Origin of the sequence: Massilia litorea (assembly GCF_015101885.1) — a bacterium.
Taxonomy (GTDB): domain Bacteria; phylum Pseudomonadota; class Gammaproteobacteria; order Burkholderiales; family Burkholderiaceae_D; genus Telluria; species Telluria litorea.
On sequence record NZ_CP062941.1, the window covers coordinates 1,592,266 to 1,649,936 of the forward strand.

General features: G+C 65.2%; 46 protein-coding genes, 4 tRNA genes, 1 pseudogene and 1 riboswitch (2 of these 52 only partly in view). Of the genes and pseudogenes, 32 read left to right on the plus strand and 19 right to left on the minus strand.

Annotated elements, in window-relative coordinates; genetic code table 11:
* The 3 genes from xerC to LPB04_RS07115 all read right to left on the minus strand — a co-directional run.
* Positions 1-549 carry the 5' portion of a tyrosine recombinase XerC gene (gene xerC / locus LPB04_RS07105; protein WP_193688023.1) on the minus strand. It extends 381 nt beyond the left edge of the window, so 549 of the gene's 930 nt are visible here — the first part of the coding sequence; it begins with the start codon at positions 547-549; its stop codon lies beyond the left edge, outside the window.
* A gap of 9 nt (positions 550-558) precedes the next feature.
* Positions 559-1,221, minus strand: coding sequence for a DUF484 family protein (locus LPB04_RS07110; protein WP_193688024.1), 663 nt, complete (start codon positions 1,219-1,221; stop codon positions 559-561).
* A 149-nt stretch (positions 1,222-1,370) separates the two neighbouring features.
* Positions 1,371-2,420 carry a porin gene (locus LPB04_RS07115; RefSeq protein ID WP_193688025.1) on the minus strand — a complete coding sequence of 350 codons (1,050 nt, stop codon included), beginning with the start codon at positions 2,418-2,420 and terminating at the stop codon, positions 1,371-1,373.
* A gap of 466 nt (positions 2,421-2,886) precedes the next feature.
* On the opposite strand from LPB04_RS07115, the gene LPB04_RS07120 reads away from it, so the two are divergent.
* Complete coding sequence (locus LPB04_RS07120) at positions 2,887-4,623, plus strand: tetratricopeptide repeat protein (protein WP_193688026.1); 1,737 nt, start codon at positions 2,887-2,889, stop codon at positions 4,621-4,623.
* 43 nt (positions 4,624-4,666) lie between these two features.
* On the opposite strand, the gene dapF is transcribed toward LPB04_RS07120, so the two are convergent.
* Genes dapF through LPB04_RS07135 form a run of 3 tightly spaced genes read right to left on the minus strand, consistent with a single transcriptional unit; the run spans position 4,667 to position 7,260 of the window.
* Positions 4,667-5,530 carry a diaminopimelate epimerase gene (dapF, locus tag LPB04_RS07125; protein WP_193688027.1) on the minus strand — a complete coding sequence of 288 codons (864 nt, stop codon included), beginning with the start codon at positions 5,528-5,530 and terminating at the stop codon, positions 4,667-4,669.
* Between the two features lie 18 nt (positions 5,531-5,548).
* On the minus strand, positions 5,549-6,412 hold the full coding sequence (locus LPB04_RS07130; RefSeq protein WP_193688028.1) for an LpxL/LpxP family acyltransferase: 864 nt from the start codon (positions 6,410-6,412) through the stop codon (positions 5,549-5,551).
* Complete coding sequence (locus tag LPB04_RS07135; protein WP_193688029.1) at positions 6,409-7,260, minus strand: lysophospholipid acyltransferase family protein; 852 nt, start codon at positions 7,258-7,260, stop codon at positions 6,409-6,411. Before LPB04_RS07135 ends, LPB04_RS07130 begins: the two co-directional genes overlap by 4 nt.
* A 186-nt stretch (positions 7,261-7,446) precedes the next feature.
* Between LPB04_RS07135 and metK the strand changes: the two genes are divergently transcribed.
* The 4 genes from metK (at position 7,447) to metF (ending at position 11,719) form a co-directional block, all read left to right on the plus strand.
* Complete coding sequence (gene metK, locus LPB04_RS07140; RefSeq protein ID WP_193688030.1) at positions 7,447-8,613, plus strand: methionine adenosyltransferase; 1,167 nt, start codon at positions 7,447-7,449, stop codon at positions 8,611-8,613.
* Positions 8,614-8,930: 317 nt separating this feature from the next.
* A riboswitch (S-adenosyl-L-homocysteine riboswitch) is annotated at positions 8,931-9,003 on the plus strand.
* Between the two features lie 26 nt (positions 9,004-9,029).
* Positions 9,030-10,457 (plus strand): adenosylhomocysteinase, encoded by a 1,428-nt coding sequence (gene ahcY, locus LPB04_RS07145; protein WP_193688031.1) that lies wholly within the window; start codon positions 9,030-9,032, stop codon positions 10,455-10,457.
* Positions 10,458-10,551: 94 nt separating this feature from the next.
* Positions 10,552-10,905: a phage holin family protein gene (locus tag LPB04_RS07150; RefSeq protein ID WP_193688032.1), complete on the plus strand. Its 354-nt coding sequence runs from the start codon at positions 10,552-10,554 to the stop codon at positions 10,903-10,905.
* Positions 10,892-11,719 carry a methylenetetrahydrofolate reductase [NAD(P)H] gene (gene metF / locus LPB04_RS07155; protein ID WP_193688033.1) on the plus strand — a complete coding sequence of 276 codons (828 nt, stop codon included), beginning with the start codon at positions 10,892-10,894 and terminating at the stop codon, positions 11,717-11,719. Before LPB04_RS07150 ends, metF begins: the two co-directional genes overlap by 14 nt.
* A gap of 48 nt (positions 11,720-11,767) precedes the next feature.
* Here metF and LPB04_RS07160 read toward each other — a convergent pair whose 3' ends face one another.
* Together LPB04_RS07160 and LPB04_RS07165 are read right to left on the minus strand one after the other, a co-directional pair.
* Positions 11,768-12,853, minus strand: coding sequence for a hypothetical protein (locus LPB04_RS07160; protein WP_193688034.1), 1,086 nt, complete (start codon positions 12,851-12,853; stop codon positions 11,768-11,770).
* A 72-nt stretch (positions 12,854-12,925) separates the two neighbouring features.
* Entirely contained in the window at positions 12,926-15,259 is a 2,334-nt protein-coding gene (locus tag LPB04_RS07165) for a hypothetical protein (RefSeq protein WP_193688035.1), read from the minus strand.
* 191 nt (positions 15,260-15,450) lie between these two features.
* Between LPB04_RS07165 and LPB04_RS24430 the strand changes: the two are divergent.
* Positions 15,451-15,531, plus strand: a pseudogene (locus LPB04_RS24430) (methylenetetrahydrofolate reductase [NAD(P)H]); the annotation flags it as partial.
* A 63-nt stretch (positions 15,532-15,594) separates the two neighbouring features.
* On the opposite strand, the gene LPB04_RS07170 reads toward LPB04_RS24430, so the two are convergent.
* The 3 genes from LPB04_RS07170 to LPB04_RS07180 form a co-directional block, all read right to left on the minus strand.
* Positions 15,595-16,677 (minus strand): hypothetical protein, encoded by a 1,083-nt coding sequence (locus LPB04_RS07170; protein ID WP_193688036.1) that lies wholly within the window; start codon positions 16,675-16,677, stop codon positions 15,595-15,597.
* Between the two features lie 78 nt (positions 16,678-16,755).
* Entirely contained in the window at positions 16,756-19,038 is a 2,283-nt protein-coding gene (locus tag LPB04_RS07175) for a hypothetical protein (protein WP_193688037.1), read from the minus strand.
* Between the two features lie 230 nt (positions 19,039-19,268).
* Entirely contained in the window at positions 19,269-19,799 is a 531-nt protein-coding gene (locus tag LPB04_RS07180) for a 5-formyltetrahydrofolate cyclo-ligase (RefSeq protein WP_227496647.1), read from the minus strand.
* A gap of 278 nt (positions 19,800-20,077) precedes the next feature.
* Between LPB04_RS07180 and LPB04_RS07185 the strand changes: the two genes are divergently transcribed.
* The 7 genes from LPB04_RS07185 (at position 20,078) to LPB04_RS07215 (ending at position 28,343) form a co-directional block, all read left to right on the plus strand.
* The gene (locus LPB04_RS07185; RefSeq protein WP_407943896.1) at positions 20,078-22,084 is read left to right on the plus strand and encodes a lytic transglycosylase domain-containing protein; all 2,007 of its coding nucleotides are present in this window, start codon (positions 20,078-20,080) and stop codon (positions 22,082-22,084) included.
* A 68-nt stretch (positions 22,085-22,152) separates the two neighbouring features.
* Positions 22,153-23,115, plus strand: coding sequence for a complex I NDUFA9 subunit family protein (locus tag LPB04_RS07190; protein ID WP_193688039.1), 963 nt, complete (start codon positions 22,153-22,155; stop codon positions 23,113-23,115).
* 137 nt (positions 23,116-23,252) lie between these two features.
* Positions 23,253-23,972 carry a glutathione S-transferase family protein gene (locus LPB04_RS07195; protein WP_193688040.1) on the plus strand — a complete coding sequence of 240 codons (720 nt, stop codon included), beginning with the start codon at positions 23,253-23,255 and terminating at the stop codon, positions 23,970-23,972.
* Between the two features lie 2 nt (positions 23,973-23,974).
* On the plus strand, positions 23,975-25,144 hold the full coding sequence (locus LPB04_RS07200; RefSeq protein WP_193688882.1) for a multifunctional CCA addition/repair protein: 1,170 nt from the start codon (positions 23,975-23,977) through the stop codon (positions 25,142-25,144).
* A gap of 58 nt (positions 25,145-25,202) precedes the next feature.
* A complete protein-coding gene (locus tag LPB04_RS07205) occupies positions 25,203-25,946 on the plus strand; it encodes a CPBP family intramembrane glutamic endopeptidase (RefSeq protein ID WP_193688041.1) in 744 nt (247 codons plus the stop codon).
* Between the two features lie 72 nt (positions 25,947-26,018).
* Complete coding sequence (locus LPB04_RS07210; RefSeq protein ID WP_227496649.1) at positions 26,019-27,596, plus strand: DAHL domain-containing protein; 1,578 nt, start codon at positions 26,019-26,021, stop codon at positions 27,594-27,596.
* An 87-nt stretch (positions 27,597-27,683) separates the two neighbouring features.
* Positions 27,684-28,343, plus strand: coding sequence for a GNAT family N-acetyltransferase (locus LPB04_RS07215; protein ID WP_193688042.1), 660 nt, complete (start codon positions 27,684-27,686; stop codon positions 28,341-28,343).
* A 15-nt stretch (positions 28,344-28,358) separates the two neighbouring features.
* Here the strand turns inward: LPB04_RS07215 and LPB04_RS07220 are convergent, their stop codons facing one another.
* Positions 28,359-28,871, minus strand: a complete 513-nt coding sequence (locus tag LPB04_RS07220) for an Lrp/AsnC family transcriptional regulator (RefSeq protein ID WP_193688043.1) — start codon at positions 28,869-28,871, stop codon at positions 28,359-28,361.
* A 180-nt stretch (positions 28,872-29,051) separates the two neighbouring features.
* Here LPB04_RS07220 and LPB04_RS07225 point away from each other — a divergent pair, with 180 nt between their 5' ends.
* The 3 genes from LPB04_RS07225 (at position 29,052) to LPB04_RS07235 (ending at position 36,293) form a co-directional block, all read left to right on the plus strand.
* Positions 29,052-32,612: an indolepyruvate ferredoxin oxidoreductase family protein gene (locus tag LPB04_RS07225; protein ID WP_193688044.1), complete on the plus strand. Its 3,561-nt coding sequence runs from the start codon at positions 29,052-29,054 to the stop codon at positions 32,610-32,612.
* Between the two features lie 187 nt (positions 32,613-32,799).
* Entirely contained in the window at positions 32,800-34,362 is a 1,563-nt protein-coding gene (locus LPB04_RS07230; RefSeq protein ID WP_193688045.1) for a S41 family peptidase, read from the plus strand.
* A gap of 155 nt (positions 34,363-34,517) precedes the next feature.
* Positions 34,518-36,293 (plus strand): M14 family metallopeptidase, encoded by a 1,776-nt coding sequence (locus LPB04_RS07235; protein ID WP_193688046.1) that lies wholly within the window; start codon positions 34,518-34,520, stop codon positions 36,291-36,293.
* A 105-nt stretch (positions 36,294-36,398) separates the two neighbouring features.
* Here the strand turns inward: LPB04_RS07235 and LPB04_RS07240 are convergent, their stop codons facing one another.
* Both LPB04_RS07240 and LPB04_RS07245 read right to left on the minus strand, forming a co-directional pair.
* Positions 36,399-37,160, minus strand: coding sequence for a LytR/AlgR family response regulator transcription factor (locus tag LPB04_RS07240; protein ID WP_193688047.1), 762 nt, complete (start codon positions 37,158-37,160; stop codon positions 36,399-36,401).
* A 5-nt stretch (positions 37,161-37,165) separates the two neighbouring features.
* A complete protein-coding gene (locus tag LPB04_RS07245) occupies positions 37,166-38,272 on the minus strand; it encodes a sensor histidine kinase (protein ID WP_193688048.1) in 1,107 nt (368 codons plus the stop codon).
* A gap of 148 nt (positions 38,273-38,420) precedes the next feature.
* Between LPB04_RS07245 and LPB04_RS07250 the strand changes: the two genes are divergently transcribed.
* The gene (locus tag LPB04_RS07250) at positions 38,421-40,517 is read left to right on the plus strand and encodes a TonB-dependent receptor plug domain-containing protein (protein ID WP_193688049.1); all 2,097 of its coding nucleotides are present in this window, start codon (positions 38,421-38,423) and stop codon (positions 40,515-40,517) included.
* A 7-nt stretch (positions 40,518-40,524) separates the two neighbouring features.
* Here the strand turns inward: LPB04_RS07250 and LPB04_RS07255 are convergent, their stop codons facing one another.
* The gene (locus LPB04_RS07255) at positions 40,525-41,046 is read right to left on the minus strand and encodes a SixA phosphatase family protein (protein WP_193688050.1); all 522 of its coding nucleotides are present in this window, start codon (positions 41,044-41,046) and stop codon (positions 40,525-40,527) included.
* A gap of 104 nt (positions 41,047-41,150) precedes the next feature.
* Here LPB04_RS07255 and LPB04_RS07260 point away from each other — a divergent pair, with 104 nt between their 5' ends.
* Complete coding sequence (locus LPB04_RS07260) at positions 41,151-41,660, plus strand: GNAT family N-acetyltransferase (protein ID WP_193688051.1); 510 nt, start codon at positions 41,151-41,153, stop codon at positions 41,658-41,660.
* Between the two features lie 60 nt (positions 41,661-41,720).
* On the opposite strand, the gene ttcA is transcribed toward LPB04_RS07260, so the two are convergent.
* From ttcA to LPB04_RS07275, 3 genes are read right to left on the minus strand one after another with little or no spacing between them, the layout of a single operon-like run.
* Entirely contained in the window at positions 41,721-42,644 is a 924-nt protein-coding gene (gene ttcA, locus LPB04_RS07265) for a tRNA 2-thiocytidine(32) synthetase TtcA (protein ID WP_193688052.1), read from the minus strand.
* Positions 42,641-43,039, minus strand: a complete 399-nt coding sequence (locus LPB04_RS07270) for a dihydroneopterin aldolase (RefSeq protein WP_193688053.1) — start codon at positions 43,037-43,039, stop codon at positions 42,641-42,643. The genes ttcA and LPB04_RS07270 overlap by 4 nt, the downstream gene beginning before the upstream one ends.
* Before the next feature lie 23 nt (positions 43,040-43,062).
* Complete coding sequence (locus LPB04_RS07275; RefSeq protein ID WP_193688054.1) at positions 43,063-43,848, minus strand: SDR family oxidoreductase; 786 nt, start codon at positions 43,846-43,848, stop codon at positions 43,063-43,065.
* A gap of 55 nt (positions 43,849-43,903) precedes the next feature.
* On the opposite strand from LPB04_RS07275, the gene LPB04_RS07280 reads away from it, so the two are divergent.
* From LPB04_RS07280 to LPB04_RS07295, 4 genes are all read left to right on the plus strand, one after another.
* Positions 43,904-45,052 carry a class I SAM-dependent methyltransferase gene (locus tag LPB04_RS07280; RefSeq protein ID WP_193688055.1) on the plus strand — a complete coding sequence of 383 codons (1,149 nt, stop codon included), beginning with the start codon at positions 43,904-43,906 and terminating at the stop codon, positions 45,050-45,052.
* 90 nt (positions 45,053-45,142) lie between these two features.
* Positions 45,143-46,063 (plus strand): J domain-containing protein, encoded by a 921-nt coding sequence (locus LPB04_RS07285; RefSeq protein ID WP_193688056.1) that lies wholly within the window; start codon positions 45,143-45,145, stop codon positions 46,061-46,063.
* A gap of 157 nt (positions 46,064-46,220) precedes the next feature.
* Positions 46,221-47,840: a response regulator gene (locus tag LPB04_RS07290; protein ID WP_193688057.1), complete on the plus strand. Its 1,620-nt coding sequence runs from the start codon at positions 46,221-46,223 to the stop codon at positions 47,838-47,840.
* 35 nt (positions 47,841-47,875) lie between these two features.
* Complete coding sequence (locus LPB04_RS07295; protein WP_193688058.1) at positions 47,876-49,453, plus strand: HDOD domain-containing protein; 1,578 nt, start codon at positions 47,876-47,878, stop codon at positions 49,451-49,453.
* On the opposite strand, the gene LPB04_RS07300 is transcribed toward LPB04_RS07295, so the two are convergent.
* A complete protein-coding gene (locus tag LPB04_RS07300) occupies positions 49,416-52,676 on the minus strand; it encodes an EAL domain-containing protein (RefSeq protein WP_193688059.1) in 3,261 nt (1,086 codons plus the stop codon). The two genes, LPB04_RS07295 and LPB04_RS07300, sit on opposite strands and share 38 nt — an antisense overlap.
* 209 nt (positions 52,677-52,885) lie before the next feature.
* Between LPB04_RS07300 and LPB04_RS07305 the strand changes: the two genes are divergently transcribed.
* The 10 genes from LPB04_RS07305 to rplJ all read left to right on the plus strand — a co-directional run.
* Positions 52,886-52,970: transfer RNA gene (locus LPB04_RS07305), tRNA-Tyr, on the plus strand.
* Positions 52,971-53,008: 38 nt separating this feature from the next.
* Positions 53,009-53,082: transfer RNA gene (locus LPB04_RS07310), tRNA-Gly, on the plus strand.
* Positions 53,083-53,119: 37 nt separating this feature from the next.
* A tRNA-Thr gene (locus LPB04_RS07315) sits at positions 53,120-53,194 on the plus strand.
* A 76-nt stretch (positions 53,195-53,270) separates the two neighbouring features.
* Positions 53,271-54,461 carry an elongation factor Tu gene (gene tuf / locus LPB04_RS07320; RefSeq protein ID WP_193687473.1) on the plus strand — a complete coding sequence of 397 codons (1,191 nt, stop codon included), beginning with the start codon at positions 53,271-53,273 and terminating at the stop codon, positions 54,459-54,461.
* A gap of 110 nt (positions 54,462-54,571) precedes the next feature.
* Positions 54,572-54,647, plus strand: a tRNA-Trp gene (locus tag LPB04_RS07325).
* Between the two features lie 36 nt (positions 54,648-54,683).
* Positions 54,684-55,073, plus strand: a complete 390-nt coding sequence (gene secE / locus LPB04_RS07330) for a preprotein translocase subunit SecE (RefSeq protein WP_193688060.1) — start codon at positions 54,684-54,686, stop codon at positions 55,071-55,073.
* Positions 55,073-55,699, plus strand: a complete 627-nt coding sequence (gene nusG / locus LPB04_RS07335; RefSeq protein ID WP_407943884.1) for a transcription termination/antitermination protein NusG — start codon at positions 55,073-55,075, stop codon at positions 55,697-55,699. The genes secE and nusG overlap by 1 nt, the downstream gene beginning before the upstream one ends.
* 110 nt (positions 55,700-55,809) lie before the next feature.
* A complete protein-coding gene (gene rplK / locus LPB04_RS07340; RefSeq protein ID WP_193688062.1) occupies positions 55,810-56,241 on the plus strand; it encodes a 50S ribosomal protein L11 in 432 nt (143 codons plus the stop codon).
* Positions 56,241-56,936, plus strand: coding sequence for a 50S ribosomal protein L1 (rplA, locus tag LPB04_RS07345; RefSeq protein WP_193688063.1), 696 nt, complete (start codon positions 56,241-56,243; stop codon positions 56,934-56,936). Before rplK ends, rplA begins: the two co-directional genes overlap by 1 nt.
* A gap of 274 nt (positions 56,937-57,210) precedes the next feature.
* A protein-coding gene (rplJ, locus tag LPB04_RS07350) for a 50S ribosomal protein L10 (RefSeq protein ID WP_193688064.1) crosses the window boundary here: on the plus strand, positions 57,211-57,671 show its 5' portion. It continues 70 nt past the right edge of the window; only the first 461 of its 531 coding nucleotides appear in the window; the start codon lies at positions 57,211-57,213; its stop codon lies beyond the right edge, outside the window.

Sequence of the window (57,671 nt, forward strand, 5' to 3'; positions counted from 1 at the left end):
GCCGGTGACCACGACTTCGCCGGCCGCCGCATCGAACCAACCGAGCGAAGTGGCGCCATCGGCATGCGTATAAGCCAGGTCGAGCCCGGCCAGTTCCGACACCCGCAACCCGCTCGAATACAGCAGTTCGAACATCGCGCGATTGCACAGTTCGCTTGGCTCCGGATGGCCGTGGCGGTTCGCTTCCAGCAGCTGGACGGTGGCGTCGACCGCCAGGGCTTTCGGCAGGGTCTTGGGACGGCGCGGGGCGCGCACGCCTTCGACCGGGTTGGCCGGCAGGGAAATCTGGCGCGACAGCCAGCCGTAAAAACCGCGCCAGCCCGACAGTTTGCGGGCAATCGAACGCGGTTCCTGGCCGCCGGCATGCAGGCGCGCGGCGAAGCGGCGCATGTCGGCATGGGTCAGAGCCGGCCAGTCATCGTGCCCGGCCAGGTTGCCGAGCTCGGCCAGGTCGCGCCGGTAGGCGGCGATCGTGTGTTCGGACAGCTGGCGCTGGGTGGCCAGTTCGCGCAGGTAGCGCCCGGCCCAGTCTTCGCGCGCCGTGTCCATTAACTGGCCTCAGGCGCGCAGCGGTGCCAGCGCGGCGCTCGCGGACTGGCCCAGCTGGACCAGAAAATCGGTCGCCATCACCGGGCTGAAACGCTCGGCGTCGGGCGAACCCATCACCAGCAGGCCGAAGCTGACGCCCTCGCTCGTGAGCGGCAGCAGCACGGTCGAGCGCACGCCGTCGGCTTCGTCGAGCCAGCGCAGGGCTTCGAAATCCTTGTTCGGACCGCAATACGGCGCGCGCAGGCTGGCGGCGAACAGGCGCGCATCCTCGGCCACGTCGGCTGCAAACCAGGCGTCGGCATGCTCGGGGCGCACATTCCACAGGCGCAGCGTCGCTTGCGGCACGCCGAACTGCGTCACCAGGGCGTCGACCAGGTCGCGCGCCAGCGCCGCGCCACCGGTCGATTTCAATAAGGCCAGGTGCCAGGCATGAAAGCGGTTCAGGATGACGGTGTTGTCGGCGGCCGTACGCATCAGCTCAGCCATGCGCAGCTCGAGCGCGTTGTACTTGGCGCGCATGACTTCCATTTGCCGCTCCTGCAGCGACACGGCCTTTCCGGTCAGCGGGCTCGACAGTTTGACTTCGCCCAGCAGGCCGGCATGTTCTTCAAAAAAGCGCGGGTGGTCGGCCAGGTATTGGGCGACGGCGGCGGAGTCCAGGGTGACAGTCATCGGTAATCTTGCAAGAAATAGGGTGTGCGCAATTCTACCGCAGCGGGGCAGGGCGGCGGACAGAAAAGGGTGACGCAAAAAAGGCAGGAACCGTTGCCGGTCCCTGCCTTTTCCAGATTCAACTCTGGCGGACTTGCGTCCGCATCAGCTTAGAACGAGTGGTTCACGCCGATCGTGTAGAAGTTGACCGCACCTGGGTCGACGGCACGGTTGGCCTGCGACTGTGGGCCGTCCTTGCGCGATGCATCGACGTAGACGTAGGTACGCTTCGACAGGCTGTACTCGTAACCCAGCGACAGTTGCTTGGTCTTGAACGAGTTGTCCGGATCCTTCTGGCCATAGCCTGCCAGGAACTTGCCTGGGCCCATGGTGTAGTTGGCGCCCAGCACCCATGCGTTGGTCTTCGCACCCGAGCCGGCTGGCAGGGTCACCAGGATATTGTCCTGGTCCTGACGGGTGTACAGGGCCGTCAGTTTCAGTTCCGGGGTCGCGTTGAACGCGGCGCCGATCGACATGACTTTCGATTCGACGGCGTTACGCTCGTAGCCCAGCATGACTGCTGCAGGACCGTTGTTGTAGGTTGCCGACACCGAGAACGGGTTGGCCGATGCCTGGGCGCCCACTGGGTACAGGGTGCCGATTGCCGGGCCGCCGTTGTTTTCCTTGGTGGCGATCGCGGTGTTCAGCTGGAAGCCGCTCACGACTGGCGTGTTGTACCAGAAGGCGTTCGACCAGCGGTTGTTCGAGCTGCCGGCTGGATCCAGCGGTGCCGAGTTGTAGCCGGCGACTGCCAGGTCGGTGTAGAAACCAGCCTGGTGTGGCAGTGCGTGGAACGGCTCGAAGGCGCCGACGGTTTCCTGGTACGGGGTCAGGCCGCGACCGATGCGGACCATACCGAAGTCACCCTGCAGGCCGACGCGGCTCTGACCCTGGAACAGCGGACGGCTGCCGTTTTCGACGGTGCCGGTGTCCGGCTCGTAGCGGATTTCCAGTTGGAACAGTGCCTTCAGGCCGTTGCCCAGATCTTCGGTGCCCTTGAAGCCCAGGGTGTTCGACGCGCGCTTGCCGATGGTCAGGGTCTGACCGGTGCGCTTTTGAACGCCAGCATCGATGGTGCCGTAGATTTGCACGGCGGTCTGTGCATGGGCCACACCGGCGAATGCGCCGACGAGTGCGACTGCCATCAGAGATTTTTTCATTTATTTGTATCCTTAGAAGATGAATCGGAATCCAAAGAGCGTTGAGACTTTGTTTGCTGAACACTCGGACGAGTGAACCTTAAAGGCTTAACGCGTCAAGATTGCCGGATTGGTGAATTATGACCGTTCGAGTTGGTGGAAAGCCAATTTAACCAATCGTGCTGTTGTATTTTCGAAACGCCTGAGCCCGGAAAAGGCCCCATTTTGGGCTTGACGCACTGCAAGGTAGCGGAGTTCCGCATCGTTTCGATGCGCTTGTTCGATATCAATCTTCAAGCTGTTCGGGAAGTTTGCACCCCAACGCTGGCTTAGACTTCCCTTGAACCGATGGGTGTGGGCGTGATCCGGGATCTTCTTGTATATTGGCAACTTTGCCAGCGACAGCCGACCCGTCGCCGCGTTCCGCCGATCCCGCCTGTACACGCTTGCCCACCCACGCCTGCCCACCAATTGATGAAGACAACCGATGGCTAATCGTGAAGAACTGGCGATCATCCGTGGCGCCCGCAGTGGCCGCGCCGAGGCGCAGCTCGAACTGGGCAAGCGCTACCTGTTCGGCAGCGCCGGCCTGCCGCGCAGCCTGCCGACGGCGCTGCACTGGCTCGACCGGGCGGCGCGCCAGGGCTGTGCCGAGTCCTGCGAACTGATCGGCAGCCACATTCCGCTCGACCTGGCGCGGGCACACGGCACGCCGCTGACGCCGTGGTACGAACGCGCCTACGACGGTGGCAACCTGCGCGCTGGACTGGTCCTGGCCCAGTTGCTGCTGGAAGACGGCCGCGCGGCGCCCGATGCGCTCCACGCCAAAGCCGTGCACGCGCTCGAAGAGGCCGCGCGCGCCGGCTTCGCCGAAGCGCAATGGCTGCTGGCGCGCCGGCCGGAAATCGCCGCAAGTATTCAGGCGGGCATGAGTCTTGCCGCCGCGTCCGGCACGGGCATGGGCATGGGTAGTGTCGCTGTTGCAGTGCAGCATCCGGCCGCGCCGCCACGCGACCGGGCGGGACAGGTGAGCGAGCGGCGCGCCACCGCGCGCCCCGGCGCCGCGGATGCGGGCACGGCAGCGGCGGCAGGCCAACCCTGGCTGCGGCGGGCGGCCGACAATGGCCTGGCCGAAGCGCAGTTCGCGCTGCTCGAGCAGAGCTGGGCAGCCGAATCCTGGCACGACTACCTGGCGCGTGCGCTGCCGCTGGCGCGCGCGCTGGTCGATAGCGGCGGCAGCAAACACACCCGGCGCCTGGCACCGGGCGAAGTCACCTTGTTGTCGCGTACGGCGCGCCTGCTGGCCGAAGGAAAGGGCAATGCGGAAGCGGGCAGCGACGAGATCCACGCCTTCTGGGAGCTGGCCGCCGCTGAGCACGATCGCCATGCGCAACTGGCCATCGGCCTGTGGTATGCGCGCATGCAGGTCGACGGCACCCGGATCCAGGGCGGCACGGGCGCAGCGAATTTCAAGAAGGCAATCCGTTGGCTGCTGCTGGCGGGCGAGCAGGGCCTGGCCGAGGCCTGGTACGCCTTGTCGCGCATCTATCTAAAACCCGAGTTCTCGCAACGCAATGTCGCCGACGCCCAGCGCTACCTCGAGCGGGCAGCGGATATGGGTTACGAGATCGCCCAGCTCGAATGCGGCAACAATGCCTGGCGCGCGCGGCGCGAAAACGAAAGCAACGATGTGCGCGCCGTGTTCTGGCTGCAGCAGGCGGCGGCACAGGGCAATGCGGAAGCCGGCGTGGCACTGCGCAAGATCGCGCCGCGCCTCGACGATGCGTCCCACACCGAAACCGGGGCGTTGCGCGATTGTGTCGGCGACCTGTCCGCCCACCCGCTGCTGGCGGCGCGGCTGGAACTGGCGGCGCTGTTTGGCCTCAGCCGGGCCGAAACCCTGCTGCTCGACGTGACCGCGGCCGACCAGGGACATTGCCTGGTGATCGATATCCGCGCCAGCTACGGGCGCAGCAAGCGGCGCCTGGTCATGGTCAATACGGCCCCGGAACGCCAGGCGCTCGACCGCATCGTGCGCCTGTTCGAGAACGTCGATTGCGGACCGGGTGGGCCGGAAGGCAATTACCGCCAGCGGCTGTACCGGCTGCGGACCCTGATGGCCGATGCCGCCATGGGCGAACGCACGCTCGACGATACGGACGGCAGGCTGACCCCGCCGGTCACGCCGGAGCGCGGCAATCCTTCCTACGGTATGGCGGCCTGAACAAATTGCCAGGCCGGCTGCGCTTTCCTGACAGGCGCCTGATTTAGATAGTGATCTCGCCTTCGAACACCGTGACGGCCGGGCCGCTCAGGTAGACCGGGGCGCCTTCGCCGGCCCAGGCGATCGACAATTCCCCGCCGCGCGCCGATACCCGCACCGGCGAATCGAGCAATCCACGCCGGATGCCGGCGACGACCGCCGCGCAGGCGCCGGTGCCGCAGGCCAGGGTTTCGCCGGCGCCACGCTCGAATACACGCAGTTTGACGTGATTGCGGTCGACGACCTGCATGAAGCCGGCGTTGACCCGCTTCGGGAAGCGCGGGTGATGTTCGACCTGCGGACCCAGCTCCGCTACCGGAGCCGTGTCGACATCCGGCACCGTCTGCACGGCATGCGGATTGCCCATCGAGACGACCGATACCGGAACGGTCAGTGGCCGCTCTCCCAACTGCAGGTTCAAAGGCCACAGCAAGTCTCGTCCTTCCGGCAGGCCGTCCAGGCCCTGGCTGTCGAAGGGCACCGCGGCCGGCTCCAGCACGGGCGCGCCCATGTCGACCGTCACGCTGCCGTCGTCTTCCAGGGCCGGGGCGATGATGCCGGACATGGTCTGCACCCGGATGCTGCGTTCGCCACTCAAGCCCTGGTCGCTGACGAAACGGGCAAAGGCGCGCGCGCCGTTGCCGCACTGTTCGACTTCGCCGCCATCGCTATTAAAAATACGGTAGCGGAAATCGGCGCCGGCGACGGTCGGGCGTTCCACAATCAGGATCTGGTCGGCGCCCACGCCGAAGCGGCGGTCGGCCAGGCGCTGCCATTGGGCGGCGCTGAGGTCGACCTGCTGGTGGATGGCGTCGATCACGACGAAATCGTTGCCCGCGCCCTGCATCTTGGTGAACTTGAGTTTCATAGGATTAGTTGTAATGCATCAATCGTAGAGCGATGGTTCGCCCGCTGGGCGGGTTTTGAACCGCTTATGCGTCCAGAAATATTCGGCAGGCGCTTCGCGCACCCGGTCTTCAATAAAAGCGTTCATGCGGCGCGTCGCGGCGAGCATGTCGTCGCCCGGATAATTCTCCCAGGCCGGATAGAAGCGCACGCGCCAGCCCTGGTAGTTCGGCAGGTAGGTGGCCACTACCGGGATCACCTTGGCGCCGGTGGTGCCGGCGATCCGGCCGAGCGCCGTCAGGGTGGCTGCCGGTACGCCGAAGAAGGGCACGAATTCGGCATCCTTTTCTCCGAAATCCATATCCGGCAGCATGAAGTAGGGAAGGCCGTCGCGCAGTGCGCGCAGGATCGGCTTGATGCCCTCTTTACGGGTCACCAGCCGTACCGGACCGTAGCGTTCGCGGCCATGGCGCAGCAGCCTGTCGAAGGCGGCGTTCTTTTGCGGCACATACATGCTGCACACCGGGATCACGCGCGAGGCGACACCGGCCACGTCGAGGCAAACGAAATGGGGGCACAACAAAATCGTCGGCCCGGCTTCCATCGCCGCCTGCGGCACCGCGCCCTCGACATGGATGAGTTGGCGCACCCGCGCTTCCGGTGCCCACCACAGGATCGAGCGCTCGAAAATGCTGCGCGCGTAGGCCCTGAAATGCTGGCGCGCCAGAGCACGCCGTTCGGTTTCCGACAATTCCGGCATGCACAGGCGCAGGTTGGTCAGCGTGATGTGGCGGCGCTTGCCCAGCACCACGAACAGCAGGCTGCCGATCGCTTCGCCGAAACGCCCGAGCACGGGCAGTGGCAGCCAATGCAGCAGCCACAGGAAGGCAATCAGGACCCTCATGCCACGGCCTCGGCCTCTGGCGCGGCCACCCCACCTGGTTGTTTATAACGGTTGTAGCTCCAGAAATACTGACTTGGGCAACGGGCAATCAGGGCTTCCATCGCCCGGTTGATGCTGGCGGCCTGCTCGGCCGGAGTACCCGTCAGGTCACCCTCGAAGGGGACGAAGCGCACGACATAACCGCGGCCTTTGGAAAGGCGCTCGGCATAGACGAGCAAAATGTCGGCCTTGCCCAGTTGCGCCAGCTTCGCCGGCAGCGTCATCGTATAGGCAGGGCGTCCGAAGAAGGGCGCCCAGACGCCTTCTCCTTCCTGCGGTACCTGGTCCGGCAATAAACCGATCGGCTGGCCGCTTTTCAGGGTTTTGGCAAGGATGCGCACGCCCGACAGGTTGGCCGGCGCGAGGTGCAGGTTGTGACGGGCTCTGGCACCCTCGACCAGCGGTTTCAGCGCGCTTTTCTTCGGTGGGCGGTACATGACGGTGAGCGCCGTGTGCAGCGCGATCTGCTGGGCGGTCATTTCGAAGCAGCCCAGGTGGGGCGTCAGGAACACGATGCCGCGCCCGGCGTCGAGCACGCGTTGCACCATGTCCCAGTTCTCGACCGTGGCATGGCGCGCAACGCGCTCCGGCTTGCCGCACCAGACAAAAGCCAGCTCGACGATGGCCTTGCCGGCCTCGGCGACGGCAGCGCGGCGCTGGTCGCTATAGCCGGCCTGGGCCAGGTTGGCGTCGAGGCGGCGCCGATACGAGGGAGACAACAAATACACCAGCCAGCCCAGCGCCGCGCCCAGGGCGTGGAGCAGAGGTAGCGGAAATACGGATAAGACTCTGAATAAGATAACTAGCATATTGACCAGCGTCGAGGAACAAAGCAGGCCCCTCCGCCAAAAATTTCTTAAAGGAGCGTAAAATACCACTTTACGCAGGATCCGCCGAGTTAATAGACAACTTGCGAAGCGGAATATAAATGTCGCTAAAGCGTCGCAGGCACAGGTTGCTGCGGCAGTTTTTTGATCACAGTAACTGGAGCCTTCATGTCCAACGATTATCTCTTTACTTCCGAATCCGTCTCGGAAGGCCACCCCGACAAAGTCGCCGACCAGATCTCGGACGCGATTCTCGACGCCATCCTCGAGCAGGATCCACGCGCCCGCGTCGCCGCCGAAACGCTGTGCAACACCGGCCTGGTGGTACTGGCCGGCGAGATCACGACGCACGCCAACGTGGATTATATCGGCGTTGCGCGCAACACCATCAAGCGCATCGGTTACGACAACACCGATTTCGGCATCGACTATAAAGGTTGCGCCGTCATGGTCTGCTACGACAAGCAGTCGCCGGATATCGCGCAAGGCGTCGACGAAGGCGCCGGCATCGACCTCGACCAGGGCGCGGGCGACCAGGGCTTGATGTTCGGCTATGCCTGCGACGAAACGCCGGAGCTGATGCCTGCCGCTATCTATTACGCACACCGCCTGGTCGAGCGCCAGTCGCAGCTGCGCAAGGACGGCCGCCTGCCTTGGCTGCGTCCGGACGCCAAGTCCCAGGTGACCCTGCGCTACGTCAACGGCCGCCCGGTAGCGGTCGACACCGTCGTGCTCTCGACCCAGCATCACCCGGACGTCTCCCACTCGCAGATCGAGGAAGCGGTGATCGAGGAAATCATCAAGCCGACCCTGCCGCGCGAATGGCTCGAGAACACGAAATATCTGGTCAACCCGACCGGGCGCTTCGTCATCGGCGGTCCGCAGGGCGACTGTGGCCTGACCGGCCGCAAGATCATCGTCGACACCTACGGCGGCGCAGCCCCGCACGGCGGCGGCGCCTTCTCGGGCAAGGATCCAACCAAGGTCGACCGTTCGGCCGCCTACGCCGCCCGTTATGTGGCGAAGAACGTCGTCGCCGCCGGCCTGGCGCGCCAGTGCCAGGTGCAGGTCAGCTACGCCATCGGCGTCGCGCGCCCGATCAACATCACGGTCTACACCGAGGGCACCGGCGTCATCCCCGACGAGAAGATCGCCCAGCTGGTGATGGAACATTTCGATTTGCGCCCGAAAGGCATCGTGCAAATGCTCGACCTGCTGCGTCCGATCTACGCCAAGACGGCTGCCTACGGCCACTTCGGCCGCGAAGAGCCGGAATTTACGTGGGAGCGCACCGACAAGGCCGCGCTGCTGCGCGCCGAAGCGGGATTGGCGTAGATGTACCGATGACGCTCCAGCCCCCTGCGGCTGGGGCGTAACGTAGGGTGGGCTCTCGAGCCCACGCGTTCGTGCCGATGCGTACCGCACTGTCACCGCAGAGCGAAAACGTCGCGTGCCGGTATGAATTGGCGCGACAATTCAAGCGCCGCACGCGTGGGCTCGAGAGCCCGCTGAAACCGTCATGGCGGCCCTTGGCCGCCATGACCCCTACGGTAGACCCCCATCTCGACAGGGCAATTTGTTGCAACCGCACAAATTGCCCCAGCAGCAGCTCCATCGCCCTGCCGCCGTCGTCCAGACGTGCTAAACTACCCCGTTCCGAGGAGCGTTGCGACGAAAAGATTCCTTTTCGCCAGGCTCGGATCATCAACACTGCGCTCACGTTACTTTTTTCTAACTGAAAGGAGGGCGTGATGAGCGCCGTACTGAAAACCACCCAAGACTTCCACATTGCCGACATCTCCCTGGCCGCCTGGGGCGAGAAGGAAATCCGCATCGCCGAAACCGAGATGCCGGGCCTGATGGCAATCCAGGAAGAATTCGCTGCTGCGCAACCCCTGAAGGGCGCACGCATCACCGGTTCGCTGCACATGACCATCCAGACCGCCGTGCTGATCCGCACGCTGGAAGCGCTCGGCGCGCAGGTGCGCTGGGCTTCGTGCAACATCTATTCGACCCAGGACCACGCCGCCGCCGCGATCGCTTCGGTCGGCACGCCGGTGTTCGCCGTCAAGGGCGAAACCCTCGACGAATACTGGGAATACACGCACCGCATCTTCGAGTGGCCGAACGACGCCGCCGGCAATGCCGTGTACTCGAACATGATCCTCGACGACGGCGGCGATGCCACCCTGCTGCTGCACCTGGGCGCACGCGCCGAGACAGATAGCTCGGTCCTCGACAAGCCGGGTTCGGAAGAAGAGATCTGCCTGTTCAACGCCATCAAAGGCCGCCTCAAAACCGATCCGCAGTGGTACTCGAAGCGCCTGCCGGAAATCCTGGGCGTAACCGAAGAAACGACGACCGGCGTGCACCGCCTGTACCAGATGCACCAGGAAGGCAAACTCGCCTTCCCGGCCATCAACGTCAATGACTCGGTGACGAAATCGAAGTTCGACAACCTGTACGGCTGCCGCGAGTCGCTGGTCGACGGCATCAAGCGCGCGACCGACGTCATGATCGCCGGTAAAGTGGCCGTCATCGCCGGTTACGGCGACGTGGGCAAAGGTTCGGCCCAGGCGATGCGCGCCCTGTCGGCGCAAGTCTGGGTCACCGAAATCGACCCTATCTGCGCCCTGCAGGCAGCCATGGAAGGCTATCGCGTCGTGACGATGGATTACGCGGCGCAGCACGGCGACATTTTCGTGACCTGCACCGGCAACTATCACATCCTGACCGAACAGCACATGCTGGCCATGAAAGACCAGGCCATCGTCTGCAACATCGGCCACTTCGACAACGAGATCGATGTCGCGTCGCTGAAGAAATATCAGTGGGAAAACATCAAGCCGCAGGTCGATCACGTGATCTTCCCGGACGGCAAGCGCATCATCCTGCTGGCCGAAGGCCGCCTGGTGAACCTGGGCTGCGGCACCGGTCACCCGTCCTACGTGATGAGCTCCTCGTTCGCGAACCAGACCATCGCCCAGATCGAGCTGTTCGCCAACACGGACAACTACCCGGTCGGCGTCTACACGCTGCCGAAGCACCTGGACGAGAAGGTTGCGCGCCTGCAGCTGAAAAAGCTCAACGCCCAGCTGACCGTGCTGACCGACGAGCAGGCTGCGTACATCTCGGTGAAGAAGGAAGGTCCGTACAAGCCGGACCACTACCGTTACTGATCGGCGCTGGCCGAACTAGCGATGGTGAGACCCCTACGGACGCAGGCGCGTCCGTAGGTGCCCATAACAAGAAAACGCCCGACGAAAGCTGAACATGCGCCTGCTCCTGACCTGGCTGATCAATGCCGCCGCCTTGATGGCCCTGCCTTACCTCATGCATTCCGTGTCCGTCAGCAATGTCGGCACCGCCCTGATCGCCGCCCTCGTGCTGGGCCTGGTCAATACCCTGATCCGGCCCGTGCTGGTGTTGCTGACCTTGCCCGTCACGCTGCTGTCGATGGGCCTGTTTATCCTGGTCATCAATGCCGTGCTGTTCTGGCTGGTGTCGCATTGGGTCGAGGGCTTCGAGGTGGCGGGATTCTGGTCGGCCTTCCTGGCAGCGATCCTGTACAGCGTGATTTCGTGGGCGCTTTCTACCTTGCTCCTGAATAAAGATGGAAACCCCTAATTTCAGCATCGAGTTTTTCCCGCCCAAGACGCCCGAGGGCGCGGAAAAACTGCGCGTCACGCGCCGCAAACTCGCCGAACTGAACCCGAAGTATTTTTCGGTCACGTTTGGTGCAGGCGGCTCCACTCAGCAGGGCACCCTCGACACCGTGCTCGACATCATGGCGGACGGTCACCTGGCCGCACCGCACCTGTCGTGCATCGGCGCCACCCGCGAATCGATCCGCGCCATCCTGCAGCAGTTCCAGGACAAGGGCATCCGCCGCCTGGTCGCGCTGCGCGGCGATTTACCCAGCGGGTATGGCGGCGCGGGCGAACTGCGCTATGCAAATGAACTCGTCGAGTTCATCCGGGCCGAGACCGGCGACTGGTTCCATATCGAGGTCGCAGCCTACCCGGAAGTGCATCCGCAAGCCCGTTCGCCGCAGGACGACCTGCTTGCGTTCGAGCGCAAGATCAAGGCCGGGGCGAATGCCGCGATCACCCAGTATTTCTACAATGCCGACGCCTACTTTCAATTCGTCGACAATGCACAAAGACTGGGCATCGCCGTGCCGATCGTGGCCGGCATCATGCCGATCACGAACTACACGCAGTTGATGCGCTTTTCGGATATGTGCGGCGCCGAGATCCCGCGCTGGGTGCGCCTGAAACTGGCCAGTTTCGGCGACGACAGCGCTTCCATCAAAGCCTTCGGTCTCGACGTGGTGACGAGCCTGTGCGAGCGCCTGCTGGCAGGCGGCGCGCCCGGCCTGCACTTCTACAGCATGAACCAGGCAGTGGCGACCACCGCCATCTGGCAGCGCCTGGTGTAACGGTAACGGGTCCACTCCGATCACCCAAAGGTGATCGGAGCCGGCACCTTAAAAGTCCACGTGGTAATGCAACTGGAGCGAGCGCGTCTTCGCCTCGTCCAGCTTGAGTGCGTCGGACTGCAGCATCAAACTGAAATTGCCGGCTTCGAGGCCGATGCCGACACTGTCGAAACGTGTTTCCACGTTTGCGTGCAGTGTCAGCCAACCGACCCGGCGCGACAGCGAGAAGGTTGGTATTGTTTCGCCTGCGTAGCGTGCGACCTGCACGCCCGCACCCCAGTCCCCATTTCGATAGTCGAGCGCGGCCGCGGTGTAGCGCGGAATTCTGAAGTCGCGCTCCACCTGGCGTTTGCGGCCGCTGAGCATGGGCTCGAAGTTGACGTAACCATTCTCGGCGTAGGACGTGACGTCGGAGCTGAGCGTCTCGGTATGGAGCGGCAGGTTTTTCCAGCGCAGGCGGCTGGCGAGGTCGTCGGCCCGCAGGCGCAGCGTCCAGGCATCCGACAGCGGCAGCGTGGCCGCCAGCGACAGGCCGGCGCCCGAGGCGCTCGGCGCGTCTCCCATGAACGGGTATGTCATGCGGCTGTTGGCGTCGGTGTGGCTGACGGCGAAACCGTAGGTTTCAGCGCGCGGATAGGTCAGCACGCCGTCGACGCTGCGCTCGCGCAGCCGCTGCCTGCCGTACACCGCGCCGCTGATCTCGATGGTACTGGAGCGCCCGCCGATGCGCGGCCCGTCGAACGTGTACCCGGCCCGCAAGCCCAAGGCCTGCCAGGAAAAATACTGTCCCTGCAGCGCCAAGCTGGCGGGCGGCGCCGGCTTGCGCTTCTGCTGATACAGATAAAGCGCGTCGAGGCTCTCGCGGTTCGTCGTGAGCAAGGCCTCCTGACGTAGCTCGAGGCCGAGGCGCCAGCCGTTTCTTTCGACGCCGGCGGCGGCCCGGCTGCGCATCAGGGCCGTATTGCGTCCGGCACGCGGCGCATACGTGGTCCACTGGCCGTCGAGCTGGCTGATCGGCACCGCATCGCTGGCTTGCCAGGCGGAGAGATCGGAATAAACGGTCCAGCCGTCCGGAGCCGGCGCCGCCGTCGTTTGGGCGCAGGCTGCGCCGCAGGCGAGCGCGCCCGTTAACAAAATTGATCGCATAGCAGGTGTGATAAAAGCCTGGCGCAGTGCGCCAGGCTCGAGGAACGAAGTTCGTTCGGATTATTTCAATGACTCAATGCTGCCATCGCTGTAGGTGATGATGCCCTTGTGCAGATCCAGCTCGGCCGTGACGGCGCCGTCCTTGGTCACCTGTACCGGCGTCGCGGTGCTGGTGAACGAGAATGCGACACCGTCCGCACTCGATACCTTCACCAGCGGATTGCGTTCGCCAACCTTGGCAGTCACGCTCGCATTAATCACCGACGTGTCGTCACGGTACTGGGCGCTGATGTTGGCGCTTTTCATGCCGGTGCGGGTGGCGCCGAGCGCCAGGCTCAACAGAGGACGGTTCGGTACCGACAGCGAGCCGCCGATTTCCACGGTGTCGGCGACGAAGTTCGTATCCGACTCGGCAGCGGTGGCGTCGAAATTCTCGTAGCCGTTGCGGGCGATGGCGACCTTGCCACTGAAGACAGTCGCGTCCTTGTGCTTGAGCGAACCTTCGAACCCCAGCCTGGTTGGCATGTGGGCCGTCTGGCTCTTGTCCTGCTTGTCGTCCGATACGCGCAGGGTGCCGTTGACCGTGGTGCTGCCCATGCTGCCGTGCAGCGTCACCTGAAGCTCGGTGGCGGCATTCGCCCCGACCTCGCTGCCCGCCACCGCCATGCGCAGGAACGATGTGCTGGCGATCTCGACTTGGCCGGAAGCTTGTCCTGCGGTGGCCGCGGTGCCTCCGGCGGTGGCGGTAAAGACGCCGCCAAACTGGTACAGGGCGATGCCGTTTGCTTCCTCGGTGCGCGCGGCTTTGAGCGACCAGTCTTCGTAATCGCTCTGGAACACGCCATCGCTGTTGAGCCGGCCCGGCATGCGACCCTTGACCGCAAGCTGCGTGATCGTGTTTCCGCTGCGGGTCAAGGTCATCTCGCCCGAGAACGCCTCGCCAAGTGGCTGGGCTGGCGGCATGCTGGTCACGGAGCCACGATAATCGTGCGTGACGGCGCGCTTGGCAAACGAGGCCGTATAGGTAAAGTCGCCCGGACTGCCTTCCTTCGGCTGGAATGTCAACGTGCGTGTCGCGTTGACGTTCGTGTAGCTGACATTGTCGTAGGTCGATTCGGGCAGATAGCCAATCTGGACAACGGTGCAGCTCATGCTGAGCGGGCTCTTCACGATCACACAGTTGCCGTTGCCTTCGTTTACAGCGAAGTAGTTAGGCTGAGCAGGCTGCGATTCCGTTTCGTGGAGCTGATGGTTCCAAACCTGGAAGGTCTCCGCGGTGCTGGTACCGGCGCGATAGCGGTCGAACTGTGTCAGCGCATTCACTGCGAGCGATGTGAAGCGGCCGACGTCGTTGGCGAGCGGGGCAACGTTACCGATCAGGTCGGCCTTGATGCCATCGATGGTCACGCGGAATGCGTCGCCCTGGTCGAGTGCGCGCAGGTTGGTGCGCAGGCTGGCGAACAGTGCCTTGGTTGCCGCAAGTGGCGGCAGCGCCGGTACTGCCGGGGTTGGCGTCGTTCCCGAAGGACTGAGCACAGGAATGCCGACGACCGTGTCCTTGCCGGTACGGTTGATCTTCTTGTCCTGGGCCACGGCCTGGACCGCGTCGCGGAACTGCGCCAGGCGGTTCTGCTCGAGCGATGGCTGGCCATCGGTGAGCTTGACCGAGGAGGCCAGCTTGGTGACCACGCAGGCAATGCGCTCGCCAGGTGTGCTTTGGCCGCAGTCGGCGCTGGCGGTGCTGCCCATCTTCGAGATCGCGGCCAGGGCCAGGCTCTGGTTCTTTTCGTCCTCGCTCGCCGTGGCGGCGGCGGCGCTGTTCGAATTGACCGGTTTGACGGTCTCGGGATCGAAGCCGAGCAAGGTACGCACGCTGCTCTTGGCCTGGGCGACAGCCTGCTGCGGCAGCTTGCCATCGGACGTTTCCGCCGTACGGGCCACCATTTCGGTCAGCGGCGAGACCGTGCCTTCATAGGTACCGGCGGCATTGCTGGCCAGCGTCACGACGCTGCGCAGCTTCATGCCTTCGGGCAGGGCGATATCGGTGCCGGTCGCTTCGTCGGCCATCACGGCGCCAGGGGCCGCGCTCACCTCGACCACGAAGTTCTGCACCGAAGCAGCAATCTGCAGCTTGTAGGTGCCGTCGGTGCCGGTGGTAGCGGTGGCCAGCGCGGCAGCGCCGCGTGTGCCTTGCGCGTCGAGCGCGTAGACGCTGATCCTGGCGCCCTTGATCAGGCCCTTGGCCGCGGTTCCCTGCACCGTACGTTCCGGGCTTGGGGTGGCGACCGGAGCGCCCGAGGCGGGCGCGCCAGCGCCGCCACCGCCGCAGCCGGCCAATGCCAGCGCAAGTGCGATGACGCCAGTTTTTACTACCGTTCCAGTCATACTATGCATGATTTTCCTGTCAGTTTTTTTCCAAGACGCGCGTTGTTGCGCCGACGAATCCGGCGCAATTGTTGCGGCGAGGCAATTGTAGAGTCATCGCTCTAAATGTTGCAACAAGGAAAATATTATTGTGACAAAGGTATGGTGAAAAAATGACAGAGGGGAATCGGTAAAATTTCACGCGGCAATATCAAGGCAGGGCGAGTGGCGCGCTCGCCCTGCACTTCTACAGCATGAACCAGGCAGTGGCGACCACCGCCATCTGGCAGCGCCTCGTGTAACACCGGGGTGTGGGCTGTACCGGTTCCGGTCGCCCTCGGGGCCACCGGAGCCGGCCTCTTTTCTTAAAAGACCAAGTGGTAATGCAGCTGCAGCGAGCGCGCCTTCGTCTCGTCCAGCCTGCGCGCATCCGACTGCAGCATCAAACGGAAGTGTCCGGCCTCGACGCCGATGCCGGCGCTGTCGAAACGGGTTTCCAGATTGCCGTGCAGGGTCAGCCAGCCGACGCGCCGCGAGAACGACAGCGTCGGGATCGTCTCGCCGGCGTAGCGCGCGACGTGCACGCCCGCGCCCCAGTCCTGGTCACGGTAATCCAACGCCACCGCGGTATAGCGCGGGATCCGGAAGTCGTGCGCGACCTGGCGTTTCCGGCCACTGAGCAGGGGCTGGTAATTGACGTGGCCGTTCGCGTCATACGAGCTGACGTTCGAGTTGAGCGTCTCGGTATTCACCGGCAGATTTTTCCAGCGCAGCCGGCTGGCGACGTCGTCGGCCTGCACCCGCAGCGTCCAGGCGGCGGCCAGCGGCAGCGTGGCCGCCAGCGACAGTCCCGCGCCGGACGCGCTCGGGTCCTGGCCCATGAATGGGTAGGTCATGCGGCTGTCGGTATCGGCGTGGCTGACCGAAAAACCGTAGGTGTCCGCCTGCGGCCAGCTCAATGTCCCGCGCACGCTGCGCTCGCGCAGCCGCTGTTTGCCGTAGACGGCGGCGCTGATGTCGATCGACGCCGTACGGCCGCCAATGCGCGGACCCTCGAAGCGGTGGCCGATGCGCAGTCCTTGCGCCCGCCAGGAAAAATAGCGAGCCTGCAGCGCGATGCTGGCAGGCGGCGTCGGCTTGCCTCTTTGCTGATAGAGATACAACGCGTCCAGGCTCGCGCGGTCGGTCTTCAAATACGCATCCTGGCGCAGTTCCAGCCCCAGGCACCAGCCGCCTTTTTCGACGCCGGCGGCGGCCCGGTTGCGCATGAGGGCGGTATTGCGGCCGGCGCGCGGCGAATAATCGGTCCAGGCGCCGTCGATCTGGTCGATCGGCACCGCATCGCTGGCCTGCCAGACGGAGATATCGGAGTACACGGTCCAGCCGTCCGCAGCCGGCGTGGCCTCCGTTTGGGCGCAGGCTGCGCCGCAGGCGAGGGCGCCACTCAACAGGATTGTTCGCATGGTGGAGAAGAGTAAAAAAAGCCTGGCGCGTCGCGCCAGGCTTGTGGGGACGATGCGTCCGGATTACTTCACTGACTCAGTGCTGCCGTCGCTATACGTAATCAAACCTTTCGCCAGGTCCAGCTGGGCGGTGACGGCGCCGTCCTTGGTGACCTGCACCGGAACCGCGGTGCCGGTGAACGAGAAGGCGACGCCGTCAGCGCTCGACACCTTCACCAGCGGATAACGCTCACCCGTCCTGGCGGTCACGCTCGCATTGATGACCGAGCTGCCGTCGCGGTACTGCGCGCTGATGTCGGTCGTGTTCGGTGCGCTGCGGGTGGCGCCGACCGTCAGGCTCAGCGTTGGACGCGCCGGTACCGAGAGCGCGCCGCCGATCTCGATGGTGTCCGTGACGAAGTTGGTTGCCGACACGGCAGCGGCAGGGTCGAAGTCCGCGTAGCCGTTGCGGGCGAGGGCGACGCCGCCGCTGAAGACCGTGGCGTCGCCGTGATCGAGCCAGCCTTCGAACCATACCCGGGTCGGGATCCGGGTCAGTGCGCGCTTGTCGCTTTCGTATTGGGCCAGATGCAGGGTGCCGCCGACCGTGGTGGCGCCGATCGTGCCGCGCATGCCGAGTTGCAGCTCGTCGACGGCGGCGCGCCCGGCGCCGCCCGCGGGCAGGCGAACGCGCAGGAAGGAGCTGTTGTCGATCTCGACCGTGCGGACCAGTCCACCCGGAACGGCTGCGCTCACTGTCCCGCCGAAGCTGTACTGGGTGATGCCGTCGATATCCTCGTTGCGGGCGACATCGAGCGACCAGTCTTCGCCTTCGCCCTGGAAAATGCCTTGCTGCAGCCGGCCGGGCATGCGGCCCAGGATGGCAAACCCGGTGGCGGTCCGGCCGCTGCGCGCAAAGCGTATGTCGCCCGAGAAGCTGCCGCCCAATGGGGTACGGGCAGGAATGCCCTGGGCCTGCGTGCCGTCGTAGGGCACCACGTTCTTCTCGTAGATGACGGTATAGGTGAACTCGCCCGTACTGTCCGGTTTGGGCTGCAGCGTGATGGCGCGCGTTGCGTACACCATGTCGTTGTTCCCTACCCAGGTGCCGGGCAGGAAAGCTTCCTGGACGACGGTGCAGCTGATGGAGAGCGGGCTCGCCGTCATCAGGCAGTCGCCGTCGCCCTCCGCGAAACTGATCGAAGGGCGTTGCGGCCAGGTGTCCATGATGCGGTTGCGGGCGACAGTAAAATCTTCCGGCGCCATCTCGCCGCTGCGGGCGCGGTCGAGGCGGTCGAGGGCGTCCAGGGTGAGCGCTGCAACGCCGCCGAGGTCGTTGCCGAAGGGCGCCATGGTGCCGCTCAGGTCAGCCTTGATGGCGTCCGCCGTCGAGCGGAACACATCGCCGTCGGCCAGGGCGTGCAGGTTGTTGCGCAGGCTGCCGAACAGCGCCTTGGTTGCGTCGAGTGGGGTGGTCCCGGTTGGCGGCGGTGGCGGCGGGGGCGTGACCGGGTCCGGAGCTGGCGGCGGCGTCACCGGGCCCGGAGGCGCTATCAGCACGGGAACGCCCACCACCTTGTCCTTGCCGGTGCGGTTGATGTTCTTGTCCTCGGCGACTGCCTGGACGGCATCGCGCAACTGCGCAAGGCGGGCCGGATCGAGGGCGGGCTGGCCATCCTTGACGATCACCGACGACGCCAGCCAGCTCACCACGCAGGCGATACGCTCGGCAGCGCTGCTCTGCGCGCAACCGGCGCTGGCGCTACTGCCCAGTTTCGAAATCGCGGCCAGCATCAGGCTCTGGTTCTTCTCCTCCTCGCTGGCGGCGGCGGCGGCGGCGCTGTTCGAATTGACCGGCTTGACCGTCTCGGGGTCGAAGCCGAGCAAGGTGCGCACGCGGGTTTTGGCTTGGGCGATGGCCTGCGGCGGCAGCTTGCCGTCGGCGGTCTCTGCCGTGCGCGCAACCATTTCGCTGAGGGGCGACACGCTGCCCTGATAAGGGCCGGCGGCATTGCCGGCCAGCGTCACCACGCTGCGCAACTTCATGCTGGTGGGGAGGGCGAGATCGGTGCCGCTCGCTTCGTCGGCCATCACGGCGCCTGGCGCCGCCACCACTTCGATCAGGAAATTCAGCACCGCTGCAGGAATCTGCAGTGTATAGGTGCCGTCCGGGCCCGTCGTCGCACTCGCCAGTGCCGCACCGCCGCGCGCGCCCTGCGCGTCGATGGCATACACGTTGACCCTGGCGCCCTTGATCAGGCCTTTGGCTGCGGTTCCCTGCACGGTGCGTTGGGCAACCGGCGCGTCGGGCACAGGCGCGCTGTAGCCGCCGCCTCCGCCGCCGCATCCGGCCAATGCCAACGCCAATACGAATACGCCCCTTTTGATTGCTGTTCCGGCAAATGTTTGCATGGTGATCCCTGTTGGTTTCCACTTCCGCGTAACGCGGCCCTGATACCCGCACTTATCTGTTGCAAAGATGCAAGTGTAGGGCGGGGACGGGCGGGATCGCCTTGGGGAAAATCAACAGGGAAGGGCAGGCTATGGTGGAAAAACGACAGGCCATGCCGATCGGGCAGCGATGGCGAAGGCGCGCTTCAAACCAGTTCCGTGTGCTCCGTAATCACCGTGTCGAGCGGGACATCGTGCTCATCCGCGGCGAATTGCGCCTGCTGGCACGCGTATGCGATGCCCAGCGTGAACGGGTGCGGCGGCGCGGCCAGCGTGCGGTCATAAAAGCCGCCGCCATAGCCGAGCCGGTAACCCTGTTCGTTGAAACCGAGGCAGGGCACGAGCAGCGCCGGCGGCCGCGCCACGGTGCGCAAGCCGGCCGGCACGGCGATGCCCATGGTGTCGACCTCCATCGCCTCGCCCGGCGTCCAGGCGGCAAACGCGAGCGCGGCGTGGCGTTTGAGCACGACCGGCAGGGCCAGCGCCGCGCCTTCTTGCGCCAGCCGGGCATAGGTCTCGCTCAGATCCGGCTCTCCGCTCAGGGGCCAGTAGACGGCCAGCAGGGGCGGGCGCGTGCGGCGCCACCAGGCCAGCACCTGGTCCCCGATGCGGCGGTCGCGCTCACGCTTGCCGGCGCCGTCGAGGCTGGCGCGCTCGGCCTTCAGATGGCGGCGCAAGGCAGTCTTGGCCGCCTTGGCGTCCCCGCCCGCGTCGTCGGCTGCGGGTGCGGCAACCGCTGTTTGTTGTTTTGGCGCATCTTTTTGCGCGGCCGCGCAGGTCGCTTCGCGGGCAGGGTCGCAGGCCTGTTCCCCACTCGCGGCAGGGGCGCCGACAGCAGGCCGCTCCCCCCCATCGGGCCCCGTTACGGCAGGCTTGTGTGCTGGTCGCGCAATGGATGCGCATGGTATTCTTGATTTGCCGGTCATGGTTCGATGAAGGGTTGTCATTCGTGTTTTTGCTTCCGAAGAATTTCTTAGCCGGCGCCGTCCTTGCCGCAGCCAGTGCCTCCGTCCTGGCCGAGGCGCCCCCGGCGACTGTGCCCACGGTGCCGCCGGTACCGGGCGCCACCAGCGTTCCTGCGGCGCCGGGCGCTGCGCCCGTCAACGAGGTTTCGCGCGCCGAGGACGACACTTTCCTGTTGCTGCGCGAAGCGGCGCGCCAGAACGACAGCGCGCGCGCCAATGCGCTCGCGTCGCGCCTGCCCAACTACGTACTGGCTTCCTACGTCGACTATTATCGTCTCAAACCGCGCCTGCGCGAGGCGAGCGCGGACGAAATCCGCGCCGTCCTGCTGCGCCACCAGGGCACGGCGGTCGCCGACCGCCTGCGCACCGACTGGCTGCTCGAACTCGGGCGTGCGCGCGACTGGAACAATTTTGACCGGGAATTGGCGCAAGCGGCGCGCAGCGACGACGTACAGGTACGCTGCTACGCCTTGCTGGCGCGCGCCGCGCACGGCGAACGGGTGGTCGACGAAGCGCGCACCTTGCTGGTCAATCCGCCGGCCTATGGCGAAGGCTGCGCGGCCCTGATGGCGCAACTGGCGCAGACCGGCCAGTTGAGCCAGGACGAACTGCTGGCGCAACTGCGCCTGGCGGGAGAGATGACGGCCACCGGCCCCTCGCGCCGCATCGCGCAGCTGGTGGGCGCGTCCGACACGCGCGCCGCGCAAGCGGTCGACGTGCCGGCGGTGGCCATGGCGCGCGGCATCGGCACCACCCGCGCCGAGCACGAAATCTACCTGGTCGCCCTGGGCCGCATGGCGAGAACGAGCCTGAAACTGGCCACCGTCGCCCTCGACAAGAACAGCAGCAAGCTGAGTAGCGAGGAGCGTGCGATCGGCTGGGCGAACGTGGCGCTGGCCGCCTCGCTCGTGCTGGCGCCGGAAGCCTACGAGTACTGGCAGCGTGCCGAAGGCGCGCCCCTGACCAATTTTCAGCGCGAATGGAAAGCCCGCATCGCCCTGCGCCGCGGCGACTGGAAGCAGGTCGCCGCCACCATCGACGCCATGCCTTCTCCCTTGCGCGACGAGTCCGGCTGGGTCTACTGGCTGGGCCGCGCCTACGCCCAGCAGGGCCGGCGCGAGGATGCCGACGCCCTGTACCGCCGCATCGCCACCCAGAACAATTTTTATGGCCAGCTGGCGATGGAGGAGCTGGGAGAACTGGTGACGATTCCGCCGAGCGCGGCGCCGGTCACGCCCTTCGAGGTCAACCAGGTGGCGCAGTTGCCGGCCGTGCGCCAGGCGATGAAATTCTATGAACTGCGCCTGCGTCCGGAAGGCAACCGCGAATGGAACTGGGCGACGCGTTCGATGAACGAGCGCCAGCTGCTCGCCGCGGCCGAGTATGCGCGCCGCAACGACCTGCTCGACCGCATGGTCGAGACTTCGCTGCGCACCAGGACCGAACTCGACTACAACCAGCGCTTCCCGGCGCCGCACAACGAGATCCTGCAGCCGACCGCGAAAAACCTGTCGCTCGACACCGCCTGGGTCTACGGCCTGATCCGCCAGGAATCGCGTTTCATCAGCGACGCCCGCTCGGGTGTCGGCGCCTCCGGCCTGATGCAGGTGATGCCGGCCACCGGCAAATGGGTGGCGGCCAAGATCGGATTGACCGATTTCGTGCACGGCATGCTCAGCGACCTGCGCACGAATATCACGCTCGGCGCCAACTACATGAACATGGTGCTCGAAAATAACGGCGGCTCCCAGGTGCTGGCGACGGCCGCCTATAACGCCGGGCCGGCCCGTTCGCGCACCTGGCGCGGACTGCTCGACGCCCCGATGGAAGGGGCGGTGTTCGTCGAGTCGATTCCCTTCTCCGAAACCCGGACCTATGTACGCAATGTAATGTCGAACGCTACCAATTACGCGGCCCTGTTCGAGAAACGCCCGCAGTCGCTCAAGGCGCGACTGGGCACGATCACGCCACGAAGCGGGGGCGCGGGACTGCCGTGATGAAGCTTGTATAAATCTGCCGCGCGCGGGTTTATCATGATGCCTACACTTCACTTCTCGAGGACCCCATGCGCGACCCGAATGTGGTGGTATTTGGCGGTTCCGGTTTCATCGGCAGTCACCTGCTGGCGCTGCTGGCGCAGGAAAGCATCCCGGCCCTGGTGCCGACGCGCCACTTCGAACGTGCGCGCCACCTGACGACCCTGCCGGGCGTCGACGTGGTCGAAGCGAACATCCACGATGACGCCACCCTGCGTCGCTTGCTCGAGGGAAAGACGGCTGTCATCAACCTGGTCGGCATCCTGCACGCCAGCCGCGCGCACCCCTACGGTCCCGAATTCCGGCGTGCCCACGTCGACCTGCCGCGGCGCATCGTCGAGGCTTGCGCGGTGATGAACGTGCCGCGCTACCTGCACATGAGTGCGCTCGGCGCGAACATCGACGGCCCCTCGATGTACAGCCGCTCGAAAGCCGACGGCGAACTGGCCGCGCGCAGTCGCCCGGAGGTAGCGGCGACCATTTTCCGGCCTTCGGTCGTGTTCGGCCCCGGCGACCATTTTTTGACCATGTTCGCCAAACTCCAGCGGCATGTGCCGGTGGTGCCGCTGGCCTGCGCCTCGGCCGCTTTCCAGCCGGTGTACGTGGGCGACGTCGCCACCGCCTGGCTGCACGCATTGCGCGACCCGCACGCCAGCCACCAGGTCTACCAGCTGGGCGGACCGAACATCTATACGCTGGCCGAACTGGTGCGGCTGAGCGGACGCTATGCCGGCTGCGAACGTCCCATCATCGAGCTGCCCCCGATGCTGGCGCGGATGCAGGCCGGCTTCTTCGAGCTGCTGCCGGGCGAGCCGATCCTCACGCGCGACAACCTCGATTCGATGAGCGTCGACAACGTGGTCGATCCGGCCATCGGGGACTTGACAGCGGCCTCGCTCGGAATCAAGCTGACCCCGCTCGAAGTGGTCGCGCCGCACTACCTGGCGCCGGGCGAACCGCTCGATCGCCTGCGCACCCGCGCCGGACGCTAGAGCGCCTGACAAAAGCGCCATGGCTGCGTTGCACCGTCTCGCCGTACAATCGTACTGTCTTCGACGGTGCGCCTTGCCCTGAAGCTTTTGTCAGGCGCTCTTCGTTGAACCCTCACCGCCTTTTTACCAGGAACGCCATGCAGACCACGGAACTCGACCCGACCCTCTCGAATACGCTCGACAATGCGCGCAAGCCCGGCCTGACGCTCGTCATCGGCAACAAGAACATTTCGTCCTGGTCGATGCGGCCCTGGGTGGCGGCAGTCGCGTTCAACATTCCGTTCACCGAAGTGCGCCTGCTGTTGGACCAGCCCGACACCGCGGCAAAGATCGCCGCGTATTCCCACGCCGGCCGCGTGCCCGTGCTGCTGGCCGGCGAGATGACGATCTGGGACAGCCTCGCCATCTGCGAATACCTGGCCGAGCAGTTCCCGGACAAGCACCTGTGGCCGCAGGACGTGGCCGCGCGTGCGCTGGCGCGTTCGATCGTCTGCGAGATGCACTCGGGTTTTAGCTCCCTGCGCAACGACATGTCGATGAATATCCAGGCGCATCTGCCCGGCCGCGGACGCACGCCGGGCGCCCAGGCCGACATCGGCCGCATCTGCGAGATCTGGGAAGAGTGTTTATCCCGCTTCGGCCACCGCGGCTTCCTGTTCGGCGAATTCTCGATCGCCGACGCCTTCTATGCGCCGGTCGTGATGCGCTTCAAAACCTATGGCGTGGCACTGGCGCCGGCGCTGCAGGGATACTGTGAGCGCATGTTGAAGCATCCGGCCGTGGCGCGCTGGGTGGCTGAGGCAATGGCGGAAACCGACGCGACGCCGCTGCACGACGCCGACCTGCCGCGCGCATGACGATGCAGACCTATGTGGTCGGCGGCGCCGTGCGCGACGCGCTGCTTGGCTTGCCCGTGCAGGACCATGACCACGTCGTCGTCGGCGCTACCCCGGACGACATGCTGGCGGCCGGCTTTCGTCCGGTCGGCAAGGATTTTCCTGTATTTTTACACCCGGACACCCAGGAAGAGTACGCACTCGCCCGTACCGAGAGAAAAACCGCGCCCGGCTACCACGGCTTCGTGTTCCACACTTCGCCCGAGGTCACCCTGGAGGACGACCTGGTCCGGCGCGATCTCACCATCAACGCCATGGCGCGCGCCGAGGACGGCAGCATCGTCGACCCCTACGGCGGCCGGCGCGACCTGGACGCGCGCATCTTCCGCCACGTCTCCCCGGCCTTTGCCGAAGACCCGGTGCGCATCCTGCGCCTGGCGCGTTTCGCGGCGCGCTTTCCGGAGTTTACGGTAGCCGAAGAAACCTTGTCCCTGATGCGAAAAATGGTGGAAGAGGGCGAGGTCGATGCCCTCGTGCCCGAGCGCGTCTGGCAGGAGCTGGCGCGCGGCCTGATGGAAAACCACCCCTCGCGCATGCTGGCGGTGCTGCGCGACTGCGGCGCGCTGGCGCGCATCATGCCGGAACTCGACGCCGTATGGGGTGTGGAAGCGGACACCGGTGTCCGCATGATGCGGGTGATCGATGACGCGGCCAGGCAGGGCTACGCGCTGGCGGTGCGCTTCGCGGCCCTCATGCACGATCTCGGCACGGACGGCACCTTGATCCACGCCGTCTGCAAGCGCTTGAAAGTGCCGAACGATTGCCGCGATCTCGCATTGATGACGGCGCGCGAGCACGACCATGTCGTACGCGCCTTCGAACTTGGCGCCGACACCATCGTGGCCCTGTTCGAGCGCTGCGATGGCTTTCGCAAGCCGGAGCGCTTCGCCGACATGCTGCTGGCAAGCGAGTGCGTTGCGGGCGGCCAGGGCGACGCCGCCTGGCCACAGCGGCCGTTCCTGGAAGCGGCGCTGGCGGCGGCACGCGCCGTGAACGCGGGTGAAGTGGCGGCGCGCTGCGGCCCCGACAAGGCGCAGATTCCCGCAGCCGTGCACCGTGCGCGCGTTGCCGCGGTGGCGCAGTGGATCGGCGGCGCCGCAGGCGTGGGGGCGCAAGCTCCCCATGCACCATGACTGGACGCCGCTACCCCATCCTCATATAGTCGGGTTTCCCCACCCGCCGGCCCAGCCCATGCAGCGAATCGACGTCAAACCCTTCTGGCGCGCAGTCCCGTTCGGCATCGCCGGCCTGACCCTTGCCTTCGTGCTGACGGCGATCGTCGTGCGCGCCGTCGCCATGTTCGGCCCGGGCAGCTGGCGCCCGCTGATCGTGACCAGCTTCCTCGCGATGACGGCCTTGCCCTGGGTGGTGCTGGGCCGCGCCGGGCGGCGCCAGATCGGCCTGCAGGCCCCGCGCCATGCCGGTTGGCTGGCACTCGGCCTGCTGCTCGGCGCGCTGACGGCCAGCGTCTGCCACCTGCTCGGCGCAAGCCTGTATGGCACCGGGCCCGACAACTGGTTCGTCAGCATCGCGCGCAGCTACCAGCTGCAACCCACGCAGGGCTGGAGCCTGCTGCGCCTGCACCTCACCTTCACGATCGCCGCTTGCCTGTTCAGTCCTGTCGGCGAAGAGATCTTTTTTCGCGGCTTCCTGCAAAAGGTGCTCGAAGACCGCCACGGCCGTACCAGGGCGACCGTGATGGAAGCGAGCCTGTTCGCGCTGGTGCACCTGTGCCACCACGGCATCGTGGCGAGCGCCGCCGGGTACCGGCTGCTGCCGGTCTCGGGCGCCTTGTGGGTGGCGCAAATGTTCGCGCTGTCGCTCATGTTCGCCTGGCTGCGCCGTCGCAGCGACTCGATCCTGCCGGCGATTGCCGCCCACGCCGCTTTCAATGCCGCGATGAACGGCTGGATTTTTGCGCGCCTCTGGCCCTGAGACGCCGGCTCCAATTGTTACAAGACGTACCATGTGCGGTGGTGGACAAGGCAGTTTTGTTATGCTCGCAGCATGAGCAGATTGTTACAGCAGACGGACAGGGTCTTCGCGGTGCTGATGCATCGCCTGGAAACAATGGGACCGCGCCAGCGCCTGAGATATGGCGTGACGGCGGCGCTGGCGCTGGTCGCCTTGCTCGCCTTTCTCTACACCCGCACCACGGGCGTCGATGTCGACACCCAGAACCGGGTGATGTTCGACCTGCACGAATTGCAGCAGATCGACGCCGCCTGGGACACGAACCTGCTGCGCGCCCACATCGGCAGCAACGTCGCCGATGCGCAATTGGCGGCGCCGCTGCCGCAGATCGAGGAGCTGACGGCGCGCCTGGGCGAGGCGCTGCCGATGACGCGCGGGCGCGCTGCGCGCCAGGCCCACGTGGCCCTGGAAGCCTCCCTGCGCAGGAAGGCCGCCCTGGTGACACAGTTCCGCACCCTGAACCCGCCGCTGCGCGCAGCCCTGCTGTCGCTGCCGCCGGCATTGGTCGACCTGAAAACGGAACTCGGCGGTATCGAAGGCGCGCTCGCGCCGGGCCGCCTGGTGGTGCGCCTGGACCTGCTGCTCAACGATTTACTGGCCGACACGCTACGCTACAACCTGATGCCGAATCCGGGGCTGGCGCACCGCATCGAAGCGAGCCTGGCCCAGATCGAAGCGCAGAAGGAGCGCTTTTCGCTGGCCGTGAACGAGCAGATCGACGCCCTGGCGCGCGATACCCGCGTCATCCTGGCCAACCGCCCGCGCGAAAACGAGATCGAAACCCAGATCGCCGCGCTCGACACGGGCGAGGCGATGGCGCGCCTGGGCCGCGAACTCGACCGCTCGTTCCAGGCCGAAGTGCTCGAGCGCCAGCGCTACCGCGGCTTCCTGTTCGCGTATTCGATCCTGCTGCTGGGACTGCTCGCCTATGCCGGCTGGCGCTTACGCCGCAGCTACCGCATCATCAACGACGTCAACCGGCGCCTGACGGCGGCCAACGACACCCTGGAGCACCGCGTCGCCGAGCGCACCGCCGAGCTGGAAGCGCAATCGGCCAAGCTGGCGCGCCTGGCCCAGCACGACAGCCTGACCGGCCTGGTCAACTACGGCCAGCTGACCCGTCTGCTGGAACTGGCGCTGGTGCGCGCTGCGCGCCGCGACAGCGTGGTGGTGGCGATGTTCATCGACCTCGACGGTTTTAAAGGCGTGAACGACACCTGGGGCCACGCCACCGGCGACCTGGTGCTGCAGCTGGTGGCGCGCCGCGTGCAGAAAGTGCTGCGCGCCGAGGACATCCTGGCGCGCCTGGGCGGCGACGAATTCGTGGTCATGCTCGAAGGCGTCAATTCGCCCGAGGGCGCCCTGCGCGTCGCGCGCCTGGTGCTCGACCAGATCGAAGGCATCAAGGAGGCCGACGGCAACCCGGTCTCGATTTCGGCCAGCATCGGGATTGCCAGCGCGCGCGGACGTGCCGGGGCAGAATGGGGCGCGGCCGCCCTGCTGGCCGACGCCGACAAGGCGATGTACGCCGCCAAGCAGGCCGGCAAGGGAACGTTTATTATCAGCCCCAATGCGCACTGGGCGGGCGAGGCCGCGCCCGGCGGGGCCTGATCCCCGCACGTACGCTTGAGGCGGACTCGGCGCCATTCCGCTACAATGACGCCAATGGTGCAGTGCACAAAACGGACCAATTCCCCCATGCCTGACAATTCGATAAGCAACTGGTTTGCCAGCCTGGCGGGCACCAGCGCGCGTCCGTCGGTGCTGGTCAAGGCGCTCGGCCGGCGCGACCGCCGCCGCATGCTCAAGCATTTCATGGGACTTGACGACGCCGACCGCCTGCTGCGCTTCGGCACCAGGTTGCCGGACGAGCAAATCCACGCCTATGTCAATAAAATCGATTTCAAGCGCGACATCGTGTTCGGCGTCGTCAGCCGAGGGTTCCAGCTGGTCGGCGTCGGCCACCTGGCGTTTGCTCCGCCCGAACCGGGCCGCAAAGCCAGCACCGGCAAGGCGCGCGTGGCCGAATTCGGCGTCTCGGTATCGAAATCGGCGCGCGGGCAGGGTGTCGGTTCGCGCCTGTTCGAACGCGCCGCGATCCACTGCCGCAACAACGACATCGACACCCTGTATATGCAGTGTTTGTCGAGCAACCGCACGATGATGCACATCGCGAAGAAGGCGGGCATGGAAATCAAGCGGGAATATGGCGAGGCGGACGCCTACCTCCATTTACCGCCGCCCAGTCCCGGCAGCGTGATGCGCGAAGCGCTGGAAGAACAGTTTGCATCGATCGATTACACGGTGAAAGCCAACGCCCGCGCGGCGATGAAGTGGTTCATGCCCTGGAAGCGCTAGGGCAGGCCTCCCGGATCAACGCGGCGTTTCGCCAATCGGCAAGGCCGTCGTCTCCTTGATCCTCTGCAGCGCAAAACTCGACTTCACATCCAGCACCGATGGATGGCGCAACAAGGTCGCCATCATGAAGCGCGAAAAATGGTCCATGTCTTCCACGTGGACCCGCAGCAGGAAATCCATGTCTCCCGTCATCGCATAGCAGGCCACCACTTCCGGCCAGGCGGCCACCGCCTGCGCGAACTCGAAGCGCGGGGAGGTGGCCGGCACGCGCGAGTTGGCTGGCCCCTCACTGTGCTTTTCCAGGCGCACGTTGACATAGGCCAGCAGCCCGAGACCGATGCGGTCCGGGTCGACCAGCGCCACGTACTGGCGGATGACCCCGGCTTCTTCGAGGCGCTTGATGCGGCGCAGGCAGGGAGAAGGCGACAGGTTCACGCGCTCGGCCACATCCTGGTTCGACAGGCGGCCGTCGGCCTGCAGGATCTCCAGGATCTTGCGATCGGTTTTGTCCAATTCTACCTTTGACATAAATTCCCCATGAGCTGACCAGAGCCGCAATTTTATTGCGCAATTGGGGAGTTGGGGGGAATTGATTGGTATTTAATGCCGAGGGCACAAGACTATACTGACGCTCAATTACGGAGGAGACAACTCCGTCGCCGCGCGAACAATAACAACAAGCGCGCTCACCCCAACGGAGACAAACCAATGAACGCACCCCTCGACCGCTCCCAGCTGGAACCGGCAGGTCCGGAGCACGAGATCACGCTCGACGACAAGTGGACGCTCGAGCGCGGCCGCGCCTTCATGACCGGCACCCAAGCCCTGATCCGCCTGCCGATGCTGCAGCGCGAACGCGACCTCAAGAATGGCCTGAACACGGCCGGCTACATCACGGGCTACCGCGGCTCGCCCGTCACCGCCGTCGACCAGACCGCGATGAAGGCAAAGAAGCACCTGGACGCCCACCACGTCAAATTCCATCCGGGCATGAACGAAGACCTGGCGGCGACCGCCGTCTGGGGCACCCAGCAAACGAATTTGTACAAGGACGCGAATTACGACGGCGTGTTCGCCATGTGGTACGGCAAGGGGCCGGGCGTCGACCGTTGCGGCGACGTTTTTAAGCATGGCAACAACGCCGGTAGCGCGAAGCACGGCGGCGTGCTGCTGCTGGCCGGCGACGACCACGCGGCGAAATCCTCGTCCACTGCCCACCAGTCGGACCACATCCTGACGGCCTGCGGCATCCCGGTGCTGTATCCCTCGTCCGTGCAGGAATACATCGATTACGGCCTGCACGCCTGGGCGATGAGCCGCTACACGGGCCTGTGGGTGTCGATGAAGTGCGTCACCGACATCATCGAATCGGGCGCCGTGGTCGACCTCGACCCGGACCGCGTCCAGATCACGCTGCCGACCGACTTCGAACTGCCGGCAGACGGCCTGAACATCCGCTGGCCGGACGCCGTGCTGGACCAGGAAGTCCGGATGAACAACCATAAATGGTATGCGGCGCTGGCCTATGCCCGTGCGAACAAACTCAATCAAATCATCTGGGACAGCCCGCAACCGAAGATCGGCATCATCACCGCCGGTAAAAGCTATGTCGACACGCGCCAGGCGCTGGCCGACCTCGGCATCGACGAAGAGGCGGCACGCGACATCGGCCTGCGCCTGTATAAAGTCGGCATGACCTGGCCGCTCGAATCCGAAGGCGTGCACGAATTCGCGCGCGGTCTCGACGAAATCCTGGTGGTCGAAGAAAAGCGCCAGGTGATGGAATACGCGCTGAAGGAAGAGTTATACAACCTGCCGGATTCCGAGCGTCCGCGCGTGGTCGGCAAATTCGACGACACCGGCGAGTGGCACAATAAAAACCGCAGCGGCCACGGCGACTGGCTGCTGCCCGCGACCTATGAGCTGAACCCGGCGCAAATTGCGCGCGCGATCGCTTCGCGCATCTCGCACTACTGCGCCGGCCACCCGGTCGCCGAGCGCGTGAAGGAACGCATCGCCTTCCTCGAGGCGAAAGAGCTGGTGCTGAAGAATATTCCGGCGAAGGCCAATCCGGAAACCGACCGCATCCCGTATTTCTGCTCGGGCTGCCCGCACAACAGTTCGACCAAGGTGCCGGAAGGCTCGCGCGCCATGGCCGGCATCGGCTGCCACTACATGGTGCTGTGGATGGACCGCGAAACCTCCACCTTTACGCACATGGGCGCCGAGGGCACGACCTGGATCGGCCAGTCGCCGTTCACCAGCGAAAAGCACGTGTTCGTGAACCTGGGCGACGGCACCTATTTCCACTCGGGCATCCTGGCGATCCGCGCGGCCGTCGCCGCCAAGGTCAATATCACCTATAAAATCCTGTACAACGACGCGGTCGCCATGACCGGCGGCCAGAATGTCGACGGTCCGCTCGATCCGGGCATGATCAGCCGCCAGATCGCCGCCGAAGGCGTCGGCCCGATCATCGTCGTCACCGACGAACCGGAAAAATACCCGAGCGACTACGCCTGGGCCGCCGGCGTCACCGTGCGCCACCGCTCCGAGCTGATGGACGTGCAAAAAGAACTGCGCGAGCTGCCGGGCGTGACCGCCGTGATCTACGACCAGACCTGTGCCTCCGAAAAACGCCGCCGCCGGAAAAAAGGCGAGTTCCCCGACCCTGCCAAACGCGCCGTCATCAACGAGGCCGTGTGCGAAGGCTGCGGCGACTGCTCGGTGCAGTCGAACTGCCTGTCGGTCGAGCCGCTGGAAACGGAACTGGGCCGCAAGCGCCAGATCAACCAGTCCTCCTGCAACAAGGATTTCTCGTGCGTCTCCGGTTTCTGCCCGTCCTTCGTGACGGTCGAAGGCGGCGGCCTGAAAAAGCCGAAGAAGGCGGCCGTCGCCACGGACAAGGCGCCCCCAAGCCTGCCTGAACCGCGGATTCCGCAGATCGACAACCCGTTCGGCATCCTGGTCGCCGGCGTCGGCGGCACCGGTGTCGTCACCGTCGGCCAGATCCTGGCCGTCGCCGCCCACGTCGAGGGCAAGGGTGCCATCGTGCTCGACCAGAGCGGCCTGGCCCAGAAGGGCGGCCCGGTGATGTCGCACGTGCGCCTGGCCCGGCATCAAGCGGACCTGCACTCGACCCGCGTCGGTACCGGTAGCGCGGACCTCGTCATCGGCTGCGACCAGATCGTCGTCGCCAGCCGCGATGCGCTGTCCCGCATGGGAGAGGGCCGCACCTGGGCCGCGGTGAACTCGACCGGCGCGACGACCGCTGCGTTCGTGAAAAACCCGGACTGGCAATTCCCGGCCGAAGGTTCGCGCGGCGCCATCCTGCAAGCCTGCGGCGCGGACAATGTCGACTTCGTCGACGCCGGCCAGATCGCCACCGCCCTGATGGGCGACGCGATTGCGACCAACATGTTCATGCTCGGCTACGCCTTCCAGAAGGGCCATGTGCCGCTGCTGGAAAGCTCGCTGCTGAAGGCGATCGAGCTGAATGGCGTCTCGGTGCCGTTCAACAAAGCCGCGTTCAATTGGGGCCGCACCGCCGCCCACGACCTGGCTTCGGTGAAAAAGCTGACGACCCCGGCCAAGGTCGTGGAATTCAAGCGCACCCAGACCCTCGATGAGCTGGTGAATCGCCGCGTCGAACTCCTGACCGCTTACCAGAACGCCGGCTATGCAGCCCAGTACAAGGCGTTTGTCGACCAGGTGCGCGCCGAGGAAGCGAAACTGGGCAAAGGCACCCGCCTGACCGAAGCCGTGGCCCGCTATTTTTACAAGCTGATGGCGTATAAGGACGAGTACGAAGTGGCGCGCCTGCACACCGACCCGGCCTTCAAGGAAAAGATCGCGAACATGTTCGAAGGCGACATCCGCATCAAATACCACCTGGCGCCGCCGCTCCTGGCCAAGCACGACAAGGAAGGCCGCGCGATCAAGAAGGAATACGGGTCGTGGATGATGAGTGCCTTCGGCGTGCTGGCCAGACTGAAGGGACTGCGCGGCACCCCGTTCGACGTGTTCGGCTATTCCGCCGAGCGCAAGACCGAGCGCGCCCTGATCGGGCAGTACCGCGCGACCGTGTCCGCACTGCTGCCGAAGCTGTCGGTTGAAAACCTGGCGCAAGCCGTGGCGATCGCCAGCATCCCGGAAGACATCCGCGGTTACGGCCACGTGAAGGAACGCCACCTGGCGGCAGCGAAGCAGAAGGAAGCCCAGCTGTTGTCGGCTTTCCACAATCCGGCAGGAATCACCCACGCGGCCTGATTGCCCTCAAGCCAGCCCCTGCGCCAGGCCCGGTTCACCACCCGGCCTGGCGTTTTCGTTTCATAGTAGCGATAGTTACTCAAAAAAAACTTTGAAACGAAGAGTGCGAGCTCTTCTCAAAGCGCCACGCCTGTCTTACTCTTCTTATTACTCTTTCCTATCGAACCTTGCTCGCCAAATATATCTTATGACATCGAGAATCCAACACGGTCGCCTGACCGCTTCGCTCCGCCTGTTGTGCGCCGGCCTTGCGGCCGCGTTGACGCTTGCCGCCTGCGGCGGTGGCGGCGGCAGCACCGGTGCGCTCAGCAACACGCCGGTGAGCACGACGCCCAACAATAGCGCGGCGGACCCGGACCTCGCGACCCTGGGCGAAGCCTTCGACACCTACTGGAACAAGTGCGCCAAGCCGCGCACCGGCATCGATCCGTACACCAATAAACCCTACCCGGACACGCAGGGCACGCTGCGCGACGAGCTGACGTTTTTGCGCGCCTGGTCGAACCAGTACTACCTCTGGTACAACGAGATCCCGACCAATTTCAAAATGGCGGACTTCACCAATCCGGTCGACTATTTCGAGAAGCTGATGTCCCCGCGCGACAAGGACATGTACCACTTCACCTACCCGTCCGCCGAGTGGGACAAGCTGACCAATTCCGGTATCGAGCTCGGCTATGGCATCACCTGGAGCAGCGGCGGCCCGACCGCGCCGCGCAACTGGACGGTGGCGCTGGTCGAACCGGGTTCGCCGGCTGCCATTGCCGGCCTGCGCCGCGGCGACGTGCTGACCAATATCGACGGCGTCGACTTCATCAACGCCTCCGACAAGCCATCGGTCGACAAGATCAATGCCGGCCTGTTCCCGGAGACGGTCGGCCAGTCGCACAGCCTCACCTTCCGGCGCGCCGGCGCCGACATCGTGGCGACCATGCAGGCGCAGGACGTCACGGTGGCGCCGGTGAAGTTCACCCGGGTCATCGACACCCCGACCGGCAAGGTCGGCTACCTGAGCTTCGAGAGCCATAACGCGGTGTCCGAGCGCCAGCTGATCGACGCGATCACGACCCTGAAAACGGCCGGCGTCTCCGATCTGGTGCTGGACCTGCGCTACAACGGCGGCGGCTTGCTGAACATCGCCAGCGAGTTGGCCTACATGATTGCCGGACCGGCGACCGAGGGCAAGGTATTTGAACGCCTGCAGTACAACGACAAGATCGAAGCGAAGCAAACGCCCCAGATCATCCGCTTCGATTCGAAGGCCTACGGCTTCCCGGCCGGTACCGGCACGGTGGCAAAGGGGACGGTGTTGCCGACGCTGGCGCTGAGCCGGGTCACGGTGCTGACCACCTCGGGCAGCTGCTCGGCCAGCGAAGCAGTGATCAACGGCCTGCGCGGCGTCGACGTCCAGGTGAACGTGATCGGCGCCACGACCTGCGGCAAGCCGTATGGCTTCACGCCGGTGCCGAACTGCGGCACGACCTATTTCTCGGTCGAGTTCCAGGGCGTGAACGCGAAGGGTTTTGGTGACTACGCCGGCGGCATCACCCCGACCTGCACCGTGGCCGACGACCTGGCGCACGACCTGGGCAGCACCGACGAGGCGCTGCTGGCGAGCGCACTGAGCTACCGCGCCACCGGCGTCTGTGCGCCGCAGGCGCGCAGCTCGGCGCAGGCGATGGCCTTGTCGGCGCAGGTCCCGGTGCGCTCGCGAGCGTCGCAGATCGCGATCCACGTGCGGCCCCGTTAAACATGGGCGCGGCGCGCGGCGCTGCCATCCATACAGACAAGGCGCCACCTTCGGGTGGCGCTTTTTTTTCAGGTGCAAAGCGCTCGTCTGCGAGGGGGCAAACCCGACTATAATTTTCCGCTTTGCCCCCATTCCAACCTGCCGGAGCTTCACCGATGATTCGTTCTGCGTTACTGCTTGCCCTACTGGCCACCGCGCCCCTGACTCACGCTGCCAAGGCGGCGGCCGCGCCCGACCTGAGCACCGTCTCGGAGCGCTCCGGCTTCCAGTCCACGGGCCGCTACGACGAAGTGGTGACACTGTGCGCAGCCTTTGCGAAAGCCTATCCGAAGGAAGTCCGCTGCATCGAGTTCGGCCGCACGCCGGAAGACCGTCCGATGCTGGCACTGGTCGCTACCCGCAGCGGCGCGTTCACCCCGCAGGCGGCTGTAAAAAAAGGGCTGCCCGTCACCCTGATCCAGGGCGGCATCCACGCCGGTGAAATCGACGGCAAGGACGCCGGCTTCCTGGCGCTGCGCGAAATCCTGGAAGGGCGCCTCGCCACGCATTCCCTCGACCGGCAGGTGCTGCTGTTCGTCCCCGTCTTCAACGTCGACGGCCACGAACGCTTCCAGCAGTGGAACCGCCCCAACCAGCGCGGCCCGGTCGAGATGGGCTGGCGCACCACGGCCCAGAATTTCAATCTGAACCGCGACTACGTGAAGGCCGATTCTCCCGAGATGCAGGCCATGCTGGCGCTGGTGAACGCCTGGGACCCGCTGACCTATGTCGACCTGCACGTAACCGACGGCGCCAAGTTCCAGCACGACGTCTCGATCCAGGTCGAGCCCGTGTACTCGGCCGATCCCGCGTTCCGCAAGGCCGGCCTGGCGCTGCGCGAGAACGTCATCGCCGACATCACGAAACAGGGTTCCACGCCGCAGTCGTATTACATGTCGTTCGCCAAAACGGACGATCCGCAATCGGGTTTCGTCGACGGCGTCTCCGACCCGCGCTTCTCGACCGGCTACTTCCCGCTGCGTAACCGCATGGCGATGCTGGTCGAAACGCATTCGTGGAAGGACTATCCGACGCGCGTGCGCATCACCCACAACAGCGTGATCTCGGTGCTCGAGCAGGTGGCGAAGAACGGCAAACAATGGCAGATCGCCGCCGCCGCGGCCGACGTCCGCGCCGCCCGCCTGGCCGGCACGCCGGTGGCGCTGAGCTACAAGACGCTCGACAAGCCGAAGATGGTCGACTTCAACGGTTATGAATACACGCGCACGCCATCGGATGTCTCGGGCATCCTGATGACGCGCTACGACGAAAGCAAGCCGCAGGTCTGGCGCGTGCCCCTGCGTGACGAGGTCGTCGCCGACCTGGAAGTGGCGGCGCCGCGCGCCGGTTATATCGTGCCGGCCGCGCACGCGTCGATGGTGGCGGCGAAGCTGAATCTGCACGGCATCGTCTACCGCAAGCTGGGCAAGCCGCTCGAGCGTTTCAGCACCGAGACCTTCCGCGCCGACAAGGCGAGCTTCGGTACGAAATCCTTCGAATCGCACCAGCGCCTGACGGTCGAGGGCAGCTGGAAATCGGAAGCCCGCAGCGTCGGCAAGGGCGCGCTGTTCGTGCCGATCGCGCAGCCGAAGGCGAGACTGGTGATGGCGATGCTGGAACCGCAGGCGCCGGACTCGCTGCTGGCCTGGGGCATGTTCAACAATGCCTTCGAGCCGAAGGAATACATGGAAGAGTATGTCGCCGAAGACGTCGCGCGCGAGCAGATGGCGGCCGATCCGGCGCTGGCCGCCGAATTCAGGCGCCGCGTGGAGAGCGATCCGGCCTTTGCGAAAAGCGCCCACGCGCGCCTGGAGTTTTTCGCGCGCCGCCATGCGTCGTGGGACGAGCGCTTGAATTTGTATCCAGTGCTGCGCACGAACGTGGCCCCGTAAAGGGCGTATCCGCGTGGGCACAAGTGCCCACCCTACGTTACACCACCGCCGCGTCACCGAATCGAGACAGTGGCGCATCGTAGGGTGGGCTCTCGAGCCCACGCGTTACGACCGTAACAACTCCCGCACCGCGCCCACATACCGTTCGCTCACCGGCACCTCGGCGCCGCAGCGCAGCCGCAGCAGATAACTGCCGTCTCCCACGATCGACAAACCCACGCCCTGCCCACGCCGCACGATCACCCCGCGGTGCACCCGCAAAAACTCCCCCGGGTTCAGGTGCGCTTCCAGCCGGCTCAGTGCCACCCGGTGCAGCGGCGACCCTGCCGCCGTATGCAGCGCCACGTAATTCCCCTGCGCCTCGAGCCACAGGATGTCCGCGACCCGCACCTGGTCGATCCGCCCTACCGAACGCACGCTGATCTGCTCCAGGTATGCCGGTCCGTCCGCATAGGCGCGCAGCGCCTGGCCATAGGCGCCGCGCTGGCGTCCGGCCAGCAGCAGGCCGGCCCGCTCCACCGCCTGCGCCAGGCGCGCATCGTCCAGGGGTTTCAGCAGATAGTCGAGCGCGTGCACCTCGAAAGCCTCGATCGCGTGCGCGCTGTGGGCGGTGACGAACACCACCAGCGGCGGCTCGCGCATCCGTCCCAGTTCGCGCGCCAGCAGCAGGCCGGATTCGCGCGGCATCTGGATATCCAGGAACAGCAGGTCGATGCGCGCCGTGTCCGGGTTCGCCAGCGCCTCGCGCGCACGGGCGGCGCTGTCGGCCTCGAAGACCAGGTCCCAGCCGGGGTGCGCCTCCATCGCCAGGCGCAGGTTCACGCGGCCCGGCTCTTCGTCGTCGACGATGGCGTAGCGATGCGCCACCTGCGTCAATCCGCCACTGCCAGCGGCAGGCTGATCTCGGCCATGAAAGTGCCGTCCACGCTTTCGGTGCGCAGGCTGGCGCGCGGGTCGGCCAGCGCCAGGCGCGCCCGCGTATTCGCCAGACCGAGGCCGGTGCCGGGATTCGGCGAAGCCCAGGCGCTCACCGGATTCATCACGCGGATCAAGAGCTCATCGGCCGTACGCTCGAACGACAGCCGGATGTCGCCCGCGCCGTCGTGACAGTCGAGGTCGTGGCGCAGCGCGTTTTCGATCAGCGGCTGCAGCAGCAGCGGCGGGCATGCGCCCTGGCGCACCGCGTCGTCGTCGCCGTCGATGCGGATCTGCAGGCGCTCGCCATAGCGCAGGCGCTGCAGGGCGAGATAGTCGCGCACGAAGCCGAGTTCCTCGTCGATGGTCACGCCCTCGCGCTGGGTGGCCGACAAGGCGTAGCGCAGCAGGTCGGAGAGGCGCCCGATGCCGGCCAGGGCATCGGCCTTGTCGCCGGCGCGCACGAGGGCGCTGATCGCGTTCAGGGCATTGAAGATGAAGTGGGGTTCCAGCTGCGCGCGCAGGGCCAGCATGCGCTGCTGTTCCAAAGCCAGGTGCAGGTTCAGGTTTTCCGCCTGGGCTTTTATGAACGCCTCGCTGCGGGCGCGCGCTTCGCGGTGGTTGCCGATGGCGACCATGGCAATGAAGGTGCCGGTCGTCCACGCCGTCTCGGTGAACCAGGTCATCTTCCCCATCGCTTCCAGTTCGGCCCAGGCGCTGGCCAGCGAGAGCGCGTCGCCGCGTGTCAGGATTCCCACGCTGCCCACATAAAACCATTCGAGCGGCAGGAACACGAGCACCAGGCCGGCGTAGATCGCCAGCGTGGCGCGGCGCTCCATGAACAGTGCCGGACGGCGCAGCAGCACGAGGCCGAGGACGCTGCTCAGCGCCATCACGGGCACGTGCCACGACCACCATTCGAGCAGGAGGGCGGGATACGATGCCGCCCGGCCGTGTTGCAGCCGGTCGCTGTAGTTGCCGAGCGCCCCGGCCGCGCACAGCGCCGTCCAGAAGGCGATGTGGTTGACAATCGTGCGCGCGTCCTTGCGTTGTTGTTCGTTCATGGTGCGCCGAGTATAGCAGCGCAGGGAAGGGCGAAAATGCCGGATGGCAGGCGCTCGTCACACGGCGGCGGCGCTTCGTCACATGGCTGGCGCCAGGGGCATCGCCGGCCCTACAATCGCCGCCTACCTCACACCTCGACGAACCGCCATGAAACGCCTGCCGCTGTTGCTGTTGCTGTCTCCCTTGCCGTATGCCGCTGCGCAGGAGGCGCCGGCGCGCGTCGAGGTCAAGGGCGCGGCGCAGCAGCAGGATTCGGCGGCGGCGAAGCAGGTGGTCGGGCGTACCGAGATCGCGGCCTATGGCGACGCCAGCCTGGCCGACGTGCTGAAACGCCAGGGCGGCGTGTCCATCGTCGGCAGCGAGGTGCGCATGCGCGGCCTCGGCACCGGCTATACGCAGATCCTGGTGGACGGCGAGCCGGTGCCCCAGGGTTTTACGCTCGATTCGATTGCGCCCGAGCTGGTCGAGCGCATCGAGATCGCGCGTAGCCCCACGGCCGACCGCAGCGCCCAGGCGGTCGCCGGCAGCATCAACATCGTGCTGCGCAAGCGCAGCGGCGGCGCCCGCCGCGAAGACAAGGTGTCCGCCAACTACCAGCGCGGCCGCTGGAGCCCATCGCTGTCGACCCAGGCCAGCGGCAAGGATGACAATCTGGCCTGGACCCTGGGCGCCACCTTCGACCGTATCGTGGGCATCGACGGCATCTCCACCGAGGAGACGGTCGACAGCGGCAGCACCAGGATCGCGGCGCGCCGCTTCCTCGCGGCGGGACTGGCCCGCACCAATCGCCTCAACCTCGCGCCGCGCCTGAACTGGACTTTCGAAAATGGCGATACCCTGGCCTGGCAAACCCTCGCCGGTGTTACCCGCGCGCGCGGCGGCACCGTCGAAGCCGAACAGACGCTCCTCGGCGCACCGACCGCCTACCCGGGCAGTGCCGCCACGCTCGCCTCGCAGACCGCCAGCCTGCGCAGCGACCTGGCCTGGGCGCACCGCCTGCAGGGGGCCGGCAAGCTGACCGTCAAAGGCGTCGTCGACGGCAGCCGGCGCCGCGGCGATTACCTGTTCCTCGGCACCCGGCCGGACGGCAGGCCGGGCCTGGCGCGCGTCGTGGCTTCCGGTGCTGACGAGAAAACGGCCAGCCTGAACGGCAAGTACCTGGCGCCGCTCGGCGCCGCACACAGCCTGGGCCTCGGCTGGGACGCCAGCCATACGACGCGTGGCGAACACCGCAACCAGCACGACACCGTCGACGGCGCGCCGGGTGCGCCGGGTGAGCAACGGCGGCAAGACTACACCGCCCGCGTCGAGCGCCTGGCGCTGTTCGCCCAGGACGAGTGGACCATCTCCGAGACCTTCGAAGGCTATGCCGGATTGCGCTGGGAAGGACTGCGCACGGGTACCGATGGCGCCGACCTGGCGCGCGTGGCTTCAAGCAGCAGCGTGGCCAGCCCGATCCTGCAGCTGCTGTGGAAGCTGCCGCACAAGCATCAGCTGCGCCTGGCGCTGGCGCGCACCTACAAGGCGCCGTTGACGCGCGACCTGGTCCCGCGCCGCTACACGATCAACAACAATAACGGCCCGGCCAACCCCGACGCCGAGGGCAATCCGGCGCTACGTCCGGAACTGAGCCGGGGGCTCGATCTCGCCTGGGAGCGCCCGCTCGGCAAGGGCGGTACGGCCACGCTGTCCGGCTACGCCAGGCGCGTCTCCGACGTGACCACCCAGCAGCTGTACCGGGCCGGCGCCAGCTGGGTTTCTCGCCCGATCAACAATGGCAATGCGGACCTGGCCGGCATCGAGCTCGATCTGAAATCGCCCGTCAAACTGGGAGACAGGACGTTTGCGCTGCGCCTGAACGCGGGCCGCAACTGGTCGCGCGTGCGCAATGTGCCGGGGCCCGACAACACCCTGGCCGAGCAGGTCCCGTTCACGGCGAACGCCGGCATCGACTACCGCGGCGGCGCCTGGGACGCCGGCGCGAATGTGAATCTGCGGGGGAGTGCGACCAGCCGCTCGAACGACGGTGTCGCAACGTATCTCGGCCGGACCGCGCTGCTCGACCTGTACTGGACCCGCAAGCTCGATGCGCAGTGGCGCGCCCGCGTCAGCGTGGCCAATGCCCTGGGCCGCGACCGCCAGACGGGAACCTTGTATCGCGACGCCGGCGGCACGGTCGTCAGGCGGGAGCTGACCTGGGAAGGCATGGCCAGCCTGCGCGTCGGCCTGGAGCGCGCCCTGTAAAAAAGGTTCAGGGCGCGGGACCGGTCGCCGGCGGGGACGTGAACAGCACGGTCGCCACGCTGCCGCCGGCGCCGGGAATGAGCTGGTACAGGCGGTCGTATTCGTTGTCGGCGATCTCCAGCCCCGGCTGCCCGCCGAACAGGCGTACCAGTTCCGACAGGGTGTTCGAGTGGCCGACGACGAGCACCGGGCCGCTCAATGCCTTGACCTTCTCGACCAGCGCCCTGGGCGTGCGCGGATCGTATTCCTGCACTTGCACGCCGCTCGCCTGCGCCAGCGGCTGCGCGGTCTGGCGGGTGCGGCGGGTTGCTGTACTGAAGATGTGCGCGATGCCGGTTTTACCCAGCATCGTCGCGATGTTCTGCGCGCGCAGGCGGCCCTGCGGTGACAGTTCCGGGTCCTTGCCCTCGAGCGCCTTTTCGCCATGGCGTACCAGGTAAATCATCGACGGCTCCGCGCTGGCGGCACAGGGCGCCAGCAGGGCAAGGGCAAGAGCGAAAACGCCGGACAGGCGCGCGAACAGGGGCATGGTGTCTCCATCATGAAATCGAACAAAAACAGGCGTGAACCGGGCATGGTTGGTGCTATTCTTTCTGGCAACAAAACGACGCTGTCCACAAGGATGCCACCACGATGATTGTCCTGCAAACCGAACGGCTACGGGTGCGCCATATGGTGCCGGAGGACGCCGCCTTCATGCTCGGCCTGCTCAACGACCCCGCATGGCACCGCTACATCGGTGACCGCGGCATCCGCACGCTCGAGGGCGCGCGCGATTACATCCTCACCGGTCCAATGGCGATGGTGGCGCGCCTCGGCTTCGGCTTCGATATCGTCGAGCGCGCGGAAGACGGCTGCCCGATCGGCGTCTGCGGCCTGGCCAAGCGCGATTTTCTCGACGATGTCGATATCGGCTATGCCTTCCTGCCGCAGTACGGCGGCCAGGGTTACGCCATCGAGGCGGCCAGGGCCGTGCTGGCGCATGCGAAACGACTGGGATTGAAGCGCATCGTTGCCACCGTCCGTCCCGACAACAGCGCCTCCATTCGCGTGCTCGAAAAACTCGGCCTGCGCTTCGAGCGCATGATCCAGGCGCCGGATACCAGGCGCGAACTGCAGTTGTTCGCCATGGACCTCGCCTGAGCGGAGCAAAAAAAAACGGCAGCGTGCGCACGCTGCCGTGTTTACTACAACCTGGCCGATTTACAGCTGCGTCAGCGAAATCGTGTTCGCCACCGGCGTCGAGCACGGCTCTTCGTCGAAGGCGATATCGCCCAGCGGATTGGGCACGCCATCCGTTTTCAGGTCCATGAAACCGAACAGATTCCGGTCCTGCAGGTGCGAGGGCACCACGGTCGAGAGCGACGAGAAGATATTGTCGACACGCCCCGGATGCGTCTTTTCCCAGCCGCGCAGCATGGCCTTGATCTGCTTCCGCTGCAGGTTTTCCTGCGAGCCGCACAGGTCGCACGGAATGATCGGGAAGTTTTTCACTTCCGCGTAGCGCTCCGTGTCCGCTTCTTTGACGTAGGCCAGCGGACGGATCACCATGTGCTTGCCGTCGTCCGACACCAGCTTGGCCGGCATGCCTTTCAGCTTCCCGCCGAAGAACATGTTCAGGAAGAAGGTTTCCAGGATGTCGTCGCGGTGGTGGCCGAGGGCGATCTTGTTGCAGCCCAGTTCGTCGGCGACGCGGTACAGGATGCCGCGGCGCAGGCGCGAGCACAGCGAGCAGGTCGTTTTGCCTTCCGGGATCAGGCGCTTGACGATGGAATACGTGTCCTGGTTTTCGATGTGGTAGGCCACGCCGAGTTTATCCAGGTAGGCCGGCAGCACCTCGGCCGGGAAATTCGGCTGCTTCTGGTCGAGGTTCACGGCGACGATATCGAAATGGATCGGCGCGCGCTCGCGCAGCGTCATCAGGATGTCGAGCAGGGCATAGCTGTCCTTGCCGCCGGACAGGCAGACCATCACCTTGTCGCCGTCTTCGATCATGTTGAAATCGCCGATCGCCTGGCCGACCAGGCGGCACAGGCGTTTATGGAGCTTGTTGTTCTCGTGGGCGATCTTTTCCAGTTTCTTCGCGTCCGCGCCTTCCGGGGACACGTCATTCAATACGGCACTCATGCTTCTTCCTTAATCTGAAACACTTCCACGCCGACGCCTTCGCAGTCGGGATACACGTCCGGCTTCATCGTCGAGACGCGCGCGGCGCGCACGCGCGGGTGGGCCAGCATGGCGCGCACGACGTCGTCGCACAGGGTTTCCTGCAGGTGAACGTGGCCTTGGGCCATGCGCTGGGCAATGGTCTCGCGCATGAAATCGTAGTCGACGACTTCATCGAGCTGGTCGGCCGTCGGGGTCGATTCGGCCAGCGGGATGTACAGGTCGACATTGATCAGGACGCGCTGTTCTCCCTTCTTTTCGAAGTCGTGTACGCCGATGTTGATCATCACTTCGTAGTTGCGCAGGAACAGCCGGCGGCAATCGCGCAAGCTCGGGTGGGTGAGGGCGGACAGCATAAGCAAGACCTTGTTAAGTTATTTCAATTCGTAAGAAACATCACATCGCGCGCCAGCGGCACCAGGTGCTGGCCGCCGTCGACCACCAAGGTGGTGCCGGTGAGCGCGCGTGCCGATGCCGCATAGACGACGGCGTCGGCAATGTCCTGGGGGGTCGAAGAGCGTCCCAGCGGCGTGACGGTGTGCGCCTTGCTGAAACCTTCTTCGCTCTGGTCGCCCGACACCATCGTGATGCCGGGCGCGACGCCGACGATGCGTACCTGGGGCGCCAGCGCCTGGGCCAGCATGGTGGTGGCGGCGTCGAGCGCCGCTTTCGACAGCGTGTACGACAAAAAATCCGGGTTCAAATTGTACAGTTTCTGGTCGAGCAGGTTGATGACGACCGCCTGGCTGTTTTCCGGCGTCGCCGCATGTAAAGCCTGCGCCAGCAGCAGGGGCGCGGCCAGGTTCGTATTCATATGCGCGGCGAGCAAGCTAGGAGAAAACGTGGTGGCGCTGTCGTATTCGAACAACGAAGCATTGTTGACCACACAGGTTACCCGTCCCAGTGCTTCGGCGGCGCGGCCCGGCAGGGCGCGTACTGCCGCCTCATCGCTCAAATCGGCCGGGAGCAGGGCGGCGCGCCGGCCGAGCCCTTGAATCGCGTCTGCCGTTTCCTTCGCTTCGCGTTCCGAGTGGCGGTAGTGGACGGCGATGTCCCAGCCGGCGGCGGCCAGACCGAGCGCGATCGCGCGGCCGAGGCGGCGTCCGGCTCCGGTGACGAGCGCGACCTTGGTCTGGTCCCCGGCGCTTGGCGTGATGTGCGTCATAGTCTTGGCATTGGCTGAAATTGTTGATCCGTGCCGATCTGGCTACAATGCCGGGATGTCCCTGCCCCTTCCCGACAGCGACGCGCTGGCCGCGTCCCATGCCCTGCAACAGGAAATTGCCACCGCCATTCAACAGGCGGGCGGCGCCATTCCCTTCTCTCGTTTCATGGAGCTGGCGCTGTATGCGCCCCGGCTCGGCTACTACAGCGGCGGCGCGGCCAAGCTGGGGGCGAGCGGCGATTTTACGACCGCGCCCGAGATCTCGCCCCTGTTCGGGGCGGCGCTGGCACGCGCGGCAGCCGCTATTATCGCCCAAAGCGCGCCCAACATCATCGAATTCGGCGCCGGCACCGGCAAGCTGGCGCGCGACGTGCTGACCGCCCTCGCCGACGAAGGCGTGAAGGTGGAGCGCTACACCATCATCGAACTGTCCGGAGAACTGCGCGCCCGCCAGCAGGCGGAGTTAAAAGATTTTCCGCAGGTCGAGTGGCGCGACGGCTTTCCCGCGTCCTTCAGCGGCGTGGTGCTGGCCAACGAAGTGCTCGACGCCATGCCGGTCGAGCTGGTGCTGAACACTCCCGAAGGCTGGCGCCGCCAGATGGTGACGATCGAGGACGGCCGTTTTACGTATGTCCAGGCCGAACTCGACGCGGACCTGGCGGCCCAGCTGGCGCGCCAGATCCCGGACGCGGATTCGCTGCCCGAGGGGTATCTGACCGAACTGCACCCGGTCGCCTGCGGCTTCATGGGTTCGCTGGCGAGCATGTTCGAGGGCGGCAAGGGTGCGGCCATTTTGCTCGATTACGGCTTCCCGGCCCACGAATACTATGTCGACCAGCGCAGCGGCGGCACATTGATGTGCCATTACCGCCACCATTCGCACCCGGATCCCTTTTATTTGCCGGGGCTGCAGGACATCACCTCCCACGTCGAGTTTACCGCGATGGCGCTGGCGGCCCAGGACGCTGGATTGCCGGTGCTGGGCTATATGAACCAGGCCGGCTTCCTGCTCGGTTGCGGCATCGGTGACCTGCTGATGCGTACGGATCCCAACGATGTCGTGCGTTATTTGCCACAGTCGAAAGCGGTTCATAAGCTGGTGGCGCCGAGCGAAATGGGCGAGTTGTTCAAGGTACTGATCGTCGGCCACGAGGTGGAGCTGCCCGACGCGATCGCACAAGCGGATCGCAGCCGCCGTTTGTAGACTTTATGGTATCTTGCGCTGGGGATACAAACCCGGCTATGCTGTCCCGATCAGCCTCCGGGACCGCTGACCTTCCACCAGACCCGCACCATGGCCAAGATCCACACCCATTACGACAACCTCAAGGTGGCGCGCGGCGCGCCGCAGGAAGTCGTGCGTGCGGCCTACAAGGCGCTCAGCCAGAAATACCATCCAGATAAAAACCAGGGCGACGAAAAGGCCGCCCGCATCATGGCGATCGTCAACACCGCCTACAACATCCTGTCCGATCCGGTGCGGCGCAGGGAGCACGACGAGTGGATCGCGGCCGAGGAATGGGAAGTCGAGTGGCTCGAGAGCAGCGGCGACGAGGGACACCGCGAGGGGGGCACCCGCGTGCGCGGCGAGAACTGGGAATCGCCGCCGCCCGCGCCGCGCCCGCGCCGCCGCCTGCTGCGCGACCCGCGCTGGTGGCTCGGCCTGCTCGGCGGCATGGCGGTCGGCGCCGTGTGCGTGCTGGTGCTGCTGCAGCCGCGCGTCCTGCCGGCCGCGCTCGCTTTCAGCGGCAAGGAGCAGGCGGCCGCGCTGACCTCGATCCCGAATCCCGATCCGGACGCCTGGGCCAGCCCGGCCGGCGCCAAGGCGCCGTCCGTCAAAACCCTGGCCGTGACCCAGCTGCTGGTACCGCCGCGCCAGCCCGAGTGCGATACCGATCTGGCCACCCCGGAAGCGCCGAACGGCGAGCCCTGGCCCGAGCAGTCCGGCTACGTCCCCGGCTACCCGCTGGGCAACAGCGGCCGCGAAATGACGGTCGTGGTCGACAACAGCGCGAATCCGACGCCGGTGTTCGTCAAGATTGTTGACCTGGAGCGTCGCTCGAACGTGCGCCACGCGTATGTGCTGGGGAACGGCACGCTGACGATCGACGGGCTGGCAGCCGGCAAGTACGAGGTGCGCTATCAGAACGTGGTCGGCAGCGCCGCGCGTAGCGAATGCGCCAATCGCACCCGCCGCGCGGATGCGGGGTTTTAGCAGCTCAATTCTCACCACCTGTTGCTTTTTCCCACTAGCAACCCGGTTTTCCGCAAGCCCCGACCCGATTTAGCTATTTTGTTCCCACGGCGTAATATACTCGTCCGGCAGCGGCCAGCGTAGCCGCCACTTGCCGCTGGCCCGAACGGAAATCGCCATGAACGAATTAGACGGCCTCACCGCCCTGCTCATCGAGCCCCACTCGGGCATGCGGGCCAACATCCACAGCATGCTCAACATGTGCGGCCTGACCCGCATCGAGCACGCCAGCAGCGCCAACCAAGCAGTGAAACAACTGACCCTGCGCAGCTTCGACCTGGTGCTGTGCGAATACGACCTCGAAGGCGGCCAGGACGGCCAGCAGCTGCTCGAAGATTTACGTCACCATAAGCTGGTGTCGCTGGCGACGATGTTCTTCATGGTCACGGCCGAGGGAGACTACGGCAAGGTCGTCAGCGCGGCCGAACTGGCCCCCACCGACTACATCCTGAAACCGTTTACGGCCGACCGCCTGCTCGAGCGCATTGCGCGCGCGCTGGAAAAACGGAACGTCTTCCTGCCCGTCTACCGCCTGATGGAGGCGGGTGCCCAGCATGAGGCGATCGAGGCCTGCATCGCCGGCGAGGCGGCGCATCCGCGCCACACGGTCGACTTCCTGCGCCTGCGCGCCGAGCTGCACCTGTTCCTGGGCGAAGCGAACCTGGCCGAACCGATCTACCGCCAGCTGGCCGAAAGCCGTGCCATCGCCTGGGCCCGGCTCGGGCTGGCGAAAACCCTCTACCTGCGCGAGCAGTACGAGGAAGCCGGCAGCCTGCTCACGGAACTGGTGCAGACCAACACGAATTTCGTCGACGCCTACGACTGGCTGGCGCGCACTCACACGGCGATGGGCGAACTCGAACAATCGCAGGCAGTGCTGGGACGCGCGGTAGCGGTCAGCCCGCACGCGGTGCGGCGCCTGCGTACCCTGGGCGAAGTCGCCTTCGCGGCCGGCGACGACGAGACCGCCGAAAAGGTGTTAAAACAGGTCGTGGCGAAAGCCAAATATTCGGAATTCCGCGATCCCGAAGACCACGTCAAGCTGGTGCGCACCCTGGTGCGCAAGGGCGATCCGGTGGCGGCCGCCTCCGTGATTCGCGACCTCGACCGCTCGATGGGCGGCAAAGGCCATGCCGACGCCTGCAGCGCGATTTCGTCGGCCCTGCTGCACGAGTACACGGGCAACGAAGAGCGCCTGCTGGAATCGCTGAATGCCGCCGTGGCCGCCAGCCGCGACCTCCCCGGCATGTCGGCCGACCTGAAGCTGGAACTGGCGCGCAGCTGCCTTGCGCACGACATGGCCGAAGGCGCGACCAGCCTCGTGCGCGACGTGATGCGCAACGCGGCCGACGCCACCGCGATGGACCGCGCGATGAGCGTCATGGCCCAGGCCGGGCATGCAGAACTCGGCGTCAATCTGGCCCAGGAAACGCGCCAGCACGTGGTCGACCTGGTGGCCGGCGGCGCCGAGTGCGCCCGCAGCGGCGATTACGCGGGCGCGGTGACCCTGATGCAGGAGGCGGCGCAGCGCATGCCGGGCAACCCCCAGGTCGCCTTCAACGCCGCCCTGGCGCTGCTGCGCTGCCTGGAGCACACCGGCTGGGACGATAAACTGGGCCAGCAGGCCCTGGCGCAACTGGCGGCCGTACGCCGCCTCGATCCGCGCAATCCGAAGCTGGCGGCGCTCACGGCGCTGCACCAGACCGTTCTCAAAAAATACAAGAAGTCCAATAAATAACAGGCCGCACGGGCCAGAAAAGCCGGTAATCCCAGATGTCAGAAGCACGGATAGCAAATGCGCAGCCGCAGGACGAAAGCGCGACCCGCCGCGTGCGCGCGGCCTTGATGCAAAAAGTGAACGGCGACGAAGAGATGTTCGCCCTGGGTGGTTCGATCGCACGCGTGATCGAACTGGCCGACGCCGACGAACCGGGTCCGCACGATCTCGCCTATTTCGTCCTGTCCGACGTGGCGCTGACCCAGCGCATCCTGCGCCTGTCGAATACGGTCCGCTACCGCACGGTCTCCGGCACTGCCGTCACCACGGTCTCGCGCGCGATCGCGCTGCTCGGCTTCGACAACGTCAAGACGACCGCGCTGGCGATGCTGCTGGTCGATACCCTCGACAACGGCGCCCACGCCGGCAGCGTGCGCGTCGAACTGGAAGCGTCCCTGTGCGCCAGCCTGGTCGGGCGAGAAATGGCGAAATTGTCCTTCTACCAGGGCGCCGAGGAAGCGGCGATCGGGGCGCTGTTCAAGAACCTGGGCGCCTTGCTGGTCGCCTCGCACGAACATGCGCGCTACCGTGAGATCAACCAGCTTGCCGCTGCCGGCAAGCACACGCCTGCGCAAGCTTCGCAGATGATCCTCGGCTGCAGTTACGACACCTTGTCGGCCGCCGTACTGGCCGAGTGGAAGATCCCGGACGTGATCGTGCGCGCCCAGGCGGCGCTGCCGCCGGGGACCTTGAAAACGGCCGGCAGCCGCGCCGAATGGATGCGCCAGGTCGCCTCGTTCAGCCTGGAGGTGGCGCGTCTTCTGGGCCGCCATGGCGGACCGGAAGACGCTGCCGCGACGCCGGAAGCACGCGCACTGCTGGCGCGCTACGGCGCCGCCTTCGAGATCGATGCCAAAGCATTGGAGCGCCTGTTCACGAACGTGGCCGAAGGCATGCAGGGCCTGATGGAAAGCATGAATCTGCAGCCGCTCCCAAAACCCGAGCCGGAGCCGGGCGATGGCCTGCCCGACGTGCTGATGCTGGCCACGCTCGATGCCGGAGAAGAGGAGGAGGGCGCCTGGCCGAGCGGCAAACCGAAGAATGCGCGCGAGCTGCTGCTGGCCGGGGTGCAGGACGTGACCCAGTTGCGCGCGAACGGTAAGGCACGCGTCAACGACGTCATCCTGGCCGTGCTCGAAACCCTGTACCGCGCGCTGGGTTTTCGCTTTGCCACCGTCTGCCTGAAAGATGCGCGCGCCGGGCAGTACCGGGCGCGCGTTTCCTTCGGCCCCGAGCAGGCGCGGGTCCAGGCCGGCTTCGTGTTCCCGATGTCCGCTCCAGGCCCGGCCCGGGGCGGACGCGACCTGTTCCTGCTGGCGATGGACAACGACGCCGACCTGATGATCTCGGATGCGGCGAGCCCGAAGATCCGCGAGTTGCTGCCCTCCTGGCACCGCGCCCTGCTGCCCGACGCGAAGAGTTTTATCGTGCTGCCCCTGGTGGTGGGCAAGGCCCAGCTCGGCTTCTTCTATGCCGACCGCGCGCAGCTTGCGCCCGAGGGCGTGCCGCCCGACGAAACGGCCATGATCCGCGCCCTCAAGCGTCAGGTACTGGCTGCGCTTGCCGCCGGATGAATTCGCGGAACTCCCCGGCCGGCATCGGCCGCGCGAACAGGAAACCCTGCGCCTCGTCGCCGTGCTTGTCGCGTAAAAAGCCCCATTGCGCCTGGGTCTCGACGCCTTCGGCCACCACCGTCAACCCGAGCGAATGGGCGAGGCCGATGGTAGCGGCGACGATCACCGCATCGTTCTGGTTGTGTTCGATGTCTTTGACAAAACCGCGGTCGATCTTGATGCGGTCGATCGCGAACAGCTTCAAATAGGCCAGCGACGAATAGCCGGTGCCGAAGTCGTCGATCGCCAGTTTGAAACCGCGCGTGCGCAGCTGGCGCAGCAGCTGGCGCGTCGCTTCCGGGTCGCGCATGGCCGCCGTTTCCGTGATTTCGAGTTCCATCAGCGACGGGTCGATCCCGTAATGGGCCACCAGTTCATCGAGGCGCGAGAGCAGCGTGCCGCCCGAGAACTGGCGCGCCGACAGGTTGACGGCCAGGCGCAGGTCTTCCAGCCCCTCGCGCTGCCATTGCGCCAATAAAGCCATGGTCTGGCCCAGCACCCAGTCGCCGAGCGGCACGATCATGCCGCTCTCTTCGGCGACGGGAATGAAGCGGCTCGGCTCGACGCTGCCCAGTTCCTGGTCGTTCCAGCGCAGCAGCACCTCGGCGCCGATCACGCGGCCGGTCTCGAGTTCGACTTGCGCCTGCAGGTAGAGCTCGAAGTCCTCGGCGTGCAGCGCGCCCCACATCCGGTTTTCCAGCAGCAGGTGCTCGTGGGTGGCGGCGTTCATCGCCGGCGAAAAGAACTGGAAATTGCCGCGTCCCTGACGCTTGGCCGCGTACATCGCCATGTCGGCGTGCCGGATCAGGGTTTCGGCGTCTTGCCCATCGTCCGGGAACAGGGCCACGCCGACGCTGCAGCCGCTGTGGGCGGTCGACCCGTTGAGCTGATACGGCTGCGACAGCGACTCGACCACGCGCACGGCGACGCTGGTGACGCTGTCGGGCGTGAGCGGGCCGGCCAGCACGATGATGAATTCGTCGCCTCCCAGGCGCGCCAGGGTATCGACCTCGCGCAACAAATCCTTCATGCGTTCGGCGGCGCCCACCAGCAGCTTGTCGCCGGCCGCATGGCCGAGCGAATCGTTGATCTTCTTAAAATGGTCGAGGTCGATGAACAGCACCGCCGTCGGCTGGCCGAGGCGGCGTGCGCTGGCCAGCTGCTGCTCGAGGCGCACGTTCAGCGCAAAGCGGTTTTCCAGGCCGGTGAGGGCGTCGTGGTGGGCCAGTTTATAGATGCGCTCCTGCGAGCGCTGCTGCTCCGTCAGGTCGCGCAGGATGCACACAAAAAAAGCCTCTCTTCCCATCAGCACCGGCGCCACCGAGATCGACAGCGGGATGGTGTCGCCGCGCGCGTTGCGGCCCTCGAGCACGCACTCCTCGGGCGGCGCCGTGGCCAGCCGCGCCAGCTCGGCGCCCGCATCGCCGGCGGCGCCGCCCGCATTCGGCACCAGCGCGCCGAGGAACAGGCCGTCCAGGTGCTGGGGCGCATAGCCGAACAGGCGCGCGGTGGCGGCATTCGACGAGACCAGGAAGCCGGACGCGTCGACGGTGACGATGGCGTCGGCCGCATTGTCGAGGATGGCCTCGAGGCGCGCCTCGCGGTCGCGCAGGCGCGCCGTGCGGTCCGCGACTTGCTCCTCGATGACGGCGCGCTCGCCGCTGATGAGCAGCATCAGCGCGCCTAGCATGCCGGTCATCAGGAGCCCGGCCGAGAGCACCATCCAGCTGCCGGCGCCGGTTTCGGCCTCCTTGTAGGCGGGCGTCGGCCGGAAGCTCAGTTCATAGCTGCGCCCGGCGAAGGACAGCCGGACCCGGTAATCGTCGCGCTGCGGCTGGCCCATGGAACCGAATACCGGCAGCGCCGCGCCGTCGGTGACGTCGACCATGGCGGCATTGAAGCCATTGAAGCCCGAGCGCGCGATGGCCTGCTCCAGCAGGCGCTGGGCATTGAGGATGAAGATCACGACCCCGGCCGGCGGCCCTTCCCCTTCTCCCACCGCGCGTAGCAGGGCGATCCCGAGTCCGCGCGTGGACAGCAAGTCGAACGGCTCGGACGCGACCGGCGTGCGGGAGCCCATGGCGCGCGCGGCGACGGCGGCGCGTCCGGGCGCGGCCAGGAAGTCGACTCCGCGAATGAAATTATTCGACGCTGGCCAGAGGTAGAGCACCGGCAGGTAGCGCTCGCGCTCGCCCGCCGGCACCAGGCGCCGCGTCTCGTCCATGTCGGCGATGCCGATAAAGGCCGGGTCGACCGTGCGCCGTACCCAGGCCTCGAAGCCGGCGCGCTCGGCGTGTGTCACCGGCACCGCCCAGTTCACGCTCTGGATTTCCGGGCGCCCGTCGGCATAGCCGCCGGCGATGCGCAGGAACTTGTCGCGCGCAAGGATGTGCTCGGTGTCGGCGAGGGTGCGGGCAAAGGTGCCGACGAAGCGCACGTGTTCGTTGAATTCGGCCTGCAGCACGTCGGCCGTCTGCTGCGCCTTCAGGCGGTAGGGCAGCAAATGCTGCTCGTGTTCCCAGCCGAGAGACAAGCGGTAGATCGTGACGACCGCCGCGCTGGCCATCAGCAGCGGCAGGGCGACCAGCGGCGCCCGGCGGCGCCACAAGCGGCGCGGCGAGCCGCACACGATCCAGCACAGCGGCGCGGCGAGCAGGACGCCGAGCGTGTCCCCGGCCCACCAGGCGAACCAGAAGCGGGTCTGGGCCACCTCGTCGAAGGCGCCCAGCGCGTACAGCACCGGCACCGAGACGCTGGCGCTGGTCAGGCAGACGAGTGGGGTGAGCAGCAGGAAGGCCATCACGTCGTGCCCGGAATCGATCGCCGGGCGCATGTGGCGGCGGAACTGGCGTGCGCCCAGCCAGGCCTGCAGCAAGGCGCCGAGCCCGGCGGTGAGCGTCGCGATCAGGGCGCCCGACTGCGTCAGCGCGGGATTGTTGAAGTGAAGGGGAATGACGGCGAGCGCGGCGCCGATGGCGACTGCGGGCAGCACGCGCATGCCGCCGGCGGTGGCCATCGCCAGGCCGACGCCGGCAGGGGGAAACAGCGGCAGCGCATACCCGGCCGGCAAAGCGAGCCAGTTGTTCACGAGCCGCATGGCGAGGTAGACTGCAACGATCGACAGGCTCGCAACGAGGATCTGCGGCCAGCTCCAACGGGGGTAATGGGGCGCCTTGCTGTCCATGTGGTCAAGTGTTTACATGCCTGACGCATACAGTACAGCACCCACGAACGCTATAGTGCACCGATCGTAAAAAAAGAGCCTTGCAGATTCGCCCCCCCTACGGTTACAATCACGCCCCGAAGCAACGCTGCTATTTGAGCCAGGTAAGTGTAGTTGGCACAAATAGTTGACAGCATGTTGAGCTTGCTTCATACTCTGCGGTTCTTCGCGGTGGGGTGGCCGAGTGGTTAAAGGCAGCAGACTGTAAATCTGCCCTCTCTGAGTACGCTGGTTCGAATCCAGCCCCCACCACCAAATGAAGAAGTCGTGAAGTCGAATTGAAGTTGTACCTCGCGGGTGTAGCTCAATGGTAGAGCAGAAGCCTTCCAAGCTTACGACGAGGGTTCGATTCCCTTCACCCGCTCCAGTAAATTGTGCCGCAGTCTGTGCGGTGCAAACAATAAGCCCTTTTAGCTCAGTGGTAGAGCACTCCCTTGGTAAGGGAGAGGCCACGTGTTCAATCCACGTAAAGGGCACCAGAATTTAAGCGGCAGTGCGCTGTACTCGTCCGTCATGTGTGCCTGGTAATTCTCAAAATATCGTTAGGAGTCTCAAATGGCAAAAGGTAAATTCGAGCGGACCAAGCCGCACGTCAACGTCGGTACCATCGGACACGTTGACCACGGCAAGACCACGCTGACCGCAGCAATCGCAACCGTCCTGTCGAAGAAGTTCGGCGGCGAAGCGAAAGCATACGACCAGATCGATGCAGCTCCGGAAGAGAAGGCACGCGGCATCACCATCAACACCGCGCACGTCGAGTACGAAACCGCCGCGCGCCACTACGCGCACGTCGACTGCCCAGGCCACGCCGACTACATCAAGAACATGATTACCGGTGCCGCCCAGATGGACGGCGCGATCCTGGTGTGCTCGGCCGCTGACGGCCCGATGCCACAGACCCGCGAGCACATCCTGCTGGCGCGTCAGGTTGGCGTTCCTTACATCATCGTGTTCCTGAACAAGTGCGACCTGGTCGACGACGCAGAACTGCTGGAACTGGTCGAAATGGAAGTGCGTGAGCTTCTGTCGAAGTACGAGTTCCCAGGCGACGACCTGCCGATCATCAAGGGTTCGGCACGTATGGCGCTGGAAGGCCAGCCAGGCGAAATGGGCGAAGAGTGCATCATCCGTCTGGCCGATGCCCTGGACACCTACATCCCGACGCCAGAGCGCGCTGTTGACGGCGCCTTCCTGATGCCAGTCGAAGACGTGTTCTCGATCTCGGGTCGCGGCACCGTCGTCACCGGTCGTGTCGAGCGCGGCATCATCAAGGTCGGCGAAGAGATCGAAATCGTCGGCATCATCGACACCGTCAAGACGACCTGCACCGGCGTGGAAATGTTCCGCAAGCTGCTGGACCAGGGTCAGGCTGGCGACAACGTCGGTCTGCTGCTGCGCGGCACCAAGCGTGAAGACGTCCAGCGTGGTCAGGTTCTGGCCAAGCCGGGCTCGATCAAGCCGCACAACCACTTCACCGGCGAGATCTACGTTCTGTCGAAAGATGAAGGCGGCCGTCACACCCCGTTCTTCAACAACTACCGTCCGCAGTTCTACTTCCGTACCACCGACGTGACCGGCTCGATCGAGCTGCCAGCGGACAAGGAAATGGTCATGCCAGGCGATAACGTGTCGATCACCGTCAAGCTGATCAACCCGATCGCGATGGAAGAAGGCCTGCGCTTCGCAATCCGCGAAGGCGGCCGTACCGTCGGCGCCGGCGTCGTTGCCAAGATCATTGCCTAAGCAATAAAGAAGTTGTAGGGCCGAAGAGGTGGTGCCAACCACCTCTTCAAAAACATTCTGCACTGTGCGTTCGTATAGTGTAGAATGCGCGATTCAGCTGAAGTCTTCGTAGGGGTGTAGCTCAATTGGCAGAGCGTCGGTCTCCAAAACCGAAGGTCGCGGGTTCGATTCCCTCCGCCCCTGCCACCGAATTCTGGTGCGCAGCACCGAAAGTAAAGAAGAATGTCTAATCAATCCGTGCAAACCGTTAGCACCTCGAATGACAAGTTTAAGGTGGTCCTGGCGGTGGTTGCCGCGATTGCAGGCGTAATCGGGTTCTTTTACCTGAAAGGCCAGAACAAACCAGCCTTGGTCGCCGGCGGCGCCCTCTTGGCTGGTTTAGTTTTTGCTGTCCTGCTTTTGTGGTCCTCCACTTCCGGTCGCGAGTTCCTGAACTTCGCCAAAGAGTCCGTTCGCGAAACCAAGAAAGTCGTCTGGCCGAGCCACAAGGAAGCGCGCATGATCACCCTGATCGTGTTTGCCTTCGTGGTCGTGATGGCGATCTTCCTGTGGGGCACGGATAAGCTGTTGGAATTCCTGCTGTACGACCTGATCCTGGGGTGGAAACAATAATGAACGAAAATGTGCAAGACAATACGCCGGACGAAGTTCCGGCGTCTGACGCTGGTGCTCCGGCTCAGGACGCGCCAATGAGCGTCCCGGTCAGCAACAAGCGCTGGTACGTCGTTCATGTCTACTCGGGTATGGAAAAGAGCGTCATGCGCGCCCTGACCGAGCGCATCGAGCGCGCCGGCATGAGCGAGCAGTTCGGCCAGATCCTGGTTCCGACCGAAGAAGTCGTGGAAGTCAAGAACGGCAGCAAATCGGTTACCGAGCGCCGCTTCTTCCCTGGCTACGTGCTGGTCGAGATGGAAATGACCGACGAGACCTGGCACCTGGTGAAAAACACCAGCAAGGTGACCGGCTTCATCGGCGGCAAATCGAACAAGCCAACCCCGATTCCAGCGCGCGAGATCGACAAGATCATGCAGCAGGTCCAGGAAGGCGTCGAGAAGCCACGGCCGAAAGTGCTCTACGAAGTGGGCGAGCAGGTCCGGATCAAGGAAGGCCCGTTCACCGACTTCAACGGCAACGTCGAGGAAGTGAACTACGAAAAATCGAAGGTGCGTGTGACGGTGACCATCTTCGGCCGCGCAACTCCGGTAGAACTCGAGTTCGGGCAGGTAGAAAAAGTTTAAACGCAGTAATCGGAGCGTCGCAGCAGCAAGGCGGAATCCGGTAAGAGGAGCCCCGCCGAAGCGAGTAGTCGCGGTGGGGCGCTACTACTCAAAGCCAATTAGGAGCCATCATGGCAAAGAAGATCATTGGTTTTATCAAGCTGCAAGTGCCAGCTGGTAAAGCAAACCCATCCCCACCGATCGGCCCAGCGCTGGGTCAGCGCGGCCTGAACATCATGGAATTCTGCAAGGCGTTCAACGCCCAGACCCAGGGTGTCGAGCCAGGCATGCCGATCCCGGTCGTGATCACCGCGTTCGCCGACAAGTCCTTCACCTTCGTGATGAAGACCCCACCGGCAACCTACCTGATCAAGAAAGCCGCCGGCATCACCAAAGGTTCGCCGAAGCCACATACCGACAAGGTTGGCACGCTGAGCCGCGCCCAGGCCGAAGAGATCGCAAAAACCAAGCAGCCGGACCTGACCGCCGCCGACATGGACGCCGCAGTGCGTATCATCGCCGGCTCGGCACGTTCGATGGGCATCACGGTGGAGGGTGTGTAATGGCTAAGATTTCCAAGCGCGTCAAAGAAATGAAAGCGAAAGTCGACCGTAACAAGGTCTACGCCTTCGACAACGCAGTGTCGCTGGTCAAGGAATTCGCCACCGCCAAGTTCAACGAGTCGATCGACGTGTCGATCCAGCTGGGCGTGGATCCGAAGAAGTCGGACCAGGTCGTTCGTGGTTCGGTGGTCCTGCCAGCAGGCACCGGCAAGACCGTGCGCGTCGCTGTCTTCGCTTCGGGCGACAAGGCTGAGGCTGCACGTGCAGCCGGCGCCGACATCGTCGGTATGGAAGACCTGGCCGAGCGCGTCAAAGCCGGCGACATGCCTTTCGACATCGTCATCGCTTCGCCTGACACCATGCGTATCGTCGGTACCCTGGGCCAGATCCTGGGTCCACGCGGCCTGATGCCTAACCCGAAGGTCGGCACCGTCACCCCTGACGTCGCCACCGCGGTCAAGAACGCCAAAGCCGGTCAGGTCCAGTACCGTACCGACAAGGCAGGTATCATCCACGCCACGATCGGCCGCAAGTCGTTCGCTGACGCCGACCTGCAAGCCAACCTGGCTGCACTGATCGACGCACTGAACAAGGCCAAGCCGGCCACCTCGAAGGGCGTGTACCTGCGCAAGGTCGCGATCTCGTCGACGATGGGCGCAGGCGTCCGTGTCGACCACGCTTCGCTGGCTGCTTAAGTTTTATAAAGAATCAAGTCCCCGCAAAACATCAGCGGGGCGCATCTTTGGGCTGTTGCAGCAGACATGCTGCGGCAGGCAATCAAAGACCGTTGGGCCGGGCGCAGTGGTTGGGCAACTGGTTAATACATCACCCAACGCAGATGGTGTACCCGAACAAGTTTTGTAGTCCATGCTGCGTGAATTCATCCGCGTTAGTTTGACTTCTTAACTTCGGACGCCGTGTTCGAACCGATGCAAACGCTTTTGTTTGCATTAATTAAGGAGATTGACCGTGGGTCTTAATCTGAATGACAAAAAGGCCGTCGTCGAAGAAGTGAGCGCGAAAGTAGCATCCGCGCAAACGATCGTCGTGGCCGAGTACCGTGGCATCCAGGTTAGTCACTTGACGAAACTCCGTGCAACCGCACGTGCCCAGGGTGTGTACCTGCGTGTTCTGAAGAACACGCTGGCGCGCCGCTCTGTCGAAGGCACGCAGTTTGCCCCGCTGGCTGACGCCATGACCGGTCCGCTGATCTATTCGATCTCGGACGACGCCGTTGCTGCCGCTAAAGTCATCGCTGACTTTGCGAAAACCAACGACAAGCTGGTCGTGAAAGCCGGTAACTACGCAGGTAAGCAGCTCGACGTAGCTGGTGTTACCGCGTTGGCAAGCATTCCGTCGCGTGAAGTCCTCATCTCGCAGCTGTTGGGCGTGATGCTGGCTCCGGTGTCGGGCTTTGCACGTGGCTTGGC

Coding starts and splice junctions, on each gene's coding strand:
- LPB04_RS07110 (WP_193688024.1), bottom strand. CDS start 1,221: ATGACTGTCACCCTGGACTCCGCCGCCGTCGCCCAATACCTGGCCGAC.
- LPB04_RS07115 (WP_193688025.1), bottom strand. CDS start 2,420: ATGAAAAAATCTCTGATGGCAGTCGCACTCGTCGGCGCATTCGCCGGT.
- LPB04_RS07120 (WP_193688026.1), top strand. CDS start 2,887: ATGGCTAATCGTGAAGAACTGGCGATCATCCGTGGCGCCCGCAGTGGC.
- dapF (WP_193688027.1), bottom strand. CDS start 5,530: ATGAAACTCAAGTTCACCAAGATGCAGGGCGCGGGCAACGATTTCGTC.
- LPB04_RS07130 (WP_193688028.1), bottom strand. CDS start 6,412: ATGAGGGTCCTGATTGCCTTCCTGTGGCTGCTGCATTGGCTGCCACTG.
- LPB04_RS07135 (WP_193688029.1), bottom strand. CDS start 7,260: ATGCTAGTTATCTTATTCAGAGTCTTATCCGTATTTCCGCTACCTCTG.
- metK (WP_193688030.1), top strand. CDS start 7,447: ATGTCCAACGATTATCTCTTTACTTCCGAATCCGTCTCGGAAGGCCAC.
- ahcY (WP_193688031.1), top strand. CDS start 9,030: ATGAGCGCCGTACTGAAAACCACCCAAGACTTCCACATTGCCGACATC.
- LPB04_RS07150 (WP_193688032.1), top strand. CDS start 10,552: ATGCGCCTGCTCCTGACCTGGCTGATCAATGCCGCCGCCTTGATGGCC.
- metF (WP_193688033.1), top strand. CDS start 10,892: ATGGAAACCCCTAATTTCAGCATCGAGTTTTTCCCGCCCAAGACGCCC.
- LPB04_RS07165 (WP_193688035.1), bottom strand. CDS start 15,259: ATGCATAGTATGACTGGAACGGTAGTAAAAACTGGCGTCATCGCACTT.
- LPB04_RS07190 (WP_193688039.1), top strand. CDS start 22,153: ATGCGCGACCCGAATGTGGTGGTATTTGGCGGTTCCGGTTTCATCGGC.
- LPB04_RS07195 (WP_193688040.1), top strand. CDS start 23,253: ATGCAGACCACGGAACTCGACCCGACCCTCTCGAATACGCTCGACAAT.
- LPB04_RS07200 (WP_193688882.1), top strand. CDS start 23,975: ATGCAGACCTATGTGGTCGGCGGCGCCGTGCGCGACGCGCTGCTTGGC.
- LPB04_RS07205 (WP_193688041.1), top strand. CDS start 25,203: ATGCAGCGAATCGACGTCAAACCCTTCTGGCGCGCAGTCCCGTTCGGC.
- LPB04_RS07210 (WP_227496649.1), top strand. CDS start 26,019: ATGAGCAGATTGTTACAGCAGACGGACAGGGTCTTCGCGGTGCTGATG.
- LPB04_RS07215 (WP_193688042.1), top strand. CDS start 27,684: ATGCCTGACAATTCGATAAGCAACTGGTTTGCCAGCCTGGCGGGCACC.
- LPB04_RS07220 (WP_193688043.1), bottom strand. CDS start 28,871: ATGTCAAAGGTAGAATTGGACAAAACCGATCGCAAGATCCTGGAGATC.
- LPB04_RS07225 (WP_193688044.1), top strand. CDS start 29,052: ATGAACGCACCCCTCGACCGCTCCCAGCTGGAACCGGCAGGTCCGGAG.
- LPB04_RS07230 (WP_193688045.1), top strand. CDS start 32,800: ATGACATCGAGAATCCAACACGGTCGCCTGACCGCTTCGCTCCGCCTG.
- LPB04_RS07235 (WP_193688046.1), top strand. CDS start 34,518: ATGATTCGTTCTGCGTTACTGCTTGCCCTACTGGCCACCGCGCCCCTG.
- LPB04_RS07245 (WP_193688048.1), bottom strand. CDS start 38,272: ATGAACGAACAACAACGCAAGGACGCGCGCACGATTGTCAACCACATC.
- LPB04_RS07250 (WP_193688049.1), top strand. CDS start 38,421: ATGAAACGCCTGCCGCTGTTGCTGTTGCTGTCTCCCTTGCCGTATGCC.
- LPB04_RS07255 (WP_193688050.1), bottom strand. CDS start 41,046: ATGCCCCTGTTCGCGCGCCTGTCCGGCGTTTTCGCTCTTGCCCTTGCC.
- LPB04_RS07260 (WP_193688051.1), top strand. CDS start 41,151: ATGATTGTCCTGCAAACCGAACGGCTACGGGTGCGCCATATGGTGCCG.
- ttcA (WP_193688052.1), bottom strand. CDS start 42,644: ATGAGTGCCGTATTGAATGACGTGTCCCCGGAAGGCGCGGACGCGAAG.
- LPB04_RS07270 (WP_193688053.1), bottom strand. CDS start 43,039: ATGCTGTCCGCCCTCACCCACCCGAGCTTGCGCGATTGCCGCCGGCTG.
- LPB04_RS07275 (WP_193688054.1), bottom strand. CDS start 43,848: ATGACGCACATCACGCCAAGCGCCGGGGACCAGACCAAGGTCGCGCTC.
- LPB04_RS07280 (WP_193688055.1), top strand. CDS start 43,904: ATGTCCCTGCCCCTTCCCGACAGCGACGCGCTGGCCGCGTCCCATGCC.
- LPB04_RS07285 (WP_193688056.1), top strand. CDS start 45,143: ATGGCCAAGATCCACACCCATTACGACAACCTCAAGGTGGCGCGCGGC.
- LPB04_RS07290 (WP_193688057.1), top strand. CDS start 46,221: ATGAACGAATTAGACGGCCTCACCGCCCTGCTCATCGAGCCCCACTCG.
- LPB04_RS07295 (WP_193688058.1), top strand. CDS start 47,876: ATGTCAGAAGCACGGATAGCAAATGCGCAGCCGCAGGACGAAAGCGCG.
- LPB04_RS07300 (WP_193688059.1), bottom strand. CDS start 52,676: ATGGACAGCAAGGCGCCCCATTACCCCCGTTGGAGCTGGCCGCAGATC.
- tuf (WP_193687473.1), top strand. CDS start 53,271: ATGGCAAAAGGTAAATTCGAGCGGACCAAGCCGCACGTCAACGTCGGT.
- secE (WP_193688060.1), top strand. CDS start 54,684: ATGTCTAATCAATCCGTGCAAACCGTTAGCACCTCGAATGACAAGTTT.
- nusG (WP_407943884.1), top strand. CDS start 55,073: ATGAACGAAAATGTGCAAGACAATACGCCGGACGAAGTTCCGGCGTCT.
- rplK (WP_193688062.1), top strand. CDS start 55,810: ATGGCAAAGAAGATCATTGGTTTTATCAAGCTGCAAGTGCCAGCTGGT.
- rplA (WP_193688063.1), top strand. CDS start 56,241: ATGGCTAAGATTTCCAAGCGCGTCAAAGAAATGAAAGCGAAAGTCGAC.